39 protein-coding genes and 1 tRNA gene (1 of these 40 only partly in view) are annotated in these 45,443 nt (G+C 50.6%); 22 read left to right on the forward strand and 18 right to left on the reverse strand.

The window, feature by feature from the left end:
* From ABD028_RS09815 to ABD028_RS09830, 4 genes are all read left to right on the forward strand, one after another.
* Positions 1-672 carry the 3' portion of an SLC13 family permease gene (locus tag ABD028_RS09815; protein WP_102795579.1) on the forward strand. 696 nt of this gene lie to the left of the window's left edge, so only the last 672 of its 1,368 coding nucleotides appear in the window; its start codon lies off the left edge, out of view; its stop codon occupies positions 670-672.
* A gap of 207 nt (positions 673-879) precedes the next feature.
* Positions 880-1,914, forward strand: a complete 1,035-nt coding sequence (locus tag ABD028_RS09820) for an efflux RND transporter periplasmic adaptor subunit (RefSeq protein ID WP_343844559.1) — start codon at positions 880-882, stop codon at positions 1,912-1,914.
* A 5-nt stretch (positions 1,915-1,919) separates the two neighbouring features.
* Positions 1,920-5,018 carry an efflux RND transporter permease subunit gene (locus tag ABD028_RS09825; protein WP_343844560.1) on the forward strand — a complete coding sequence of 1,033 codons (3,099 nt, stop codon included), beginning with the start codon at positions 1,920-1,922 and terminating at the stop codon, positions 5,016-5,018.
* A gap of 200 nt (positions 5,019-5,218) precedes the next feature.
* On the forward strand, positions 5,219-9,256 hold the full coding sequence (locus tag ABD028_RS09830) for a hypothetical protein (RefSeq protein ID WP_343844562.1): 4,038 nt from the start codon (positions 5,219-5,221) through the stop codon (positions 9,254-9,256).
* Here ABD028_RS09830 and ABD028_RS09835 read toward each other — a convergent pair.
* Positions 9,185-9,931, reverse strand: coding sequence for an ArsR/SmtB family transcription factor (locus ABD028_RS09835; RefSeq protein WP_343844564.1), 747 nt, complete (start codon positions 9,929-9,931; stop codon positions 9,185-9,187). The genes ABD028_RS09830 and ABD028_RS09835 overlap by 72 nt on opposite strands.
* A 72-nt stretch (positions 9,932-10,003) precedes the next feature.
* Between ABD028_RS09835 and ABD028_RS09840 the strand changes: the two genes are divergently transcribed.
* From ABD028_RS09840 to ABD028_RS09850, 3 genes are all read left to right on the forward strand, one after another.
* Entirely contained in the window at positions 10,004-10,363 is a 360-nt protein-coding gene (locus ABD028_RS09840) for an NIPSNAP family protein (protein ID WP_343844565.1), read from the forward strand.
* The gene (locus tag ABD028_RS09845) at positions 10,344-10,706 is read left to right on the forward strand and encodes an antibiotic biosynthesis monooxygenase family protein (protein ID WP_343844566.1); all 363 of its coding nucleotides are present in this window, start codon (positions 10,344-10,346) and stop codon (positions 10,704-10,706) included. The genes ABD028_RS09840 and ABD028_RS09845 overlap by 20 nt, the downstream gene beginning before the upstream one ends.
* Before the next feature lie 91 nt (positions 10,707-10,797).
* Positions 10,798-11,310 carry a DUF6058 family natural product biosynthesis protein gene (locus ABD028_RS09850; protein WP_343844568.1) on the forward strand — a complete coding sequence of 171 codons (513 nt, stop codon included), beginning with the start codon at positions 10,798-10,800 and terminating at the stop codon, positions 11,308-11,310.
* A gap of 205 nt (positions 11,311-11,515) precedes the next feature.
* On the opposite strand, the gene ABD028_RS09855 is transcribed toward ABD028_RS09850, so the two are convergent.
* Complete coding sequence (locus ABD028_RS09855) at positions 11,516-12,553, reverse strand: oxidoreductase (RefSeq protein WP_343844570.1); 1,038 nt, start codon at positions 12,551-12,553, stop codon at positions 11,516-11,518.
* A gap of 191 nt (positions 12,554-12,744) precedes the next feature.
* Between ABD028_RS09855 and ABD028_RS09860 the strand changes: the two genes are divergently transcribed.
* On the forward strand, positions 12,745-13,740 hold the full coding sequence (locus ABD028_RS09860; protein ID WP_343844572.1) for a hypothetical protein: 996 nt from the start codon (positions 12,745-12,747) through the stop codon (positions 13,738-13,740).
* A 45-nt stretch (positions 13,741-13,785) separates the two neighbouring features.
* Here ABD028_RS09860 and ABD028_RS09865 read toward each other — a convergent pair whose 3' ends face one another.
* Complete coding sequence (locus tag ABD028_RS09865) at positions 13,786-14,703, reverse strand: LysR family transcriptional regulator (RefSeq protein ID WP_343844574.1); 918 nt, start codon at positions 14,701-14,703, stop codon at positions 13,786-13,788.
* Positions 14,704-14,810: 107 nt separating this feature from the next.
* On the opposite strand from ABD028_RS09865, the gene aptA reads away from it, so the two are divergent.
* The 3 genes from aptA to ABD028_RS09880 all read left to right on the forward strand — a co-directional run bounded on the left by aptA (position 14,811) and on the right by ABD028_RS09880 (position 18,984).
* On the forward strand, positions 14,811-16,142 hold the full coding sequence (aptA, locus tag ABD028_RS09870) for an omega-aminotransferase AptA (RefSeq protein ID WP_343844576.1): 1,332 nt from the start codon (positions 14,811-14,813) through the stop codon (positions 16,140-16,142).
* 65 nt (positions 16,143-16,207) lie between these two features.
* On the forward strand, positions 16,208-18,541 hold the full coding sequence (locus tag ABD028_RS09875) for a TonB-dependent receptor (RefSeq protein ID WP_343844578.1): 2,334 nt from the start codon (positions 16,208-16,210) through the stop codon (positions 18,539-18,541).
* 119 nt (positions 18,542-18,660) lie between these two features.
* The gene (locus ABD028_RS09880) at positions 18,661-18,984 is read left to right on the forward strand and encodes a hypothetical protein (protein WP_343844580.1); all 324 of its coding nucleotides are present in this window, start codon (positions 18,661-18,663) and stop codon (positions 18,982-18,984) included.
* A gap of 10 nt (positions 18,985-18,994) precedes the next feature.
* Here the strand turns inward: ABD028_RS09880 and ABD028_RS09885 are convergent, their stop codons facing one another.
* From ABD028_RS09885 to ABD028_RS09935, 11 genes are all read right to left on the reverse strand, one after another.
* Positions 18,995-19,354 (reverse strand): cupin domain-containing protein, encoded by a 360-nt coding sequence (locus ABD028_RS09885; RefSeq protein WP_343844582.1) that lies wholly within the window; start codon positions 19,352-19,354, stop codon positions 18,995-18,997.
* Positions 19,355-20,629 (reverse strand): NAD(P)/FAD-dependent oxidoreductase, encoded by a 1,275-nt coding sequence (locus ABD028_RS09890; RefSeq protein ID WP_343844584.1) that lies wholly within the window; start codon positions 20,627-20,629, stop codon positions 19,355-19,357. It abuts the gene before it with no gap.
* Positions 20,630-20,682: 53 nt separating this feature from the next.
* Positions 20,683-21,354 carry a TorF family putative porin gene (locus ABD028_RS09895; RefSeq protein WP_102795563.1) on the reverse strand — a complete coding sequence of 224 codons (672 nt, stop codon included), beginning with the start codon at positions 21,352-21,354 and terminating at the stop codon, positions 20,683-20,685.
* A 122-nt stretch (positions 21,355-21,476) separates the two neighbouring features.
* A complete protein-coding gene (locus ABD028_RS09900; protein WP_343844814.1) occupies positions 21,477-22,976 on the reverse strand; it encodes an aldehyde dehydrogenase in 1,500 nt (499 codons plus the stop codon).
* 73 nt (positions 22,977-23,049) lie between these two features.
* Positions 23,050-23,592: a cupin domain-containing protein gene (locus ABD028_RS09905; protein WP_343844586.1), complete on the reverse strand. Its 543-nt coding sequence runs from the start codon at positions 23,590-23,592 to the stop codon at positions 23,050-23,052.
* Entirely contained in the window at positions 23,589-24,419 is an 831-nt protein-coding gene (locus tag ABD028_RS09910; RefSeq protein ID WP_343844816.1) for an ABC transporter permease subunit, read from the reverse strand. The genes ABD028_RS09905 and ABD028_RS09910 overlap by 4 nt, the downstream gene beginning before the upstream one ends.
* Positions 24,416-25,327 carry an ABC transporter permease subunit gene (locus ABD028_RS09915; protein WP_102795559.1) on the reverse strand — a complete coding sequence of 304 codons (912 nt, stop codon included), beginning with the start codon at positions 25,325-25,327 and terminating at the stop codon, positions 24,416-24,418. The genes ABD028_RS09910 and ABD028_RS09915 overlap by 4 nt, the downstream gene beginning before the upstream one ends.
* 2 nt (positions 25,328-25,329) lie before the next feature.
* Positions 25,330-26,448 (reverse strand): ABC transporter ATP-binding protein, encoded by a 1,119-nt coding sequence (locus tag ABD028_RS09920; RefSeq protein WP_102795558.1) that lies wholly within the window; start codon positions 26,446-26,448, stop codon positions 25,330-25,332.
* Between the two features lie 65 nt (positions 26,449-26,513).
* A complete protein-coding gene (locus ABD028_RS09925; RefSeq protein ID WP_102795557.1) occupies positions 26,514-27,611 on the reverse strand; it encodes an extracellular solute-binding protein in 1,098 nt (365 codons plus the stop codon).
* 70 nt (positions 27,612-27,681) lie between these two features.
* Positions 27,682-29,043, reverse strand: a complete 1,362-nt coding sequence (locus ABD028_RS09930; RefSeq protein WP_343844590.1) for an aminotransferase — start codon at positions 29,041-29,043, stop codon at positions 27,682-27,684.
* Positions 29,040-29,816 carry a gamma-glutamyl-gamma-aminobutyrate hydrolase family protein gene (locus ABD028_RS09935; RefSeq protein WP_343844592.1) on the reverse strand — a complete coding sequence of 259 codons (777 nt, stop codon included), beginning with the start codon at positions 29,814-29,816 and terminating at the stop codon, positions 29,040-29,042. The genes ABD028_RS09930 and ABD028_RS09935 overlap by 4 nt, the downstream gene beginning before the upstream one ends.
* 225 nt (positions 29,817-30,041) lie before the next feature.
* On the opposite strand from ABD028_RS09935, the gene ABD028_RS09940 reads away from it, so the two are divergent.
* Positions 30,042-31,391: a glutamine synthetase family protein gene (locus tag ABD028_RS09940; protein WP_343844594.1), complete on the forward strand. Its 1,350-nt coding sequence runs from the start codon at positions 30,042-30,044 to the stop codon at positions 31,389-31,391.
* A gap of 9 nt (positions 31,392-31,400) precedes the next feature.
* Positions 31,401-32,303, forward strand: coding sequence for an agmatinase (speB, locus tag ABD028_RS09945; protein ID WP_343844596.1), 903 nt, complete (start codon positions 31,401-31,403; stop codon positions 32,301-32,303).
* On the opposite strand, the gene ABD028_RS09950 is transcribed toward speB, so the two are convergent.
* Together ABD028_RS09950 and ABD028_RS09955 are read right to left on the reverse strand one after the other, a co-directional pair.
* Positions 32,300-32,908, reverse strand: coding sequence for a TetR/AcrR family transcriptional regulator (locus ABD028_RS09950; RefSeq protein ID WP_343844598.1), 609 nt, complete (start codon positions 32,906-32,908; stop codon positions 32,300-32,302). The genes speB and ABD028_RS09950 overlap by 4 nt on opposite strands.
* Positions 32,909-32,913: 5 nt before the next feature.
* Positions 32,914-34,197, reverse strand: a complete 1,284-nt coding sequence (locus ABD028_RS09955; protein ID WP_102795551.1) for an NAD(P)/FAD-dependent oxidoreductase — start codon at positions 34,195-34,197, stop codon at positions 32,914-32,916.
* Between the two features lie 153 nt (positions 34,198-34,350).
* Between ABD028_RS09955 and ABD028_RS09960 the strand changes: the two genes are divergently transcribed.
* Entirely contained in the window at positions 34,351-35,685 is a 1,335-nt protein-coding gene (locus ABD028_RS09960) for a glutamine synthetase family protein (RefSeq protein ID WP_102795550.1), read from the forward strand.
* A gap of 41 nt (positions 35,686-35,726) precedes the next feature.
* On the opposite strand, the gene bfr is transcribed toward ABD028_RS09960, so the two are convergent.
* On the reverse strand, positions 35,727-36,194 hold the full coding sequence (gene bfr, locus ABD028_RS09965) for a bacterioferritin (protein ID WP_102795549.1): 468 nt from the start codon (positions 36,192-36,194) through the stop codon (positions 35,727-35,729).
* Between the two features lie 381 nt (positions 36,195-36,575).
* Here bfr and ABD028_RS09970 point away from each other — a divergent pair.
* From ABD028_RS09970 to truB, 6 genes are all read left to right on the forward strand, one after another.
* Positions 36,576-36,652: transfer RNA gene (locus ABD028_RS09970), tRNA-Met, on the forward strand.
* Positions 36,653-37,106: 454 nt separating this feature from the next.
* On the forward strand, positions 37,107-37,565 hold the full coding sequence (gene rimP / locus ABD028_RS09975) for a ribosome maturation factor RimP (protein ID WP_102795957.1): 459 nt from the start codon (positions 37,107-37,109) through the stop codon (positions 37,563-37,565).
* Positions 37,566-37,634: 69 nt separating this feature from the next.
* Positions 37,635-39,128, forward strand: a complete 1,494-nt coding sequence (nusA, locus tag ABD028_RS09980) for a transcription termination factor NusA (RefSeq protein WP_102795548.1) — start codon at positions 37,635-37,637, stop codon at positions 39,126-39,128.
* Positions 39,129-39,152: 24 nt separating this feature from the next.
* Positions 39,153-41,762, forward strand: a complete 2,610-nt coding sequence (gene infB / locus ABD028_RS09985; protein ID WP_343844602.1) for a translation initiation factor IF-2 — start codon at positions 39,153-39,155, stop codon at positions 41,760-41,762.
* Positions 41,763-41,864: 102 nt separating this feature from the next.
* Complete coding sequence (gene rbfA, locus ABD028_RS09990; RefSeq protein WP_343844604.1) at positions 41,865-42,278, forward strand: 30S ribosome-binding factor RbfA; 414 nt, start codon at positions 41,865-41,867, stop codon at positions 42,276-42,278.
* Complete coding sequence (truB, locus tag ABD028_RS09995; protein WP_102795545.1) at positions 42,279-43,211, forward strand: tRNA pseudouridine(55) synthase TruB; 933 nt, start codon at positions 42,279-42,281, stop codon at positions 43,209-43,211. It abuts the gene before it with no gap.
* A 40-nt stretch (positions 43,212-43,251) separates the two neighbouring features.
* Here the strand turns inward: truB and ABD028_RS10000 are convergent, their stop codons facing one another.
* Positions 43,252-44,160: an MBL fold metallo-hydrolase gene (locus tag ABD028_RS10000; protein ID WP_343844607.1), complete on the reverse strand. Its 909-nt coding sequence runs from the start codon at positions 44,158-44,160 to the stop codon at positions 43,252-43,254.
* A 101-nt stretch (positions 44,161-44,261) separates the two neighbouring features.
* Between ABD028_RS10000 and ABD028_RS10005 the strand changes: the two genes are divergently transcribed.
* Positions 44,262-45,086 carry a LysR family transcriptional regulator gene (locus ABD028_RS10005; RefSeq protein ID WP_343844609.1) on the forward strand — a complete coding sequence of 275 codons (825 nt, stop codon included), beginning with the start codon at positions 44,262-44,264 and terminating at the stop codon, positions 45,084-45,086.
* A gap of 96 nt (positions 45,087-45,182) precedes the next feature.
* Positions 45,183-45,443, forward strand: a 261-nt coding sequence (gene rpsO / locus ABD028_RS10010) for a 30S ribosomal protein S15 (RefSeq protein ID WP_343844610.1), incomplete at its 3' end; no start/stop codon positions are given.

The raw sequence follows: 45,443 nt of genomic DNA on the forward strand, positions 1-45,443 counted from the left end.
CTGGATAACCTTCAACTTCCTGCTGCGGGTCGATGGGACAGCGGCGAGAAGCGGGTACTTTATGTTTTCGCCATTGTGGCTCTGGCATGGATCTTCAGACCTTACTGGACAGCCTGGTTTGGGCTTGAATCAGTTGGCGACAGCACCATCGCCCTGGCTGGGGTAGTGGCCATGTTTTTGACCCCTACAGGTAAACAAGCCGGGGAAAAACTGCTGGATTGGCAGACCGCCAACGATATTCCCTGGGGCATGCTGCTGCTGTTTGCGGGCGGAATTTGTATCGCTAAAGCCTTTGATGCATCAGGTTTGAGTGCGGCCATGGGTAGTTGGCTGGGTGGCTTATCGAATCTGCCGGTTTTGCTGCTAATTCTGGTGTTGTGTCTGTTTGTGACCTTCCTAACCGAGATCACCTCCAATACGGCAACAGCAACCTTATTGATGCCGATACTGGCCACCGCCGGGGTGGCTGCAGGAGTTGATCCTAAACTACTGATGATTCCGGCTGCCATTAGTGCCAGTTGTGCCTTTATGTTGCCGGTTGCTACTGCGCCCAACGCCATCGTTTACAGTACCGACAAAGTGTCGATCCGCACTATGGCCCGGGAAGGCCTGGTATTGAATATTATGGTAGCCGTTATCGTAACCCTGGTGGTGTATGTGGTGTTGGCTTGACGTTGATTGAATTGTAAAGATTGCGTCAAGGCCATGACAAAAACAGCCGCATCAGGTTAACTCTCGCTATTTAAGCGCTTTGTCTCAGCAGTCTGTCGAAGTCAGGGATATGTTTGATCAGACTTGCTTTATAGTTCGTACCCCATTGATGAAATTAAAATTTTGCCCGCCGCAGATGGCGGGCATGGTATATCTCAAGGACATCCTATGAAGTTGTTTATGCCTGCTGCGGTGTGCGGGTGTTTAATGTTGCTGTGTGGCATTTTCAGTGCAGGGGTATCGGCCCAGGCCGGACCTGCCGCCAGACCCGCTAAAGTGTTGACCAGCCCCTTAGAGTTTGAACGGCAAAGCAGCCGGGTGGAGGCGGTTGGCACAACAGAAGCATTGCAGTCGGTGGTGCTCTATCCCGCGGTAGCTGACAGGGTGGTTGCCGTCCATTTTAAGCCGGGTGAACGGGTGGTTAAGGGGCAACTGCTGCTGGAACTGGATGCCCGCCGTCAGAAAGTCGCAGTTGAGCGTGCAAAAATTCTGCTGGCCGATGCCGAGCGTACGGTTGTGCGTTTGCAAGAGAACCGTAAACGTGGCGCGATTGCGCAAAGTGAACTGGATGACGCGGTAACCCAGCGCGACCTGGCTAAAGTCCAGCTTGATGAGGCTAATACCGAGTTGCAGGATCGCCAGGTGATAGCGCCTTTTGACGGTGTGTTAGGTCTTACTGATGTGGAAGTGGGTGACCGGATTAACTTGCAGACAGCCATTACCAGCATTGATAACCGCACACAGTTGTTTGTTAATTTCCGCGCCCCTGAAGCAGCACTGGGGCTGTTGCAATCAGGCGCTACATTAAACCTCAGGCCGTGGCAGAACCAGCAGCAGGAGATCCCGGCCCGCATTGTCCAGATTGATTCGCGTGTTGATAGTGCCAGCCGCACTATTGGCGTGCGCGCCATCATTGACAATACTCAGGATAATTTCCTGCCGGGTATGAGTTTTCGCGTGGCGCTGCATATTGAAGGGGACAGCCATGCGGTGATTCCTGAAGTGGCACTGTCATGGGGGGCCAATGGTGCTTATGTGTGGGTGGCAAGAGAAAACAAAGCCGAACGAATTGAAGTGCAGATTAAGCAGCGTTTGAAAGGACGATTGCTGGTGTCTGGTGCTTTGCGTGAGGGCGAGCAGTTAATCACCGAAGGTATTCAAAGCCTGCGTGATGGTCAGACTGTGATGGCGGCAAATGGGTAAGCATTATGAGTTTTAAACAATACCTGCATAGTAACGATTTGCCGTCGCTGTCCATACGCCGTCCGGTGCTGATCGTGGTGTTAAATCTGCTGATTATTATCGCCGGTTTTGCTGCTATCAACGGTGTTGAAGTGCGGGAATTGCCGGATGTTGACAGGCCTATTGTCACTGTAACAGCCAGTTTCCCGGGTGGTTCACCGGAAACCGTGGATACCGAAGTGACCAGCAAGCTGGAAGGGGCGGTGGCCAGGGTCAGCGGCGTTAAGTCTATCCGCGCGCAAAGTGAGGAAGGTTTTGCCCGTATCGTGGTGGAATTTCGCCCCGGTATAGATTTAGATGACGCCGCCAATGAAACCCGTGAGTCGGTCAGCCGGGTACAGCGGGAATTACCCGATGATGTGGAGCGCTTGTCCATTATCAAGGCAGACAATGATGCAGAATCCGTGGTAAGCCTGGCGGTATCCAGTGACAAACTGGAACTGGAAGCCCTGACTCAGGTGGTGGATACCGACCTGGCTCCCTTGTTTCTGAGTATTCCTGGTGTGGCGGATGTGCGCTTAAACGGCGACAGAGAACGGGTACTGCGGGTGATGATTGACCCGCTGCGCCTGACCAGTTTTAATCTGACCGTGCCCGATGTGGCCGCAGTGCTGCGTCAGGCGCCTTTTGATGTGCCAGCCGGTAGCTTACGTTCAACCGATCAAACCCTGATTGTGCGTGCAGATGCCACCTCGGTAACCGCCGCCCAGGTGGAAGACATAGTGATACAAGGCGACACCCGCATTGGCGATGTTGCATCTGTGTATTTCGGCCCGGCCGATGCGCAAAGTTTTGTACGACTGGACGGCAGACCCGTGATTGGCGTGGAAATTATTCGCCAGGCCCGTTCCAATACCATAGAGATTTCCGATGAAGTGCTGGCGATGGTCAAGCGTCTGGAAAAACGTTTTCCGGAGCTCAGGTTGCAAGTCACCTCAGATGATGCTCAGTTTATTCGTGGCTCGGTGGAGGAGGTGATCACCTCGCTGGGACTGACCATTTTGCTGGTGATTGCCACTCTTTGGGTATTTATTGGCTCCTGGCGTGCCACTATTGTGCCAGCACTGTCTATCCCTGTGGCGCTGGTCGGTTCCCTGGCCATTATCTGGGCACTGGGTTTTTCCATTAATATTCTCACCTTATTGGCTCTGGTACTGGCTACCGGCCTTATCGTCGATGATGCCATTGTGGTATCGGAAAATATCCAACGTCGTCGTGGTATGGGATTGGGGCCAAGAGCGGCCGCAGTGATTGGCAGCCGGGAGGTATTTTTTGCCGTGGTTGCCACCACGGCGGTATTGGCTGCGGTGTTTGTGCCCATCGCGTTTTTGCCATCCACCGCCGGACGACTGTTCCGTGAGTTTGGCGGGGTATTGGCCGGGGCAGTGATTATCTCATCCTTTGTGGCACTGTCACTGGTGCCGGCGCTGACGGCCAGACTGCCGGTGAAAAATGGCGGAACTCATCTATTCAGTCGTTTTGGCTATCGTCTGCAAAAAGGCTACAGCCGCTCACTGCACTGGGTACTGGACCGCGCCTGGCTAACCTTTTTTGCCTGTTTACTGGCCGCTGGAGCCGCCAGTGGTCTGTACCACTATCTGGAAAACGAACTGCTGCCCACCGAAGACCGCGGCAAAATCCGTATCTTTGCCCGCGGGCCGGATGGCGTTGGACTTAATTTTATGGACCGACAGGCCAGGGCCATGGAAGAAGTGTTGTTGCCTTATGTGGACGACGGCGATATTGATTCTATTTACACCGTTGTAGGGCAGTGGGACCCGAATATTGTATTTATTACCGTGCCACTGCGGGACTGGAGCGAGCGTAAACACAGCCAGCAGGATATCATCAATGAGATTCGTGGGCCGCTGGCACAAAATCCCGGCGCACCGGGCCGGGCATTTGGCTCCAACAGTCTGGATTTGCGCGGTCAGGGCGGTGGCATTGAGCTGGCGCTAACCGGTGATGATTATGCCAGGATCTATGCCGCCGCGTTGGCTTATGCCAAAGAGATTGAACAAAAACTGCCGCAAATGGGCAAGGTGGAGATTTCCTATCAGCCCACCCAGCCGCAACTTCGCGTCAATATCGACAGACGACGGGCCGAAGAACTAGGCGTGGCATTGTCGGATATTGCCACTACCCTGCGCTCTGCCATCAACGGTGACGATGTGGCGGACTTAAATGTAGGCGATCAGTCTATTCCCATTATGCTGCAGGCGCAAAATCACACCATTAACGATCCGGGCGATTTGTCCAATCTTTATGTGGGCTCACGCAGTGGTCAGCTAGTACCGCTTTCAAGTCTGGCTAATATCAGTGAAGAAGGGGTGGCAGCTGAACTGGAACGTTATGCCCAGCGCCGTGCCATTGAGATGGATATGGAGCTGCCAGCGGATATGTCTATTGCTGAAGCGGTAGAACAGTTGCGTCAGTTGGCCGAGCAAAGTTTACCGGACAGCATCGCGCTGGTGTTTAAAGGCGAGGCCCTGACCTTTGAGGAAACCGCTTATGAAGTGCTGCTGACCTATGTGCTGGCCTTTATTATTGTGCTGCTGGTGCTGGCCGCACAGTTTGAAAGTGTTAATAGTGCGGTAGTGGTAATGTTAACCGTACCTTTTGGCATTGCTGCGGCACTGCTGGCACTGTTTTTAACCGGTACCTCGATTAACATTTATTCGCAAATCGGCTTGGTGATGTTGATTGGTTTGCTGGCAAAAAATTCCATTTTGCTGGTGGAATTTGCCGATCAGCTCCGGGATAAAGGCCTGGGGGTGCGCGAAGCAGTGGAGAAGGCCGCGGTTATTCGCCTGCGTCCTATTGCCATGACGCTGTTCTCTACTATATTGGGTGGCTTGCCGCTGATTTTATCTGTCGGTGCAGGCGCCGAGGCACGTAATGCCATAGGCTGGGTGGTATTCGGCGGGCTTGGGCTGGCGGTGGTGTTTACCTTGTATCTAACCCCGGTGTTGTATCTGGCTTTGGCTCGTTTTACTAAGCCCAGGGCCGATGAAAGTGAACGTCTGGAACGTGAACTGGACGCCGTGCAAGGGTTAGATCATTGATAAATGGGCTGGGTTACTATCCGGCCCATTTTTGTCTTCACTATCATTCTCAGTGACTTAGGAGGAATTAAGCTACAATTTGTAGCGGTCGGTGAGAGATTTTAACTTGTTGTATCACTGTACCCTATAGCCCAGACGTTCCGGTTGTTAGCATCTGTTTTGTTGTTGCTTGGGATTGGCGATAACAAAGAGTGGACAGCATGAGTCATAACAACCCGGCAGGGGTAGGCACCAATGGCAAAAAAGCAGCCAGATTACCTATCTGGTTGCCTTTGTTACTGATTGTGTTGATGCTGCTTGGGTATGTCTATTATGACCATCTTCGTGAACACGAGCAGGCAGTAAATCGCAACTATTTTAGTGAACTGGCCAGTATTTCCCTGCGATTCAGGCAGAAGCTGGAACAACTGGATACGCTCACCAGTTGGGATACCAATAGTTTCAGCCAATCCAACCAAACCAGAATTAAAACTTTGTTTCCCTCTGCCAGACAAATACAACTGGCACAGTGCCAATTACAACCTGCATCCCCCGCCCCTGCACAAACACAGACCGAGTCATTAAGCCTGCCAGGGGTGTTAGCCTTGAAAGAGAATCGCATCATCTTCCCGGTGACTAACAGTGGAAGTACGGCATCCAATAGCGATGCCAAGGTATGCTGGCAGTTGGATTTGGCCGATTTGATGGACTCAGATAAGCGCAATTTCAGTCAGCTACTGCTGGTACATAAAGATAACAGCATTCTGGCGGATACCGGCACCAATCCGGTTTTATCTGTAGTGAATGTCGACGAATTCAGTAAGCAAATAGCCGTTGAACTGAATCGCGACTGGCTGCAACTTTTGAGCAATAGTGGCAAGAACAGCAACATCTCTATGGATGAAAAAGTATTGCTGCCGGGGTTCAGTCATTACTTGGATATTCAGATAAACCCGGGTGCTTACCGTTTGTATTTTTATCCATTCAGGCTGGGGCAACAGCCGGTATTCCTACTGGGTGTCCTGCCCAGTGAAAAGCTTTCTTCTAACAGCAGTGAGCGCTGGACCTGGGGGCAGTGGTTGCTTGGTATGATTTCCCTGGTTTTTGCCTGGGTGATGCTGCGTTTGTTTCTACTGTCGGTACATCAGACGGTGGATGAGTTGTTTTACCGTATTACGATGTACAGTACCTACTTGTTATTTATTGCAGTAGTGGCGCTGTCATTGGCCTATGCTCAGATGCAACTGGAGAAAAGTGACAAGGCGTTGCGGGCATTTGAACTGGCTGAGCGAACTGCAAACAATCTGAATTCAGACTTACACCGCATTTTCACTCAACTTAAGCCGCTACACAGCTTTTACAACCAGTTGATAACAGACCATTCACTAAACAAGGCTCTGACTCAGGAAGCGCTACATCAACAGCTTAAAAAGCATAGTCCATGGTTAGATATTGAAAACCAGCCGATGACCCTGACCTGCAATAGTGAACTGCAATCCAATCGTCAAGGGGCAATCTGGACGGTTTTCGATGCCGCTCGTTTTGCCTTTACCGACACCAATATCAGTCAATGTGCAGATGAACAGCCACCGATGACGGCACACACAGAATTTGCATTTGAGCCGACCTTGATTCAGGCCTCTCTGGTGGATGGTAGCGGTGTTCAGCGCGGGCCGAGGTTTTCCTATGTGGAGCAATATGGTTCCAGTAAGTTTTCCGACTTATCCAGACGTCAGTATTTTCAAACCGTGCGACAGGGGCTGGGCTGGCCAGTGGCAGATTATGCACCTGACTGGGGTGGGACACTGCAGTTTTATATTCAAAGACTGCGCAATATTGAAGACGGTACCCTGGGTACCACACTGGGCCTGGCGCTGCCAAAAGGGGGACAGTTTTTTGAGATTGTAGGGGATATATTTCTGCCGTCCCTGCAGATACCGGAAGATAACGCCAGGCACTACCAGGATTTTATCAGAATGGTTATCGACAGACGCAGTGGCGACGTGCTGTTTCATGACCAGTCTCGCTACAGCCTGACAGAAAAGTTGGACAGTGGTGATCTGGGGACAGAGGCACTGCGTTTTTCCTTGCAGGCTGAGCGAGATAGCAAAAGGTACAATGAGGAGGCTGATATTCGACCGCTCAGCGGGCACTATCACGGTTTTCCTGGGTGGTTTGTTCATGTGCAAAGCAAGATCAAACCCTGGTCCGTTGTTGTGTTTATCCCATCAGATGCCCTGAATAATTATATGACCAATATGTTCTGGTTAAACTTCGTTCTGCTGCTGAGTTGTTGTGCCGTAAGCTACATTACCGTGGCTCTGGTGCGGCGCTTGGTCGATACCGGAAAAATAAAAACGGCCTTGCATATCCCTCTCGTAATTGACAGGCGCAAGCTGGTGCTATTTACCTCTGTGTTAACTGCGGCAATTTTAACCGGGTACTGGTGCGGCGCGGCGCTGGATTACTCAATGGCAAAGCGCCAATTTTTTGCTGTTTTTATGGCGCTGCTTTATGCCACATTAGGTTTGTTATGGGGAAGCTGGCATTTTTGGCGTATGAGCAGGGAAAACCGGCATATTCAGCTAAGGGTGAAACCAATACGGGTAGGCATAGGCTGGTTTAATCTGCTATTGGTGTTCACCGCTGCCAGTGTTTTACTGACCTTTTATCTAAATCAACTTGCTCCTGCTAATGGCGGCGCGCTGAGTTGGTATTATCAGGAGCTAAGTAAATCGCGGCAAAACGCCACAGCGCAATGGCAACAGGAAATACGTAACCGCTACTTCTATCATTCACAGGTCAATACACAGAAAATGGGGCAAGCTTTGCCTGATGTCCCATTGCAAGACCGCGGAATTGTCAATGCGCGCAAACCCGAGGATATTATGTCCTTCGGTCATTTTACTCAGCTCACTGATATTCATGAATGGCTACAACGTTATGTCTTTGGTCGCCGCCCCAGTGGTGCTGATACAGATATCCAAAGAAATGCCAGTCCCTGGCCGAATATTTTGCTGGTCAGTGCAGGTATGGTCTTACTGATAGTGTTGTGGGTAGGGTTGAACCGAGATGTGTTGTATGTTCGGCTATTTGGCAGTCTGAATCTGCTACGCCATCTTAACCGCCTGCATCAGCAGGTTAAATCCTCCAAGTACCATAGTCCTGATCCCAAGTTGTGTATCTTCCTTCGTTCCGTATACCAAAAGGGCCAGAGCCTCGACAGGCATGTGCAGCAGTATCAGCAGCATAACCGTCAGGCAATTAGTCTGACAGACAAGTTACTGGCGTTGTGCCCGCTTTTTTCAAGAGATAATCTTGGCAGTTTTTGCGGTATCAGAATCGCCATTGAATGGTCACAAAACCGTTACCATCTGTGCCTGTATAATCTGGAACACGCATTGGAGGATTTAAAGGCCAGAGGCCAGTTACTGGACTTGCTCAATCAACTCAAGGCGCTTAAGGAACAGGATAAGCTAGCCGGATTGGATCTTTATTGTGACTATCATTGTCTGCGTAAGGTAAATGCCACCGCCAATTTACCTGGAGAAGGTAATAGGGAATTGATGCCAGCGCTGGAGTACATGGCCTGGGCTGATTGCTTAAAAGATTTCACGGTACAAAATGCCGATCAGGATATTCTGCCTTTGGATGTGGACTTTATTGCCAAGGAGGTTCAGGCCATGCCGATGTTACATTTTGTCTATAAAGAATTGGTAAATATGCCTGAACCTAAAGTACACAAGGTCTACCACGACCTGCGCTGGCTTACTCTCAAGGACGAGCAGAAAACGGCCGATGAATGGTCGGCAGTTCATCGCATTTTGCTCAAAGCTGAAGCCTTGTTCCGGTTTTGGTGGAGTGCCTGCAGCCCGGCTGAAAAGTTGGCCCTGTACTATTTGTCTTATGGTAAAAGAGTAAACCCCAACAATGTGGTGGTGTTGGAGCAATTAGCGGCCAATGGTTTAATCATTGTTCGTCATGGTCGCATTCGTATCGCCAATCAGAGCTTTGCTTACTTTGTTCGTCATGCCGAATCGGTCGAAAACCTCAAAGCGATGATCCTGCAGGGTAATATCGGCCACTGGCACCAATATAGACTTCCTATCACCTTGATGGCGGTGGTGTTACTGGTGGCGCTGGGGATTTTCTCCGGTAACTCTTTGTATATGGTGATATCGTCGTTATTAGGCCTGCTGGGACTGGTGGGTAACTTGCTTGGAAGCGTAAACTTTATTCGCAGTAATGTCGGGCAGTAGATAGCGCTTCAACAGTGCTTTTTCTCCCGATTGACTGAACTGCATCGCTCTTGAGTCCGGGATGCGTTTGGCCCAACCCCGATTCTGGATATCTTCCAGTATCCAATGACCAAGACTGCCAGCCAGATGGAACCTTCGTTCGCTCCAGTCCAGACAAGCCCGACATAAAGGCCGTTGGCTTTGCTCAAGGGTGAGGATGTCGCAACCCAGATAATTGAAGTGCAGCTTGCCTTGTTCGGTCAGGCGGGCCTGGCTGTCTTGTTCAACTAGCAGTCCTTGTTGCAACAACCCTTGATATAAACGAACCCCGAGCTCGCCTGCCAAATGGTCGTAACAAACTCTGGCCCTGCGTAGCATGGGATCCTGTGGCCCGGTTTGATGTGCAGACTGAGTCAAACTGCTGGTCAGGTTCAGCAAGTTTTCAATCAATCTAGCCACTTGTTCATTACGCAAACGAAAATATTTATGTCTTCCTTGTTTCACCATCAGTAGCAGCCCTGAATCAAGCAGTTTGGCCAGATGACTGCTGGCGGTTTGGCTGCTGATCTCCGCTTCCAGCGCCAGCTCTGTGGCGGTCAGTGCTTTTCCTGCCATTAACGCTATCAGCATGCTGGCACGCGCTGGCTCGCCAATCAAGGCGGCAACTTGGGGTAGGGAAGGGGGAGTGTCAGGCATAGTTCGATGGCCATCGAAGCATAGTGAATCATAGCCAGCTAGACTGCCGCAAAACCTAACAGGAGACAAGTGATGACCATTACCTGCTTTATTCGTTACAGGCTGGATCCCGCCAAACTGGATTCGTTTCGCCTTTATGCCCAGAACTGGGCACAGATTATTCCTGCCTGTGGTGGCCAGTTAGTTGGTTACTTTCTGCCTTATGAAGGCTGCAATGTTGAAGGATTCGGCTTAATCAGCTTTGCCAGTCTGGCCGAGTATGAAGCATATCGCCAGCGATTGAAGCAAGATCCTGCGGCAAAACAGAATTTCAAGTTTGCACAACAGGAAGGTTTTATTCTTGCTGAGTATCGCACTTTCCTTGAAGCAGAAGCACAGAGTTATTTGTCATTGGTCTCAGCAGGACAAGCAAATGATTGCCGTCATCTTTGAGTTAACCCCGAACCAGGGCTGTATGGATGAATATCTGCAACTTGCCGAGCAGTTAAAGGTGGAGCTGTGCCAGATGGACGGCTTTATCTCGGTTGAACGCTTTGAGAGTTTGAGCGAGCCTGGCCGGTATTTGTCACTGTCGTTCTGGCGCGATGAAACCGCTATTCAGCACTGGCGTAATCTGCCAGCCCACCGGCAGGCGCAGGCCAAAGGCCGCTCGGGTTTGTTTAGTCACTATCGCCTGAGGGTTGCCAATATATTGCGTGACTACGGTTTACAACAGCGCAGTGAGACACCTGCTGACAGCCAGCGACACCATGGAGCAGATGATGGCACTGCTTGATTATTTACAAAGCCGATATTTGAGCGAACCACAGCTGCTTGCGCGGGGCAATTGCACACAGGAACAGTTGCGGTATTGGCAGGAACAGAGTATGGCTCCTAAGGCGTCTTATCGGGTGAAGATATCGCTGACGTGCCAATCTGTGCTAGCGGAACATCAGGAGCAGCATTATGTGCTCTACTATGCCAGGGCCACGCCAGTCTGGTTAAGACAGTTGGACCGGCTATCTGCGGGCCATCAAGCGTTTGACCTGTTCCATAAACAATATAAAAAGCGACTGAATATATTGAAAAAAATGCAACTCTGCCCCTCTGGTTGTGCATTTAATGCTGAGCTTGATAAGCATATTAAAAAGGAATGGCTGCATTTTCTGAATGGCACCTACGGTCTGTGCACCCAAACCGGGCGTGTGGCAGAAATTGTCGATAAGGAAGCGGCCATCGCTGTGATTGACGAGCTTAGTTTGCTTCAGCACACAGATTATGCATCGACGCAGTTGCTAATGTCGGCAAAAGTGTTGCTGAATAAAGCCTGTGCGCCTTTTCCCGCGCATGAATATCCGGGCAGCTCGCGGGCCAGGTATTTATCGGATTTTGCAGAATAAAAAATAGATAACAATGAGTTCGGGACATGCCTGTTTAGGTACAATTTAGGCAAGCTTTGTTGTCATTAGCAGCATGTGGACCAAGTAGGTCCGCCATGTTGGAGTAGAATCCCTATTTTGTATTTATGTTATTTTGTCTGTTGCCCTTGTAAGCAGTGGCAGAAACATCCGCAATATGGGCACTAGGTTAACTTTTCTGTTGGCGTTACTTGTTATCAACGCTGATGGTCCCGCCCACATCCTGGCTTTGTAATGCCAGTTCAATCAACCTAATGCCGATCAGTGCATCCTCTGTACTGACAGTAAAAGCACTGTGATTATTGATGCAGTCGGCCAGATGATGATAGAGATGCTGATAACCACCGGTAAGCGTCGGGATCTGACTCGAGCCCGCGGAGCAATAAAGGGTTCCATATTGCTCTGGCGTCTCTGCTGCCCAGTTGACTTCAGTTGGCGTTATGCCGCGCCTTAGTCTGTCTTCCTGAGGATCCAAACCATATTTGATGTAGCTGCCTTTCGTTCCTAGTAATTTGAATCTTGGATTGGGGCCTGCCTGATATGGGTCAGCATGCAGTATTACTTCTTTATCTGCATAGTGAAGTTGCAAATGGAAATAATCCACTGCCTGAGCTTGGGGCCTCAGCTTTAATACTCTTGCCGTAACGGCCTGCGGCCTGCCAAACAGGGCTAACGCCTGATCAATTAAATGTGGACCTAAATCATACAGGATGCCGCTGCCTGCCTCTTTGTTCTCGCGCCAGCGTTGCTGTGGCTCAGGTCGGAAGCGGTCAAAATGGGATTCAAAAAACTTGATCTGCCCCAGCGTGTTTTGCTCAATCAGGTGCCTGATGGTCAAAAAGTCGCCATCCCAACGCCGGTTGTGAAAGGGGGCCAGCAGTTTACGCTGGCGCTTGGCCAGCTCAATAAGTTGGCGACATTCTTCACTGGTTATTGTTACTGGTTTTTCTATTAATACATGCTTGCCCTGTTCCAGCGCCTGCTTTGCCAGAGAAAAATGCGCCTGATTGGGAGCTGTGATGACGACCAGCTCGGCTTGCGCTTGAGCGATTAGGGTTTCGGCGTCATTAAAGCACATAACGTCCGGATATTGCTGCCTAACCGCTTCTGTCTGTGAAGAGCTGATAGCGCGTAAGCTAAATTGTGCTGACGCTTGAATAAAGGGCAAATGAAAAAACTTGGCTGATAAACCAAAGCCGATAACAGCAGTTTTAATCGATTGCATAGAAAAGGCTGGCAATGGGATTTAGGGCAATTATCCACGCTTGAGTGGACCAAGTAAAAGGCCGTGACACAGAGTGATGCTATACATCTGCTGCGTTTACTATGTTTTTGGCCGGGGCTTGAGGTATTTTCATGGCATCCTGATTACAGTAGACTCCTTGCCCTGCAATTGGCTGTTAAGGGGCCGGGTAAATGGACGATGCAGTAAATATGATTAATGGGCAGCCACCTAAGAGATTTTCTTTTTGGCAGGCCCTGGTGACCCGTTGGGGCTGGTTAAGCCCCAGTCAGAAACTGTATGTGTTGGCATTGGTTATTTTACCTTTTCACCAGGGCTGGATGGTGGCATTGCCTACCGCTCTGGCGCTGGCTATGGAGTTTTGGCCCAGGTTTACAACGTGGTGGGAATCACTGGCCGGAAGGGCGTTGATTTTGCTTTTTTATGCTGCCATTGCCAATTTCGCGGTGGCGGGCGCGGCCGGACTGGTTAATGATGTCACAGGTGTTGCCGCACACAATCTCAGCTACACACATAATTTTGCTATTTTACTATTGTTTCCCACCTGGGCTATCAGCATCAGTTTAATCCTGTTACTGCTGTTTCAAATGCTGTTGCCTTTGTATCTTATTGCCATACTGTTGCTGAAACCCTTTGGTGAAAAAGGCATGCGTCTGCTGAGCCGTTGTCGTTACCCCATTTCCACTACCTTGGTCCGTATATTGTTGTCTACTATGGTGTTGGTCAATCTGATGGACGCAGTTCAGCACTCCAGCCACTTTGCTGAAGGGCAGCAAATTACCTCCACTATTATGCAAAAACTGACAGGTAAAGGGACGGAGTCGGCTCCAAAGGCCAACCAGGCATTGCTTCCGTCAGAGTCAACTTCTTCCTTATCTGCGAAATCGAGGACAGGGCAGAGCAGTTTTGGTCTGCACATTGATAATGGTGGTAACCTGTTGTCCTGTAGTCTGGCCAAGTGTGATTACCGGAATTTCACTCGGGTCGCGGTGGCGAATTTTGTGTATTTTTTTGAATCAGATGAATACTCACGTTGCCAGCTTGATAAGGGCAGTAAAGTCGTGGAATTAAATGACTATGAAATCTTACAAATCACTCAACAAGATGACGCTGCTCTGGGTTATACCTTTGAGGTGAAAAAATGTATCTCAGCGGCCTTTGGCCATTAATACAGTCCTTTGATAATGCGTTCTCTGACGTTTTACTGCACCAAGTCAGTCAGCTTGAGCGGGATGTTCAACCAGCGCTTTCAGGAAAACATCCAACACCCTTTTGTTCCTCTGCGCCTGGCGGGTTGCCACAAAAAAGTCAGTCTGATAATTGAGCGTCTCGGGTAACAGAGCACGCATTTCCCCTTTTTCCACCCAGCGACTGGCATAGTGCTCCGGTAAAAAGCCAATATACTCATGGGTCAGCACCAAAAAGGCCACACCTTCGCGGTCATTGGAGGTGGCGGTCACCTGCAGATGGTCGAATAATTGTGGCTGATTCATGTGCTGCGCGTAAATGGGTAACACCGCGCTGTGTTTGCCAATATTGGCTAAATCATCTGTCTGCACAAACAGGGGGTGCGCTGCAGAGCAATAAAGGGCGCTGCTCTCGCTATACAAGGGGTGCAACCTCAGACCGTCAATGGGTTGCAGGCTCGGCATCACCCCTACATCCAGTTCACCTTCCAGTAAGGCCAGACTGATATCGGCAGGGTTACTCATGCGGATATTGATGCGGATTTCACTGCTGGTATGTTTAAGCCTGGCCAGCGCCTGACTGATGGTGCGGTGAGGAATAGTCACCAGGTTATCGATAATGCCAATGTTCAGCTCACCTTTGAGCACCGAATAGGTGTTATTGACTTCTTCCTGGAATTGCTCGGTGGCATGCATTAGTTTCAGGGCGGCATCGTAGACTTTCTGTCCCTCTAAGGTCAGGTTGAAACCTGCCCTGCCACGGTTACATAGTTTCATGCCCAGACGTTTTTCCAGATCAGAAATGTAGATAGAAATTGCCGAGCGGCTAAGATTCAGAATGCCTTCTGCGCCGGTAAAGCTACCGGCCTGTACCACAGCAATAAAGGTTTTCAGCAATTTCAAATCCAGATTACTGACCTGGCGAAGTTTTCTGGCACTAAGCATGTTGCAAATAGGTTAAGAAAGTCGAAACTGAACTGTATCAGTTGCTGATTTACCCGCCAAAGGAATTTGCTTAGATTCTTAACAGCTAATACAGGGATTTTATTATCATGACTTTTCATCCCAATCGACATTCCATGTCCAGTCACTGGCTGGCATTTACCAGTAACCGGCGCTTTCATCAACAACCCCGGCTGGTTGACCGTGCAGAAGGGATATTTTACTACACCCCACAAGGGCAGCCACTTTATGACAGCTTGTCTGGCTTGTGGTGCACCCCATTGGGTCACGGTAATCAAGCCATTACCGAAGCCATCAGCAGACAACTGGGATATCTTGATTATGCTCCGGCCTTTAATGTCAGCCACCCACTGGCATTCGAACTGGCCGACAAGCTAGCGGAGCTGGCGCCAGGGGATCTGAACCATACATTATTTTGTAATTCAGGTTCGGAAGCAGCCGACACCGCATTAAAACTGGCCAGAGCTTACTGGCGAGCCAAGGGGCGTGCAGAGAAAACAAAATTTATCGGGCGCAGTAAAGGTTATCACGGGGTGAATTTTGGTGGTATTTCCGTCGGCGGAATTGTCGGCAATCGCAAGCTCTATGGGCAGACGCTGGATACCTACCATCTTCCTCACACCTGGTTAGCGCAAAACCGTTTTGCCAAGGGAGTGCCGACTGAAGGTGACTATTTAGCCGACAGTCTGCTTAGTATTCTGGAGGTACAGGATGCCAGTAATATTGCCGCGGTGATAGTCGAGCCTATGGCCGGTTCCGGTGGCGTTATTGTCCCTTCAGCGGGCTATCTTAAACGTTTGCGGGAATTGTGTGACCAGCATGACATTTTATTGATCTTTGACGAAGTGATTACCGGCTTTGGCCGACTTGGCAGTTTGTTTGGGGCCGATTTCTTTGATGTACAGCCGGATATCCTTACCTGTGCCAAGGCGCTGACCAACGGTGTAGTGCCAATGGGGGCAGTGATCAGTAATGATGACATATATGCCACGTTAATGGACCAGCCTGGTGATGACTACCTGATTGAGTTTCCTCATGGTTACACCTATTCCGCCCATCCTTTGGCTTGTGCGTCCGCTTTGGCAAGCCTGGCACAATTAACCAAGCCTGCACTGATGTCTAAAGTTCGGGAGTTGTCTGGGGTGTTTGAGCAGGCTATACACCAACTTAAAGGTCTGCCGCTGGTGGAAGATATCCGCAATATTGGTCTGGCTGGTGCCATCCAGATTGAAGCTGATCCGGCTCATCCACTTAAACGGGCCAGCGATATCAGTGCCCTTTGTTGGGATAAGGGGGTGTATGTGCGATTTGGCGGCAATAATCTGAGTTTTGCCCCGCCCTTTATCTGTACTGCTGAGGATATTCAGCATATTTTCGCGCGGGTTGCCGAAGCCATTCAGGAATATGCCAAAACCCTCTGAAATCAAAGGGTAAAAATAGCAAATAGACTACACTGAAAGAGCATTATCTATTCAGGGTAGTCTGCATGAGAAAAACAGTATCCGCTCTTTTTGCCTGCCAGTGTCTGGCAGGAATAGTCAGCCAGCCAGGTAACGCTGCTGACACGCAACAACAAATGGATCTGTTTGCCCTGTCGCTGGACGAATTACTGGATATCAAAGTTGAAGCACGCAAGGTCGAAGAGGATCTGCAACAAACCCCATTGGCAGTGACAGCCCTGTCAGCAGGACAATTGTTGCAGGCCGGGCATGAGAGCCTGCTGGAGGCCTCTTACTTTCTGCCAAATATGGATGTTACCACAGTAGGGGAAAACTCCGGCTGTACGCATTGTGCCAATATTACCTTGCGTGGGGTGGGGCAAGTGGATCCTATCCCCACCATTGATCCCAGCGTCGGGCTTTACATTGATGGCGTCTATCATGCCCGTTCCCCAGGAGGCATTTTTCGTTTCCTTGACTTGGAGCGTTTAGAAGTCCTGCGTGGGCCGCAAGGAACGTTATTTGGAAAGAACACCATTGGCGGCGCCATTCAAATTTTTACCAACAAGGTCAGTGAGCAACAAAGCTTCAGGTTGCAGGCTGATATTGGGGAGTTTCAGCGCCGTGACCTGGCATTGGTTTGGAACCAGCCCATTGGACCTGACCAGGGATTGCGTTTGGCAATGTCGAAAAATGACCGTGACGGTTTTGTGATCAGAGAGAATGGCGACAGGGAAGGGGGCGAAGATGATTTCAATCTGCTGGCTAAGTATCAATTTGTACTTGGCGAAGGTCTTGATCTGACCCTGAGTTATACCGGGCAATGGCAAAAAAATGGCAGTACGCCATCAGTTCTGCCGGTAAAAAACGACAATGCCAGTTTGATAGAGCTGTATAACTGGGTGGCTCAGAGCTCAATGCAATTTGAGCCACTACCGCCATTAACCATCAGTCAAAATCAGCATGATAGTGCTGCCACAGAAGCCAATTCCAATAGTCTCAGTCAGTACGGTCTGTCAGCCACAATAAACTGGCAGCTTACCCCTGAGATAAGGTTAAAGTCGATAACGGCGTATAACAGTTTGAATGCGACTTATAGCCGCGATTTTGACAACAACCCGGTGAATATTGGCGTCACTCATGATTTACAAGCGCAAAACCAGCGTAGCCAGGAATTTAACTTAATGGGCAGCAGTGCACAGGCGGATTGGCTGCTGGGTTTGTTTGCCTTTGATGAAGATACCTATTACCAGGCTGATTTTATCTTTTTTGAAAATTTATATGCGGCGCTGGAAGCCCTGCCAGGCCCACTGGATGGTTCCTCCCTGGCCAATCCAACAGACATTGGCGGGCCTGGTAATCCCCTGAATATTGGGCTGGATTTGGACAATCGCTATCAGAACTGGTTGGATAACCAAAGTTATGCAATGTTCGCCCAAGGCAACTGGCATCTGGACAACCACTGGACACTCACAATGGGTGGGCGTCTGACCTATGAGCGAAAATCTCAGCAGGTGGTGGGTTATGCCAATGTTGCAGAAGTGGAACTATTCCGTCGTACCGATGGGGATGCACAAGGGGCTATTCGCAAATCATGGCGGGTGTTTTCACCTTTGCTCGCGGTTCAATATCAGTATAACCCCAGCTTAATGCTGTATAGCTCGGTCTCAAGAGGGTTTAAATCCGGCGGTTTCAACGGATTGCCCAATTCGGCTGTGACTGCTCAGCCATTCGATCCTGAGTATTTGACGTCGTATGAATTGGGGATCCGTTCACAATGGCTGGATAACCGGCTGCGATTTAATCTGACCGGTTTTTATATTGATCATAAAGATATGCAATTACGCGGAGGTCAATCCAGCGAGGAGTCTGGTCTTGAAATTCTAATCGATAACGTCGGTAAAGCCCGCAGCAAAGGGATTGAAATGGAGTGGGAGGCACGTCTGAGTGCCCGCTTGGGAGTCAGTGGCAGCCTGTCTTATATTGATGCCCGCTTTGTTGATGTGGGCAGCGCCACACAGGTGAGTCTGGATTCCCGTTTGATTCGAACACCACCTTGGACGTCCAGTGCCGCGCTATGGTACCGCTTGCCCCTGAGTGGTGATGGCAGTCTGACCGCCCGCCTTGACTGGGCGTTTCGCAGTAAAACCTATAATGATGTGTTTAATTCGAGTCTGGCGGTGCAAAAGGCCTTTAGTCTGGTCAATGCCAGATTAAGCTGGGAAGTGAATAAACAGCTTGAAGTGGCGGCATATGTGACAAATCTGACCGATACTTATCATGTGATTGGGGCCAATGATTTTACTCAGGCCTTTGGTGTCGCCGAATTTTACCTGGCACCACCGCGCCAATGGGGCCTGAGTCTGGGATACCGTTTCTAGGTGGGTTACAAATTGTATAGCTTGTTTGCTGTGTTACCCTTGCAGTGGCATCCGCTCAGGTTAACACTATGAATGTAATGAGAGTCTTGTTAACCACAATTTTATGGAGAATGTCAGGGATGAAAAAAGCAATGATACTATGGATGGCGCTGGGATTGAGCGCTTGTGTGTCACTGTCCCAAGATGGGGCGAATGTAAAAGTAGTGGATACCCTTGATGAAGTACCGGGTGATTGCACCGAAGTAGGATATCAGGAAGCAGCAAGTGCCGACGAGGTTTTCGCCTCTGCGCTGGCTTCGGCAGAAATTGAGCTGCGCAATCGCGCTGCCGAGCATGGCGCGAACCTGATCCGAATCACCAAAAAACGCGCCGAAGTCCTGCCTTTATCCGGGGCTGTCATGGGTGGCATGACCTACGCTTGTCAAGGCTTTAAAGGGAGCTAACCAGGCCAGGTTAGCCCGCTTTGGCCGGTTCAAAAATCACATAAACCTTTTTACAGGGCGTCAGGCTATGCCAAATTCCGCTAAAGCCGGCCGGGATAACAAAATGCTCGCCTGCCTGAATAAGGGTTTTATGCCCTTGTTCATCTTCCAGTTCGACCTGGCCTTGCAGTAACTGGCAGTATTCATGCTCGCTGTAGCTGACTCGCCAACTGCCGGTATCGCTACCCCAAAAACCAATGTGGAACTGGTTAGATGGATCACTGTAATGATTGGCAATGTATTGGGTAACTGGTCCGCTAAGCTGCTTTTCTGCCGGAGTAGGATAGCTTTCAGCATATTGGCCATCTGGCTTTAGCTTGATAATCTTCATTTATATGCCCAGTTTGTCACGCAGGTTGTAATAGGCGGCACCTAATGCCGTAAAGGGGATTTGTAGTGCCCGCCCACCCAGTAAAGGCAGATGGGGCAATTTAGCGAACACGTCAAAGCGCTGTGCCTGACCACTGAGTGCCTCTGCCACCACTTTGCCGGCCAGATGTGTACAAGTTACGCCATGACCACTATAGCCCTGCATGTAATAGATGTTGTTATCCAAGCGGCCAAATTCAGGTAGTCGGGATAAGGTCAGCAGAAAGTTACCCGTCCAGGCAAAATCAATTTTCACCCCTCGCAATTGCGGAAAGGTGGCTTCCATTTTAGGCCGGATCAGCCGTTCGATATCCGCCGGATCCCGGGCTCCATACACGACGCCGCCGCCGTACAGCAGTCGGTGATCGGCAGTCGTACGATAATAGTCCAGCAGGTAGTTACAATCTTCGACACAATAATTGGCCGGTAACAGTGCCCGGCAGCGCTCTTCGCCCAGTACTTCAGTGGTAATAATCTGCGTGCCACAGGGCATATTGCGCTTGCCCAGTTCCGGTAGTACGTGGCTAAGATAGGCATTGGCTGCCACCACCATAAAGCGGGCGGAAACCTTACCGGCTGGGGTCTGAATACTGAGTTTTTCACCACGCTGTACGCTGACAACCGGGCTTTGTTCAAATATCCTGCCACCTAAAGAGGTAATGACTCTGGCCTCGCCCTGAGCCAGTTTCAAGGGCTGGATATGACCACTCATGCCATCGGTCAGCCCGCCAACATAGCGGTTGGAACTGACAATTTTTGCTAATTCCTCCCGGTCCAACAATTCAAGACGCTGATTGCCATGTTTTTGCCAGAGCTGTTGATGGGCCTCCAGATGGTGCATTTGTTTGCTATTGAGCGCGACAAAGGCCCCGCCCTGCACATGGTCGCAGTCTATCTGGTAGGTCTGAATCAGATGACGGATGATGTCGCCACCTTCAAACATCATGGCGGCCATCGCGTCTCCGGCAGCCTGGCCATATTTGGCCGTGATATGATCCACGTCGCGGCTGTAACTATTAACTATTTGCCCACCATTGCGGCCACTGGCACCAAAGCCGATACGGCCCGCTTCCAGCAGCACCACTTTAAACCCGGCTTCGGCCAGATGAAGCGCCGATGACAAGCCGGTAAATCCACCGCCCAGCACGCAAACGTCCGCCTGCAACGCTTCCTGCAAAGCAGGATAGTCAGTATTACCGGCATTGAATCTGTAATAACTTGCCACATGCTCTTGCATGACAACTCCACTGAAAAGACAGACCCAGGCGGGTCTGCCCAGGCAATAACGAATTAGAAGTGATAGCTCAGCCCAAGACTGACTTTGGATGAATCATCGCCGTCCAGATCGTTGTACCAGGCACTGACATCCACAGAGAAATGTTCATAGTCTTTGACTAGCGATGCCCGGCCCCAATTGTAGTCGCCGTCTTCACCATCGACTTCCCAGCCCTGTCGGCCAAATTCAAATTCCAGCGCCATGTCTTCCTGTATGCTGTAGGTTGCAACTACGGACAAGTGCAGAGCGTCAAGATCGTCATAACCATTGGAGGCCATGGAGTCGTTTGTATAATCAAGGTTCAAACCCAGACTGAAATTATCTGACAGGGCTTTACTCAAACCTGCGTGGAGCTCCAGATAGCTGTATTCGTCTTCATCAAGGTAGGCGTAGTAAACCGCCATCAGGTCATATTCAAGACCGCCACCCAGTTCACCCGCATAGCCGGCAAACAGGTCCACCTCGGTGTCGTCCGTGACGGGGGATGCCCAGATACCGGCATACCAGCCTGATTCATCGGCCGCCCAGTCAATGCCACCTTGCAAGGCTGCATCCTTGTCGTTGAGGCTGACACCTCGGAACATATAGTCAGAAGTGATAGTGACATAGCCACTGACTTCTGCATGGGCTAAGGTGGATAGACTGCCGAGCAGCGCTGTAGTGAGTAGCTTGGTTTTGAGTTTCATCCTGATTTCCTTCAATACATTATTGTTGGTATATAGGTCTGACGGGACCGCTGACTCCGCCTTTAGGTTCTACAGATTGTCTTGCTTGAGCAAAAAGCCCGGGCTTTTCAGCCGTTTTCTCCTTAGGTTAGTTGGATCCAGGTCGTCTTTAACTCGGTGTATTTATCCAGTGCATGCAGTGACTTGTCACGGCCGTTGCCGGACTGCTTGTAGCCGCCAAATGGCACGGTCATGTCACCATCGTTATAGTTGTTGATCCAAACCGAGCCGGCCCGCAGTTGCCTGGCCAGACGATGGGCGCGGGACAAATCAGAGGTCCAAAGCGCAGCCCCCAGCCCGTAATCGCTGTCATTGGCGATACTAATAGCCTGAGTTTCATCATCAAATGCAATCACCGACATGACCGGGCCAAAGATTTCTTCTCTGGCAATACGCATCTGATTGGTGACACCGGTAAAAATCGTGGGCTCAACAAAAGCGCCCTGGTGTTTATCCGCAGGTGCTGCCCCCCCTAGTGCCAGTTTGGCACCGCCTTCCTGCCCCCATTGAATGTACTGCAATACGCTGCCCTGATGCTGTTTGTCCACCAAAGCGCCCATATTGGTGGCCGGGTCCAGTGGATCGCCGGGTTGGAAGGTGCGACTGGCCTCTATCACTTTTTGCACAAACTGCTCGTGAATACTGCGTTCAACCAGCAATCTGGTACCGGCGACGCAGACTTCGCCCTGGTTATAGAAACAACCGCTGGCGGCGCTGCGTGCTGCCTTATCCAAATCCGGGCAATCGGCAAACACGATATTGGGGTTTTTACCTCCGGCTTCCAGCCACACTCTTTTCATATTGGATTGGCCAGCATATTCCAGTAGGGTTCTTGCCGTGCGGGTAGAACCGGTGAACGCCAGGCAGTCCACCTGCATATGCAGCCCCAGTGCTTTACCGACTGTGTGGCCAAAGCCGGGCACCACATTCAATACGCCAGCTGGAATACCGGCCTCGCTGGCCAGTCTGGCCAGAAACAAGGCGGTTAAAGATGACTTCTCTGATGGCTTCAACACCACAGAATTACCCGCGGCCAGGGCCGGGGCAATTTTCCAGCAGGCCAACCATAATGGAAAATTCCAGGGAGTGATGGCGGCCACTACACCTATGGGCTCACGGGTGATTGTAGCCAGTACGCCAGGCTCGGTGGGTGCCACTTCGTCGTACACTTTGTCGACGGCTTCGCCATGCCAGCGAACGACATCTGCGCTGCCAGGGACATCAACATGAAAGCTCTCACTAATCGGCTTACCCATATCCAGGGTTTCCAATGCCGCCAGTTCGGTTTGATGGCTTTCCATCAGGGCCGCCAGGCGTATTAACACTTCCTTGCGCTGCTTAGGCGGCATATCGCGCCAATGACCCTGTTCAAAAGCATTTCTGGCTGCATTGACAGCCAGTTCCACATCCACTTCGTCGCATTCAGCGATGCTGGCAATCACCTCCCCATCGGCCGGATTGATGCAGTCGAACCAACGTCCGTTTTGTGCTGGCTGATACTGGCCATTGATATAGGCGCGGCCTTCAATGCGTTTTTCACTGATTAACCTCTGACAGTACGACTGCCAGTCGGCATAGGACATCTTATTCATCCATTCCTCCTAAACAGCAAATTCTTTTAGCATTGCTGTACATAGCTGAATCGCTTGGCCAGCATTAAAAACTGGCCGGGGTCACGGCACTGATTAGCTTGCACACCGCCTTGCCCCGATTAATAAACTGATGTGGCAACTGAGTATTTAAATAATAGCTGTCGCCTGCTTTTAAATGATATTCCTGCTGTCCCTGTAATATAGTGATTTCGCCACTGAGAATAGTGCCGGCTTCCTGGCCGGGATGGCTTATCCACTCTTCTCCTGTACCCGTACCAGGCGGATAGATTTCCTGTAAGAAGGTCAACTGCCTGTCCGGCTTCTCCGCACCCACCAACAAGTACTGCACGCCATCACTGCCGATGTCGGTCAGTTCCTCCGAAGCGTATACCAGCTTATCTTCTTCAATAAACTCACCGGTAAAAAACTGGCTTAACGGCATGGACAGACCGTTGAGTATCTTATGCAAATTACTGATTGAGGGGCTTACCGCATCACGCTCAATCATAGACAAGGTACTGTTAGGCAGGCTCACCAGCTTGGCCAGCTCGCGCTGCGATAAACCGCGCTGTTTTCTCAGGGCTTTAATGCGCTTTCCGACTTTCATGGCTGGTTTATCGCCTGTAAATCACGCAGTCTGGCCTTTTCCACCCGTCTGGCGTAATACCAGGAGGCGAACACCAGTGACGTGACAATAGCAATAATGATGGTCGCCAGCGCATTGATTTCCGGGCTAACGCCTAAGCGTACCGACGAAAACACCACCATTGGCAACGTGGTGGAACCTGGCCCTGATACAAAACTGGCAATCACCAGATCGTCCAGGCTCAGAGTAAAGGCCAGTAGCCAGCCGGAAACTAGCGCCGGTGCTATCATTGGCAGAGTGATGGTGAAGAAGACCTTAACCGGTGTTGCACCTAAATCCTGGGCGGCTTCTTCCACAGACATATCCATTTCCGTCAGTCGCGACCCCACTACCACGGCCACATAGGCCGTACAAAACGTGGTGTGGGCCAGCCAGATAGTGGTCATGCCACGACTCTGTGGCCAGCCAACCATCTGTGCCATGGCCACGAATAGCAGCAGCAGAGACAGGCCGGTAATCACTTCAGGCATCACCAGTGGTGCGGTGATCATACCCCGCAGCAGTGTGCTGCCCTTAAAGCCTTTGAATCTGGCCAGCACAAAAGCGGCCAGGGTACCCAGCACCACCGCCCCTGAGGCAGAGAAAAATGCAATCTTCAGGCTATTGGCTACGGCATCCAACAACTTTTGGTTTTGCAGCAACTCACCATACCACTTGGTTGAAAAACCGGCCCAGACCGTGACCAGCCTGGACTCGTTAAAGGAATACACCACCAGGAGCAGCATCGGGGCATACAGAAAAGCCAGACCCAGCCATAACATCATTTTACTGAAGGAAAAACGCATCAGCTTTCCTCCGTCTGGCGATTCTGGATGCGATCAAACCACATAATGGGCACTATCAGCAGGGCCAGCATGACGATGGCCACCGCCGAGGCGACCGGCCAATCCCTGTTATTGAAGAATTCTTCCCACAGAATTTTGCCAATCATCAGGGTTTCTGGCCCCCCCAGCAGCTCAGGAATGACAAACTCACCTACCGCAGGAATAAATACCAGCATGCAACCGGCGATAATACCAGCTTTGGTCAGCGGTACTATCACGCGCATCAGGGTGGTAAAAGGGGAGGCGCCCAGATCCGATGAGGCTTCAATCAGGCTGTGGTCCAGCTTCATCATATTGGCGTACAGCGGCAGAATCATAAAAGGCAGATAGGCGTAGACAATGCCGATATACACTGCAATATCGGTGTGCAGCATAATAATAGGTTCATCAATCAGCCCCAGGCCCATCAGGAAATTATTGATATAGCCATTGGGTTTAAGAATGCCAATCCAGGCATAAATGCGGATTAAAAAGGATGTCCAGGACGGCAGAATGACCAGCAAAAGCAACACATTGCGGGTTGCTGCCGGTGCACGACTGATGGCCAGGGCCATAGGGTAGCCGATCAGCAGACACAGCAGGGTGGAGACCAGGGCAATGCGAATAGAGCTTAAATATGCGGATAAATACAGGTCATCACTGAACAAATAAGCGTAGTTGCCCAGATTCAGGTCGATGGTCAGGCGGTTATCATCAAAAGTGACCAAGTCGGTGTAGGGCGGAATGGCAATGTCTGTTTCAGCAAAGCTGATTTTCAGCACAATAATAAAAGGTACCAAAAAGAACAGCAGCAGCCAGATATAAGGAATGGCAATCACCCCGCTACGGGGTTTAAACAACCACATTTGTTGGAGGCGTTTAAGCAGTTCCATCGCTAGTCCTCCAAAACCACACAAGCGTCCGGTGTCCAGGACACAAAGACTTCCTGTTCCAATTCAAAAGGCAGTTCACGACGTCGGTCGTTGGTTTGGGTCACCTGAATAAACTGTTTATTGGGCAACAAAATATGATAAATGCTGTGCTGTCCAAGATAGGCCAAATCATCAATGATGCCCTTACCCCAATTGTATTGCTCTTCAGGCTGCTCTGCGCTGATGCGAATTTTTTCCGGCCTTACCGCCACACTGACCGGGCGGGTATTACCCGGACCACTGATACCGTGATCTATGTAGATAGGACGGGCCAGATTCGGCACATTAATGGTGACATAGGCGGGTTCTTCTTCGACGATCTCGCCGGCAAACAAATTAACCTCACCGATAAAATCCGCCACATAACGACAATTGGGGAATTCATAAATGTCATGGGGTGAGCCAATCTGCAGTATTTCCCCGGCATGCATGATGGCAATACGGTCGGCCATGGTCATGGCTTCTTCCTGATCATGGGTAACCATCACGCAGGTTACGCCCACGCGTTTGATGATATCCACCAGTTCTAACTGCATTTCGCCCCGTAGCTTTTTATCCAGGGCGCCCATGGGCTCATCCAATAGCAGCAACTTGGGGCGTTTGGCCAGGCTACGGGCCAGGGCGACACGCTGGCGCTGGCCACCAGACAATTGTGATGGCTTACGCTGGCGGAAGCCTGTCATTTGTACCAGCTTAAGCATCTCCTCCACCCGACTGGCGATATCTGCCTTACTGAGTTTGTCCTGCTGCAGTCCATAGGCAATGTTTTGCTCTACTGTCATATGCGGAAATAACGCATAGGACTGGAACATCATATTAAAGGGGCGACGATAAGGTTGAATCTGGGCAATGTCTTCGCCACTTAGCAGGATTTTCCCCTCTGTCGGTTTCTCGAAGCCGGACAACATGCGCAGCAAGGTGGATTTGCCACAGCCGGAGCCGCCCAGCAGGGCAAAGATTTCACCCTGATAAAATTGCAGGTTTACGTCACGCACGGCCAGATGACCGTCAAAGCTCTTACTCAGGTTTTTCAATTCCAGCAACACCGGGCTGGGCGTATTCGAGAGGTGTTTTAAGGTCATTGGTACTGGGATCCTTTATCGCATTCAATCAGGTCCGGGCCAGTTGGCCCGGACACATCCTGTGGCTATCTGCCGGCCTTCATTTCCGTCCACACTTTGTTGGTGGCACGGGAAACCTTGGCAGGGCGAACCTCAAAGGTGTAGAGCTTGGCCATAACGTCGGCCGGTGGGTAAATGGCTGGATTGCCGGTAATTTCAGGATCGACCATGCTGGTGGAGGTCTTGTTGCCATTGGGGTAGGACACATAGTCGCTGATGCCGGCAATCACCTCAGGCTCCATCAGGTAGTTAACAAAGTCGTAGGCGGCTTCCATCTGTTTGGCATCTGCCGGAATGGCCAGCATATCAAACCACATGGCAGCCCCTTCGTTGGGGATCACATAGCCGACCTGTACGCCATTACCTGCTTCGTCAGCACGGTCGGCGGCCTGAAACACATCACCGCTCCAGCCAACCGCCACGCAAATGTCACCATTGGCTAGGTCATTGATGTACTGAGATGAATGGAAATAACGAATATGTGGACGAACCTTTTTGAGCAGTTCACCGGCCTGTTCGATTTCCTTAGTGTCATTGGTGTTAGGATCCAGCCCCAGATAATGCAATGCTGCGGGTACAATTTCAGAAGCGGCATCCAGGGTCACAACACCGCATTCGGCCAGCTTTGCCACAATTTCAGGTTTGAAAATCATATCCCAGCTGTTGACCTGATAATCTTCGCCCAGGACCGCCTTAACCTTTTCCACGTTATAGCCGATGCCCGTGGTACCCCACAGATACGGAATGGCATATTCGTTACCTGGATCAACTTTTTCCAGTTTGGACATCAGCAGGGGATCCAGATGCTTCCAGTTGGGTAGCTTACTGCGATCCAGTTTGGCGAATACCCCCGCCTTAATCTGACGGCCCAGGAACTGTGCTGAAGGAACCACCACATCAAAGCCGGTATTGCCGGTCAGCAGTTTAGCTTCCACCACTTCATTAGAGTCAAACACATCATAGACCACTTTGTTGCCTGACTTCTGCTCGTAGTTGGCAATAGTGTCTTCGGCGATGTAGTCGCTCCAGTTATAGACATGCACTGTATCTGCCTGTGCCGCTGCGCAAACCGAACCGGCCAGCATGGAACCGGCCAGGAACCGCAATTTTGTTGTGAGTTTCATTGTTCTTCCTTTTTTCAAATTGGTTGGAGGTTTAGGTCAATCGTGCCGATTTCACTGTAGTCCAGCTTTGTTATTGTTTTAATTGGGCCTGGGCCAGATCCAGCGCTTGCCAGGCTCTTTCAGTTAAGTCCTTGATTTCATTGCGGTCAAGAATGAAGGGTGGGGCAATTATCATGGTATCGCCCGTGGCCCTCATCACCAGACCGGCTTGCAGGGACATGTCCCGGCAAACAGTACCGGCACGCCCATTGCCGGCAAATCGTTGCAAACTGGATTTATCCCTGACCAGCTCCAACGCGCCCACCAATCCCTTGCATCTGGCCTGCCCCACTATGGGGTGGTCGGCCAGGGGCAACCAAAAATCTCGCATGGCCTGACTCAATTCATTTTTAACTTTGTCGATGTGGCCTTCTGCCAGAATCTCTAAAGTGGCCAGCGCTGCCGCACAGGCAACCGGATGACCTGAATAGGTAAAGCCATGGGCCAGATCGTTGGTATGGGACAGTAGTGCTTCTGTCACCCTGTCCGATACCAACACACCGCCCAACGGAATAAAGCCATTGGTAATGCCTTTAGCAAACACAATAAAATCGGCTTGCAGGTCATAAAACTGACTGGCAAACCATTCACCTGTGCGTCCGAATCCAAAGATCACTTCGTCGACCACCAGTAGCACCTGATACTGTTGGCATATTTGCTGAACTCTTGGCCAGTAGCTGTCTGGTGGGATAATTACGCCGCCAGCACCTTGTATGGGTTCGGCAAAAAACGCCGCCACCTTGTCGGGGCCAAGTTCAAGAATTTTTTCTTCCAGTTGATTAGCTGCCCAGATGCCAAAAGCCTGTTCGTCAAGCTCGGTTTTATCCTGGCGGGCGCCAAACCAATAAGGCTGAGCGATGTGGTGAATATTCCCGAGGGGGTCAAACTGCTCATGCATAAAGCCCATGCCGCCAAGGCTGGCACCGCCAATTGTGCTGCCGTGATATGCATTGTGTCTGGCAATCACCGCCTTGCGCTGTGGTTTGCCTTTAGCGTCCCAGTAACGGTGAATAAGGCGCAGTACCGAATCATTGGCTTCTGAGCCCGAATTGGTAAAAAACACCTTATTCAGGTGCGCTGGGGCACGATGAGCGATAGCCGCAGCTAATTCTGTTGCCCTGGGATGGGTGCATTGAAAAAAAGTGTTGTAGTAGGGCAGTTCGTCTAACTGCGCTGCAATAGCCTGCTTAATACGTGGCTGGCTGTAACCCAGATTACAACACCACAGGCCGGACATGCCATCCAGCAGCCGATGCCCGTTCGCCTCAAAAATATAGGCTCCTTGTGCATGGCTGATAACTCTTGTGCCGTTACGATTAAGCTCGGTTTGATTGCTAAAGGGATGCAGGTGATGGGCTGCATCCTGGCGTTGCCATTGGGGTAAGGATGTCACGGCAAGATCCTCTTACTCTGGTAACAAGCATCAATAAACCCCTGCAAGATGCGGGCATTCTGCGGGTATTGGTGTGGCATCCACTCCGGGTGCCATTGCACTGCCAGTAAAAATCGCGATGCGGACCGGGAAAACGCCTCAATCAACCCGTCAGGTGCGGTCGCTTCAACCGTTAAACCCTGCCCCAGACTTTTTACGCCCTGCATATGGATAGAGTTAACCTCTATGCTGTGCTGATGTTCAAACCAATCCGCCAGCAGACCACCCTGACTCAATGAGACAGGGTGGGCCGGACCATACTGGATATCCAGCTCTGCGCTTTTATCTTCTCTGTGCTCTAACAGGCCTGCAACTTCGTGCAGACGATGGTGCAAGGTCCCACCAAAGTACACATTCAGTTCCTGAAAGCCCCGGCAGATGCCCAGAATGGGCATGTCCAGCGCCAGTGCCTTGTCAAATAATGCCCAGTTACTGGCATCCCGGTGTGGATCCCGTTCAGCATCATCGCCTTCCTGTTCAGATTCCCGGTAGTAGCTGGGATGCAGATTTGAGTATGAGCCGGTCAGCAAAATACCGTCAAGGCCTGACAACAGCGCAGTCTGGCTCACTTCAGGCAACTGATGAAACAGGGCTGGGATAATCATCGGCACCACCGCATGACTCCCCTGCAACAGGGCGCGAATATACTTGTCCCCGGCCTGATGATAGGCATGGGGGCCGCGTTGGATCATGTCGGCACAGACACCAATAAACAGAGTTGAGGCGTTTCGCACTTGTATGGCTCACTGAACAAAATATTGAAACGTTAGGTTCAAGCTATTGGAGTTAATTATAAAGTTCAAGTGGCAATCTGCTGATTTAGTGTGCAAAACAACAAAGCTTACTTTAACCAATCGTTAACAAAGCGTTGTTTTTCAGGCTGGAATGTCCAATATGCTTTATGTTTAACTGATATGAACACGAACAAGTGTTCAATATAATAAACGTCGGAGATGATCATGGAGTTAAGCTCCTTTCTTGTCAATTACCCGGATGTAGAAGTTTTTGACCTGATTCTGTCGGATTTAAACGGCGTGGCCCGCGGCAAAAGAATCAAACGGGACTCCATTGAGGCCGTGGTGGAGCAGGGCATGCATTTACCCTTCTCTGTGCTGGCATTGGATGCATCAGGAGAAACAGTGGAAGCCTCTGAACTGGGGCTGGAGATCGGTGAACCGGATCGCATCTGTTATGCCGATTTGAAGACCCTGGCCATTTGTCCCTGGCAAGCACAACCGGCCGCGCAGTTACTTTTTAGCATGTATGACTACGAAGGCCATCCAGTGATGATCGACCCACGCCATCAGGTCAGTCAGGCGGTAGCCTTGTTCAAAAAACTCAACATGCACCCGGTTGTTGCCGTGGAGCTGGAATTTTACTTAATTGATGCTGAGCGCACCGAAACCGGACATATCCAGCCACCCATTTCCCCTAAAACCGGCAAAAGAGAAGCCAATACCCAGTGTCACTCGATGCTGAATCTGGATGACTTTGCCGAGTTTCTGCTGGATGTGGATAATTGCTGCCAGGCCCAGGGGGTACCGGCCGATACTGCGGTTTCAGAGTACGCACCGGGACAGTTTGAAATCAATTTGCGTCATGGTGATGACCCACTGCTGGCATGTGATCACGCGATGATGCTTAAGCGCATTATTCATCAGGTGGCCGAGCAACACGGCATGCAGGCTACCTTTATGGCCAAGCCTTATGGCCATCTTGCCGGTAGCGGTTTGCATATCCATGCCAGCCTGGTAGATGAAGACGGCGAAAATCTGTTTGGCGAAGGGGAGCCGGAAGAAAACCCCTTATTACTGAATGCTGTGGCCGGTTTGCTGGACAGCATGCAGCAAAGTACGGCGTTTTTATGTCCGAATATTAATTCCTACCGGCGTATGCAGCCAAATCTGTATGTGCCCATGTATGTGAACTGGGGCGTGGACAATCGTACCGTGGCAGTGCGCATTCCTGCCGGTGAACCCCATAGCCGCCGGGTTGAACACAGAGTAGCCGGAGCGGATGCCAATCCTTATATTGCGATGGCGGCAATTCTGTTTGCCATGTATCATGGTATCTCCAACAAGCTCACCCCCCCTGCGCCGCAGGAAGGCAATACGTTCGAGTTCGACAATCCATCCTTACCAAGCCGTTTACCGGATGCGCTGACGCTGTTAAGTGAGTCAGCAGTCTTCAACCAGTATTTTGGGGCTGACTTTATCAAGGTCTACCGGGCCTGCAAGGAGCAGGAGCTGCTCAAGTTCGAACAAACCGTGACGCTCAAGGAATATGATTTTTATCTCAACACTCTTTGATGCAGATTTATGACCAACGCCAATTATTCGCTCTATCAGCCAGCTAACACATTTGTATTCGCGTCCAAAAGCAAAATGGATAAGGATACCGACGTGGTCATTGCCGGTGTGCCTTTTGACCTTGCTACCTCTGGTCGGCCGGGGGCGCGTTTTGCCCCTACCGCTATTCGCCAGGCGTCAGCCAACCTGGGATGGGAGCAGCGCCGCCATCCCTGGAAATTTTCACTGCGTCGTAAGCTGAAGGTCGCCGATGTGGGCGACGTCAATTTCTCTCATGGCGATGCTCCAGGGGCAATGCAGGCGGTGCGCGAGCATATTGCCAAGGTTATGGAGCTTGGCGCCATTCCCTTTACCTTTGGTGGCGACCACCTGGTCACTTTACCTGTCCTTCAGGCCATGGTGGCCAAACGCGGACCGGTTGCGTTGCTACATTTTGATGCGCACACCGATGATTATTCCGGCGGCAGTGAGTTTGACCATGGCAGCGTGTTTTATCATGCCAGGGAGCAGGGCTTGCTGTTAGACGGCAAAGTGATGCAACTGGGGATCCGTACAGACCACAGCAGTAAAACCCCCTTCGAGGTTATCCCCGCGGAAGCGTTGTGGCATGCCAGGGCGTTGGAAGTTGCTGAGCGGATTAAACAGACCATGGGGGATGCCCCTGCGTATCTGACCTTTGATATTGATTGTATTGATCCTGCCTTCGCACCAGGTACCGGCACGCCGGTGATCGGCGGAATCAGCCCGCACTTTATATTGGAGTTGTTACGCAATCTGCAGGGTCTCAACTGGGTAGGCATGGATATTGTTGAAGTGTGTCCGGCCTATGACCATAGCCAGATTACCAGTTTACTGGCGGCGACCCTGGCTACCGATATGTTGTATCTGCTGGCCAGCCAAAAAAATAGCTAAGGCAGGGATTGTGCCAGGGTATGCAGCATGCGCTTGAGTTCTTCAAGGGTTTTGCTGCCCCTGGGTTTTGACTGATTGACCACCACCAGCAACAGAGCATGACTGGTTTCATGGAAAGTCCGGCCAATACGCTGGCGTTCGCTGAGCGGCAGTGGTACCCCGAGTTTTTCAAGCCTGCTGGCCACATGATTAATCACCAATTCGTCATGTTGTTCGTCCAGCGTCATTAATTGTGGTATGGCGAACATACCCTGCACCAAATGCAGCAATCCACGCTGCTTCCTATACAACTGGTGCATATGATTGACAAACAGCTCAACAAACTCCTGCAAGGTGGCTGGGGAATAATGTTCATCCTGCGTCAGGGTATTGGCCATTTGTTGCAGCCAACGTTGCCCCATGGCATGCAAGATTGCTTCCTTATTAGGGAAATAGTGATACAGGGTACCGACCGAAATACCCACTTCTTCGGCAATGCGTATGGTGGTTAATGCCGCAGGTCCCAACTTTTCAAGCAATTCGCCAGCCACCTCCAGAATTTGCTCCTGACGGGCAATGGAGCGCTTCTGACTGGGTAAGTTTCTAGGCTGCAGGGGTTTGCTCACGCGGCTCAGTTTCCAAATTTATCGCGCATGGCATAGTAGAGCATACCTGCCACCAAGCCGGGGTATCGCAACCAGGTGCCGCCGGGAAACGTCGGGGTCGGGTAACTGGCCAAGGCATTAAAATCCTGAGGCTGCCCGGCAATGGCTTGATCTATTAATTTTCCGGCTAGCGTGGCCAATGCCAGACCATGCCCGGAGTAGCCCTGCGCAATATAAATACGATTGTCCAGACATTGAAAGTGAGGCATACGATTCAGGGTAATGGCCAGCGTACCGCCCCAGCCATGTTCAAGCTCCACCCCGGCTAATTGTGGGAAGATTTCTTCCAGATAGGGGCGCACAAAACCACGGATATCTGCCGGAAAGCGGGAAGAATAATTTTCGCCCCCGCCAAAAAGTAAGCGATGGTCAGCCGTAGTACGGTAATAATTGATCACAAACTTGGAGTCGGCCACAGCGACATTATCGCGGATAAGAGCCCGGGCCTGCTGTTCACCCAAAGGCTTAGTGGTGACGATAAAATTATTGATAGGCATGATTTTCCCGGCCACTTTCGGGAAAAGCTTACCCAGATAGCCATTGCAACCTAAAACCAACTTGTCAGCCTGGACTTGCCCCGCACTGGTCTGGATGTTCAGTCCTTGTTTAGTGCTGCGAATGCCGATCACCCGGCTTTTTTCACAGAGTATCGCGCCTGCTTGCTGGGCAAGCTGGGCCAGGGCCAGAGTAAAATTCAACGGATGCAGGTGACCAGCGCGCATATCCAATTCAGCCCCGTGGTAGCGCGGGCTGGCCAGCATGGTGGCTAATTCGTCTTTATCCACAAACCGCTTGTCGTGGTAGCCATATTCCTCGTTGAGCTTGCGCACATTGTCGCGCATGTGTCTGGCATGACTGGGTTTGAACGCGGTATGTAATATGCCGGGCACAAAGTCACAGTCAATTTTATGTTGATCAATCAGGTTACGCACCAGATCCACAGAATCCAATGCCAGTTGCCAAAGTTTACCGGCGGCGTCAGAGCCAACCTTGGCTTCCAGTTCGCTTTGATCCAACCGCTGTCCAGGGCTGACCTGGCCGCCATTACGTCCTGAGGCGCCGTAGCCGAGATGTTCGGCTTCCAATAGCATGCAGCTCAGCCCGCGTCTGGCGCAATGAAGTGCTGTGGATATACCGGTAAGCCCCCCACCTACAATACAGACATCGACGTTGTGCTGACCGTTTAGCGTCTGGCAGGGCACCTGGGTGTTAGCGCTTTGTAAGTAGTAAAGTTGCTTGTTGTCTTCCATCCCGGCCTCTAATGGTTGAGTAGCGCAGATACCGATATGGCGCAATTGTTAGCTTTTGACGTAAATTGTCATATTGTTAATTAGCGCTTTTTACCCTAGCATATCGAATAATAATTCGAAATAGAATTATAAGCACAATCTAACAGGTGATATATGGAAGATGTAAAGAAGTGGCTGTCCAGCCATCGCATCTCGGAAGTTGAATGTCTGGTGCCGGATATGACGGGCAATGCCCGAGGCAAATTTATTCCCGCCAAGAAGTTTATTAAACAGGAAAGCCGGCTACCTGAAAGCATACTGATTCAAACCGTAACCGGTGAATACACCAGCGAACACTACGATATTGTCAGTGAAACCGACTCGGATATGTTTCTGGAGCCTGATACCAGCACCATTCGCGAAGTGCCCTGGGCAGATGAGCGTACTGCTTTGATTATTCACGATTGTTATCTGTCCAGTGGTCAGCCCCATCCGTTGTCGACACGTAATGTTCTGAAAAAAATTCTGGCTTTGTATCAAAGTAGGGATTTGGTGCCTGTGGTGGCCCCAGAAGTGGAGTTTTTCCTGGTGGCACAAAATACCGATCCTGATTATGAGTTAACGCCACCAGTTGGACGCTCCGGTCGGCGTGAATCGGCTCGTCAAAGTTACAGCATCGATGCGGTTAATGAATTTGAGAAGATCATTGATCAGATGTACGACTACTGTGAAAAAATGGAGCTGGGCATTGATACCCTGATCCATGAATCTGGTGCGGCGCAATTTGAAGTGAATTTTTTACATGGCGATCCACTTAAACTGGCCGACGAAGTGTTCTTGTTCAAGCGGGTCGTGCGGGAGATAGCCCTGTCCAATGGTGTATATGCAACCTTTATGGCCAAGCCGATGCGCAGAGAGCCCGGTAGTTCCATGCATATCCACCAAAGCCTGGTGGACAGGAAAAGTGGCAACAATGCCTTTTCCACCAAAGACGGTAAATATTCCAGCTTGTTCTTCAATTACATTGCCGGTCTGCAGAAATATGGCCCCAGCGCGTTATGCTTCTTCGCACCCAATGTGAACTCTTATCGGCGTTTTACACCGGACAATTCTGCACCGATTAATTTTGACTGGGGGTATGACAACCGTACCACCGGACTGCGGGTGCCAGAGAGTGAACCGGATGGTTTCAGGGTGGAAAACCGTTTGCCCGGGTCTGACGCTAACCCTTACTTAGCTTTTGCTGCAACCCTGGCCTGCGGCTATTTGGGACTGACTGAAAACCTGCAACCGCAACAAGCTAATGAAGGCAATGCCTATACGCAGGAAATAGAAGTGGCGCGCAATCTGGAAGAAGCGCTACGTTTGCTGGATAAATGTGAGCCGCTGCGCAGCCTGTTGGGTGAAGACTTCAGTTATGCTTACAGTGCGGTGAAACGTAATGAATGTGAGGCGTTCAACGAAGTGATCAGCTCCTGGGAGCGTGAATTCTTGCTGTTGAATGTGTAATGGCGAAGAGCGTGGGGGCTTAGCTTCCCACGCCCTGCTTATTACATCTGTGACTGCAGATAGTTTGGCAGACCAATCAGTTTAATCAAACGAAGCTGCTGTTCCAGCCAATAGGCGTGGTCGTCCTCGGTATCTTTAAGCAAGCCGGTCAGCATATCGCGGCTGACATAGTCCTGCTCTTGCTCACATAATTTAATCGTATCTTTAAGCAGGCGTTGTACATCATATTCCAGGTTCAGGTCCGCCTGTAGCATTGCTGGAACGTCCTGACCAATATTCAGGCCATCGCGCTGGCTCATATCCGGCGTCCCTTCCAGAAACAAAATACGCTCAATCAACGCGGCTGCATGACCTTTTTCATCGTCAAACTCATGATCAATGCGCTCGAACAGTTTGTTCAGGCCAAAATCCTGGTACATACGTGAATGGATAAAATACTGGTCCATCGCAGTCAGCTCACTGGCGAGCAGGCGATTCAGGGCGTCGATGATTTGGGTATTACCTTTCATTTATATCTGTCCGTGCCGAAAAATCTGTGCCTAAGTGTAGTGGAATATCGAGTGTTTTGGAAATTATTCTTTAATATCAATGGATTATCTAATGAAATCAATTCTCGTTGGTACTTCGTTTTGTTACTCTGCTGCTAATTTGACCATTAAGCATTTGCCCGGACAGGAAAATGCGCTCGAATCTGCAAGTAAAAACTAATTTTTACGGTCTAATTGTTCAGAATCGCTGTTTGTTTATACGCTTTGTTGGTTAATTGAGCGAACGAATCAAGGTTTCATGAATATTTCATAATTGGGCTTGCGCACCCTTTTTGCCTATGTATAATACGCACCATCTTGAGACGGGGCGCTAAGCAAGACCCGCCAAGAACAGGTTACAGACGCGGGATGGAGCAGCCTGGTAGCTCGTTGGGCTCATAACCCAAAGGTCGTCGGTTCAAATCCGGCTCCCGCAACCAAATAGAAAGCCGACAAGTATTTGCTTGTCGGCTTTTTACTTTTCCGACTGCAACTTGATGAGGCCGAGTGCTATCGCCAGAGATTTGCCTTAACTTGCAAATCTTTGCCGTGAACCTTATACTTGCGCCTCGAAATCTGGACGGGCTCCCTCTTAGTAAAGAATAGTAACGTCCCGATTATCAGGGGAAGAAAACCTGAATTTGGTTTTCTCCATCGGATGTTGTTTATCAGGCATCCGGGTTGTCATAGACAACCAATACTTGGACTAGAATCCAGACCTGACAAGCCCCGTTAGAATCGGGGCTTTTTGTTAGTCTTGGTCCCCAAATCTGAGCAACGCTGTTACCGTTTTGGTCTGCATGTCGCTCGTTTTTGGCTACATAGATTGTCAGGGGAGAAATCCCCGAAAAATGTCTGGGCTTGATGCCCTTTTTTTGTTTTTGGAGCCTGGCTGTGTCAAAACTGGAACAAACATTGACTGAAATGCTAACCCCGGCAGTCGAAGCCTTGGGGTTTGAGTTACTTGGTATCGAGTTTGTACGGGCAGGTCGGCATTCCACGCTGCGAGTTTATATCGATCACCCGGATGGTATCTCGGTGGACAATTGTGCTGATGTGAGTCATCAGGTCAGTGCGGTGCTGGATGTGGAAGATCCTATCTCCACGGAGTACGACCTTGAAGTATCGTCTCCTGGTATGGACAGGCCATTATTTAAAGAAGCGCATTACCTCAAAGTAGTGGGCGAAACGGTATCTGTGCGGCTGCGTATGCCCATGGATAACAGAAGAAATTTCAAAGGCAAGGTGCTCAGTTGTGAAAACGGCACTCTGACCGTGGAAGTGGATGGCGTGTCCTATCAACTGGCCATCGCCAATATTGAGAAAGGTAATCTGGTTCCTAACTTCGACTAACGTCAAGTGGGTCTTAGTCAACAGGTCATCCAACTAGCAACGTGGAAGTTTTTGTGAGGCAACAGGGCAATGAATAAAGAAATTCTATTAGTGGCTGAAGCTGTATCCAATGAAAAACAAGTTCCCAGAGAGAAGATCTTTGAGGCATTGGAGTACGCGATCGCCAGCGCCACCAAGAAGAAAAATGAAGGTGAAATAGAAGTCCGGGTCAGTATCCATCGCGATACAGGGGATTTTGACACCTTCCGTCGCTGGAGAGTGACGCCGGATGATCAGCCTCAGGAAAACCCTTTTGCTGAAATTACCCTGTCTGCAGCACAAATTGATGAGCCTGATATTCAGGTCGGCGATTATGTAGAAGAGCAAATTGAATCCATTGTCTTTGACCGTATCACGACTCAGACCGCCAAGCAGGTGATCGTTCAGAAGGTCAGAGAAGCGGAACGTGCGCAGGTGCTGGCCGAATATGAAGACCGTGTGGGTGAACTGGTGACCGGCACGGTCAAGAAGGTCAACCGCGACAACATCATTATCGATTTGGGTAACAATGCCGAAGGGGTTATTTACCGTGAAGATATGCTGCCGCGTGAAACGTTCCGTCCGGGTGACCGCGTACGCGGCTTGTTATATGTGATTAAACCTGAAGCCCGTGGCGCCCAGTTATTTGTCAGCCGCTCTAAACCAGAAATGCTGGTAGAGCTGTTCCGCATTGAAGTACCGGAAATTGCCGAAGAAGTGCTGGAAATCAAGGCCGCTGCCCGCGACCCGGGTTCACGTGCCAAAATAGCGGTTAAAACCAACGACAAACGTCTGGATCCTGTTGGCGCCTGTGTGGGAATGCGGGGTTCAAGGGTACAGGCGGTATCTGGCGAGCTGGGCGGTGAACGTGTTGACATCGTACTGTGGGATGAGAATCCAGCCCAGTTTGTGATTAACGCTATGGCGCCTGCTGAAGTGGCTGCCATTGTAGTTGATGAAGACAACCGTACCATGGATGTGGCTGTGGAAGCCGACAACCTCGCTCAAGCTATCGGTCGCAGCGGTCAAAACGTACGTTTAGCCAGCCAATTGACAGGCTGGGAACTGAATGTGATGACGGTGGAAGATCTGAATGCCAAGCATGAGGAAGAAAATTCCAAAGTGTTACAGCGTTTTGTTAAGGGACTGGATATCGACGAGGACTTCGCTGCGGTGTTGGTGGAAGAAGGTTTCACCTCGCTAGAAGAAATTGCTTATGTACCTGTTGCTGAGCTGCTGTCCATTGAGGGGCTGGAAGAAGAAATGGTCGAAGAGCTGCGTGAACGAGCGCGTGCTGCATTGACGACTCAGGCGCTGGCAAATGAGGAATCACTGGAGAATGCCGAGCCTAAGGATGAGCTGTTAAACCTGCCTGGTATGGAAAGACATGTGGCCTTTATTCTGGCCAGTCGCGGCATTACTGACCTGGAAGGGTTGGCCGAGCAGGGTGTCGATGAAATCAGTGATATAGAGGAACTGGGCGAAGAAAAGGCGGCTGAGCTGATTATGGCTGCCCGCAATATCGTCTGGTTCAGTGAAGAGTAAGGTCAACGGGGGGAACTAGCACTCATGGCAGATGTATCCATTGAAAAGCTTGCCGGTGATATTGGCACATCGGTTGACCGCTTGGTTCAGCAGTTCGCAGATGCTGGCATTGAAAAGCGTGTAAACGATCAGGTAAATGAAGACGAAAAGCGTATCTTGCTGGACCACTTGAGTCGTCAGCATGGTGGTTCAGGCAATGCAGAACCAACACGCATGACGTTAAAACGCCGCACTACCAGCACATTGAGTATCAACACTGCAGGTAAGTCCAAGTCAGTGAAAGTGGAAGTCCGTAAGAAGCGTACTTACGTGAAGCGCAGTGAAACTGACGAAGCTCGTCTGGCAGAAGAAGAAGCCAGACGCCGCGCCGAAGAAGAAGCAGCACGCTTGGAAGAACAGCGTATTGCCGAGGAAGAAGCGCGTAAAGCGGCGGAAGAGCGAGCTCGTAAGGAAGCTGAAGCTAAGGCGAAAGCCGAGGCTGAGCGTGCAGAGCGTGAACGCCGCGAAGCCGAACAGCGTGAAAAAGAAACCAACCTGAGTGACGAAGAACGCGAAGAGCGTGAAAAAGCCCGTCAGGAAGCCGAGCAGATTCGGGTGGCTCAGGAAGAAGAGAACCAGAAGAAACTGGAAAAAGAAGCTAAGAAGGCGGCAGAAAAAGCCCGCAAGCTGGCTGAAGAAAACGAGCGTCGCTGGAAAGAAGAAGATGAGCGTCGCCGTCGTCGTGAATCAGAAGAGGTTCACCTGCATTCCAATCGTTACGCTCAGGAAGCGGAAGACGAAGAGGATATGCAATTCGAGCGCGGCGGACGCCGTCGCAAGTCCAAAAAGAAAAAGAACGCTGGCGCAGAGTTGATGCATGGCTTCAACAAACCTGCCCAGCCGGTGGAACGTGTGGTAAAGATAGGCGAAACAATTACGGTTGGTGAATTAGCCAACAAACTGGCCATAAAGGCTACCGAAGTGATCAAAGCCATGATGAAGATGGGTGAGATGGTCACGATTAATCAGGTATTAGACCAGGATACTGCCGTGTTGGTGGTAGAAGAAATGGGTCATAAATATGAGCTGGTTAATAACAATGCCCTGGAAGACGAACTGCTGGCGGAAGATACCACGTCTGACAAAACGACCCGTGCACCTGTGGTGACGATAATGGGTCACGTTGACCATGGTAAAACCTCATTGCTGGACTACATTCGTCGCGCCAAAGTGGCGGCCGGTGAGGCTGGTGGTATTACTCAGCATATCGGTGCCTACAGCGTAGAAACTGACCTGGGCAAGATCACCTTCCTGGATACACCTGGACACGCGGCCTTTACCGCAATGCGTGCCCGTGGTGCGACAGCCACCGATATCGTTATTCTGGTGGTGGCAGCCGATGACGGTGTGATGCCGCAAACCAAAGAGGCCGTGCAACATGCTAAGGCCGCTGGTGTTCCCCTGATTGTTGCCATCAACAAGATGGACAAGGAAAGTGCCGATCCGGATCGGGTAAAAACCGAACTGTCTCAGTTGGAAGTGATTTCTGAAGAATGGGGCGGTGAGCACCAGTTTGTTCCTGTATCTGCCAAAACCGGTATGGGTGTCGACAGTTTGCTGGAAGCGATTTCCCTGCAGGCTGAAGTACTCGAATTGAAGGCGGTACCTAAAGGTCCGGCTAAAGGCATAGTGATCGAATCACGCCTTGATAAAGGTCGTGGTCCTGTGGCCACAGTGCTGGTGCAGCAGGGCGAACTGAAAGCTGGTGACATCCTGTTGTGTGGATTCGAATATGGCCGTGTACGTGCCATGCGCGATGAACAGGGTAATGATGTCAAAGTGGCTGGTCCGTCTACACCGGTTGAAATTCTGGGTCTGTCTGGCGTACCCGCTGCCGGTGATGATGCCCGTGTCGTGCAGGACGAACGTAAGGCGCGTGAGGTTGCCAGTACCCGTCGTACCAAGCAGCGTGAACTGAAGTTGGCTAAACAGCAAAAAGCCAAACTGGAGAACATGTTTGCCGATATGGAAGCCGGTGAAGTCAGCGAATTGAACGTTGTACTGAAAGCTGACGTACAAGGCTCGGTCGAAGCTATCAGCGATTCATTGCTGAAACTGTCCACCGACGAAGTGAAAGTTAATATCGTCGGCAGTGGTGTGGGCGGTATTACTGAAACTGACGCCAGCCTGGCAGCGGCTTCCGGCGCCATTATCGTTGGCTTTAACGTCCGTGCTGATGCAACTGCGCGCCGGATGATTGAAAACGAAGAAATTGATTTGCGTTACTACAGCGTCATCTATGATCTGATTGATGAAGTGAAAGGTGCAATGAGCGGTATGCTTGCCCCTGAATTCAAGCAGGAGATCATTGGTCTGGCTGAAGTGCGTGACGTCTTCCGTTCACCCAAACTGGGTGCCATCGCCGGTTGTATGGTCACCGAAGGCACGGTGAAACGTAGCGCACCCATCCGCGTGCTGCGTGATAACGTGGTGATCTACGAAGGTGAACTGGAGTCACTGCGCCGCTTTAAAGACGACGTGTCTGAAGTACGTAACGGCATGGAGTGTGGTATCGGCGTGAAGAACTACAACGACGTGCGCGTAGGCGACCAAATCGAAGTTTTCGAAACTATCGAGATTAAACGGGAGATCTGATGACGGATGGGAGGCGCGTCCTCCCACCACATTAGTGACTATGTAGCGGAGGCCTGCCGAATGGTATTGAGCCTCCGTTGCTGTCTTTACGAGAGTAAAAACATGGCTAGAGAATTTTCAAGAACTGACCGAGTCGGTCAGCAAATCCATAAAGAAGTCGCCAGTATTCTGCAGAACGAGTTTAAGAATCGTGATCCGCGCCTTGGTCTGGTGACAGTTTCTGGCGCCGAAGTATCCAGGGATCTGTCCCATGCCAAAGTCTTTGTGACGTTTTTTGACACCGATGAAGCGAAAATCAAAGAACAGATGGCAATACTGGACGACAACAAGGGCTTTGTCCGATCCTTGTTATCAAAACGCATGAGTATGCGAACCGTTCCCGCGATTCGCTTTGTACAGGATGTGTCGATTACCGAGGGGATGCGTTTATCCAGCCTGTTGACGGAAACAGTGAATAAAGACAAAGAGCGAGCGCGCCAGGCCGGTCGGGACTTGGACGCAGAGGATAAGGAATAAGTGGCCAAACGTCGCAAAGGCCGTGCCGTAAACGGTATATTTTTGTTGAATAAGCCGCTGGGCGGTTCGTCTAATCAGGTTATGCAGCAGGTACGTTGGCTGTTTGGCGCGGCCAAGGCAGGACATACCGGAGCACTGGACCCTTTGGCAACCGGTATGCTGCCTATCTGTTTGGGGGAAGCCACCAAATTCTCGCAGTTCTTACTGGATGCAGATAAAACCTATCGGGTGACGGCTAAACTGGGGATTCGCACCAGCACATCGGATGCCGATGGCGAGGTTGTCGAAACCCGCCCTGTAAATGTTACTGAGGCGCAGGTTCATCAGGCTGTGATGGGCTTTAAAGGCAAAAGTAAACAAGTACCCTCCATGTTCTCTGCCTTAAAGTATCAGGGCAAACCCCTTTATTATTATGCCCGCCAGGGCATAGAGGTGCCGCGAGAAGCCAGGGATATTGAGATATTCGATATCCAAATCAGCCGCTTTGACAAGGATGAAGTGGATATGCAGGTGCATTGCTCCAAAGGCACTTATATCCGTTCATTAGTAGATGATCTGGGGCAGTTGCTGGGCTGTGGCGCTTATGTGACCATGCTGGATCGCGTGCAAGTCGCCAATTACCCGGTGGATAACATGATGGGCCTGGATGAACTGCAAGCGCTGGCGGAGGAGTGCAGGGATGGCGAAAGCGTGAATTACCAGGCTCTGGACGCGCTGCTTTTACCTATGGATACCGCGGTAGCTGCATTGCCAGCCGTTAGGGTAAAGACCGAGAAACTGGCGTACTTCAGCAATGGCAATCCCGTGCAAGCCGACACCGCAGATTTGACCGGACAGGTCAGAGCCTATGCTGAAGAGGATGGCCGTTTCCTTGGTGTGGCAGAAGTGGAACAGCCAGGGCGTTTGGCGCCCAGGCGATTAGTGGTGTACTGACAACTTTCTGCACAGCCGGGCAAGCGACCAACCTTGCCCTTTATCTGTAGCTTAACCAGCTTCCGGCGGCAGGCAAATCCACCTGAATATGATGTTTTTCCGCCTCGGCCAGTAATTTACTGATAGGTTCAAGGTAAAGGCCATAAGTGGTGTGATGGATAGGCAGCGTGTGCTCTGGGACCAATTGCTGAATCGCAGCAATACTATCGCTGGCATCCATGGATATTTTACCCAGCGGTCCGGTCGTGCCAACACCGCCCAGATGCGGTATAAATATATCCATATCGCCTTGTCGCTTCAGCTGTTCAACTAATGGCGCAGTGATAAAGGTATCCCCCGCCCAGTACAGGTTTTTGCTCCAGCTTTGGTGGCTGAAGGTTATCCAGTAGCCATTACCATGCCCCAGAAATGCTTGAATATCTGCATCCGTACTGTGCGCTGTTGGCATGGCAGTGATGCTGACCGCATAATCGCCTTCGTTGTAACGCCAGGTTTTGTTCCAGGGCATTTGCACATGCTGGGTAAAGCCCAATTCATTTAAAAGTGGTGTATCAACTGCTGGTGCCAACATCTTGAGTTGTCTGGACAAAGTCGCTCGCGCGCTTTGATCAAAATGATCTTCGTGGCTATGGCTGATTAATACCAGATCCAGGCCCTCTGCATCCCATTCCGGCAAAGCGACCAATCGGGCGTGGTTTTTGATATTCGGACCAATACTCAGATCAAACATTTCATTGGGGTCGCCCATCTTATAAGCCTGATGGCCTTCACCCAGCATGGGGTCTGTTAACAGTCTGATGGGGCCGAATTCAATCAGCATGGTCGGGCCGCCCAGCCACTGTATGTCCACAGAATCTGCATTCGTCTCGGCTGGGGCACATAGCGATGCGGTTAACAGCGCAGCGCTAAGTGTTTGGCTGCTAATGGTCTTGATACGGGTAAAAGCCATAGGATTTCCTTATTAGTTACAATGTGGAGGCAAGCATAAGGCCTTTTAAATTGTTGGGGAATATGAGACAAATTTGTCTTTGTGTATAAAGAGATTTGACAATGTTGGGGCTGGATACCATCAGAACCTTTGTTTTGGTTGCTGAATGCTTAAACTTTTCTGCTGCTGCGCGGCAGTTGCAACTTCCTCGTGCCACCGTTAGTGCCCGTATTCAGGAACTGGAAAGACGGCTGGGAGTCAGATTGTTGCGCCGTAACACCAGAAATATGTCTCTGACCCATGAAGGAGGGCAATATCTGATAGCCTGCCAACAGGCCCTGAGTACGCTGCAGACTGCCGAAGATAAATTACGTAATGATGGCCAACTCAGGGGCAGCATACGTTTGTCTCTGCCAGCGCTTTTACCTGATTCTTCTTTGCTCAGACAACTGGCGGCATTTTGCCACTTGAACTCAGAGGTATCTGTGGAACTGGTGGTCGATGATGCGCCTCTGGATTTCATCGAGCATCGTATTGATCTGGCAATTAGAGGGGGGCACCCAGTGAAAGACAACCTGGTGGCCAGAGAACTGGCTAGCTATCCCATAATACTGGTGGTAAATAAGCTACAGGCCCGGCAATGGTCAGATCCTTTGCCATCAAATATGTTGTTGGATCCATTAGCCAGAATGAAACCTGCACTTAGGTCGCCGCGTTTGCATTGCCAGGATCTGGGATATGCATTGCAACTATGCTTGAACGGTACGGCGCCAGCCTTATTACCTGAACCTTTGTGCCGAACGCATCTGCAATCAGGTGAATTGGTGCAGTTGCCATCACCATTCCCATTACCGGATTTGCCATTGTATCTGGTCTATGAGCCTCGCAGTCAATTGAGTCAGGCCGCGCAAGCATTAATCGACTGGTTGTTGTCTACAAAAGACTAATGGCCCTGTCTTGCTATTCCTAGCCGCATCGCTATAATACCGCCTCTTCCGACCCGCTGAATTAGTGATCGGCCGGTCCTAACTTAGGAGAAAATCATGTCACTAACTAAAGAAGAAACCGCAAACATCATCGCCGAGTACGGTGTGAAAGAAGGCGATACTGGTTCCCCAGAAGTGCAAGTTGCCCTGCTGACTGCCAATATCAACAAGCTGCAAGGTCACTTTGCGGATCATAAGAAAGATCACCATTCACGTCGCGGTCTGCTGCGTATGGTAAGTCAGCGTCGTAGCATGCTGGATTACCTGAAAGGCAAAAATCAGGACCGTTACCTGGATCTGATCAAGCGTCTGGGTCTG

The organism is Bowmanella denitrificans, from assembly GCF_039522935.1.
Lineage (GTDB): Bacteria > Pseudomonadota > Gammaproteobacteria > Enterobacterales > Alteromonadaceae > Bowmanella > Bowmanella denitrificans.

Bases quoted from the DNA above. Each gene is read 5' to 3' on its own strand.
- ABD028_RS09825 (WP_343844560.1), top strand. From the start codon at position 1,920: ATGAGTTTTAAACAATACCTGCATAGTAACGATTTGCCGTCGCTGTCC.
- ABD028_RS10005 (WP_343844609.1), top strand. From the start codon at position 44,262: ATGTTGGGGCTGGATACCATCAGAACCTTTGTTTTGGTTGCTGAATGC.
- ABD028_RS09895 (WP_102795563.1), bottom strand. From the start codon at position 21,354: ATGAAACTCAAAACCAAGCTACTCACTACAGCGCTGCTCGGCAGTCTA.
- ABD028_RS09905 (WP_343844586.1), bottom strand. From the start codon at position 23,592: ATGAAAGTCGGAAAGCGCATTAAAGCCCTGAGAAAACAGCGCGGTTTA.
- ABD028_RS09840 (WP_343844565.1), top strand. From the start codon at position 10,004: ATGACCATTACCTGCTTTATTCGTTACAGGCTGGATCCCGCCAAACTG.
- speB (WP_343844596.1), top strand. From the start codon at position 31,401: ATGACCAACGCCAATTATTCGCTCTATCAGCCAGCTAACACATTTGTA.
- ABD028_RS09925 (WP_102795557.1), bottom strand. From the start codon at position 27,611: ATGAAACTCACAACAAAATTGCGGTTCCTGGCCGGTTCCATGCTGGCC.
- ABD028_RS09865 (WP_343844574.1), bottom strand. From the start codon at position 14,703: ATGCTTAGTGCCAGAAAACTTCGCCAGGTCAGTAATCTGGATTTGAAA.
- ABD028_RS09880 (WP_343844580.1), top strand. From the start codon at position 18,661: ATGAAAAAAGCAATGATACTATGGATGGCGCTGGGATTGAGCGCTTGT.
- ABD028_RS09850 (WP_343844568.1), top strand. From the start codon at position 10,798: ATGGCTCCTAAGGCGTCTTATCGGGTGAAGATATCGCTGACGTGCCAA.
- ABD028_RS09820 (WP_343844559.1), top strand. From the start codon at position 880: ATGAAGTTGTTTATGCCTGCTGCGGTGTGCGGGTGTTTAATGTTGCTG.
- ABD028_RS09875 (WP_343844578.1), top strand. From the start codon at position 16,208: ATGAGAAAAACAGTATCCGCTCTTTTTGCCTGCCAGTGTCTGGCAGGA.
- ABD028_RS09830 (WP_343844562.1), top strand. From the start codon at position 5,219: ATGAGTCATAACAACCCGGCAGGGGTAGGCACCAATGGCAAAAAAGCA.
- ABD028_RS09885 (WP_343844582.1), bottom strand. From the start codon at position 19,354: ATGAAGATTATCAAGCTAAAGCCAGATGGCCAATATGCTGAAAGCTAT.
- ABD028_RS10000 (WP_343844607.1), bottom strand. From the start codon at position 44,160: ATGGCTTTTACCCGTATCAAGACCATTAGCAGCCAAACACTTAGCGCT.
- ABD028_RS09845 (WP_343844566.1), top strand. From the start codon at position 10,344: ATGATTGCCGTCATCTTTGAGTTAACCCCGAACCAGGGCTGTATGGAT.
- aptA (WP_343844576.1), top strand. From the start codon at position 14,811: ATGACTTTTCATCCCAATCGACATTCCATGTCCAGTCACTGGCTGGCA.
- ABD028_RS09940 (WP_343844594.1), top strand. From the start codon at position 30,042: ATGGAGTTAAGCTCCTTTCTTGTCAATTACCCGGATGTAGAAGTTTTT.
- ABD028_RS09835 (WP_343844564.1), bottom strand. From the start codon at position 9,931: ATGCCTGACACTCCCCCTTCCCTACCCCAAGTTGCCGCCTTGATTGGC.
- bfr (WP_102795549.1), bottom strand. From the start codon at position 36,194: ATGAAAGGTAATACCCAAATCATCGACGCCCTGAATCGCCTGCTCGCC.
- ABD028_RS09890 (WP_343844584.1), bottom strand. From the start codon at position 20,629: ATGCAAGAGCATGTGGCAAGTTATTACAGATTCAATGCCGGTAATACT.
- ABD028_RS09915 (WP_102795559.1), bottom strand. From the start codon at position 25,327: ATGGAACTGCTTAAACGCCTCCAACAAATGTGGTTGTTTAAACCCCGT.
- ABD028_RS09860 (WP_343844572.1), top strand. From the start codon at position 12,745: ATGGACGATGCAGTAAATATGATTAATGGGCAGCCACCTAAGAGATTT.
- rbfA (WP_343844604.1), top strand. From the start codon at position 41,865: ATGGCTAGAGAATTTTCAAGAACTGACCGAGTCGGTCAGCAAATCCAT.
- ABD028_RS09960 (WP_102795550.1), top strand. From the start codon at position 34,351: ATGGAAGATGTAAAGAAGTGGCTGTCCAGCCATCGCATCTCGGAAGTT.
- ABD028_RS09955 (WP_102795551.1), bottom strand. From the start codon at position 34,197: ATGGAAGACAACAAGCAACTTTACTACTTACAAAGCGCTAACACCCAG.
- ABD028_RS09900 (WP_343844814.1), bottom strand. From the start codon at position 22,976: ATGTCCTATGCCGACTGGCAGTCGTACTGTCAGAGGTTAATCAGTGAA.
- ABD028_RS09855 (WP_343844570.1), bottom strand. From the start codon at position 12,553: ATGCAATCGATTAAAACTGCTGTTATCGGCTTTGGTTTATCAGCCAAG.
- ABD028_RS09920 (WP_102795558.1), bottom strand. From the start codon at position 26,448: ATGACCTTAAAACACCTCTCGAATACGCCCAGCCCGGTGTTGCTGGAA.
- infB (WP_343844602.1), top strand. From the start codon at position 39,153: ATGGCAGATGTATCCATTGAAAAGCTTGCCGGTGATATTGGCACATCG.
- nusA (WP_102795548.1), top strand. From the start codon at position 37,635: ATGAATAAAGAAATTCTATTAGTGGCTGAAGCTGTATCCAATGAAAAA.